This is a genomic window from Pseudomonas morbosilactucae (genome assembly GCF_023241665.1).
In the GTDB taxonomy this organism is placed as follows: Bacteria; Pseudomonadota; Gammaproteobacteria; order Pseudomonadales; family Pseudomonadaceae; genus Aquipseudomonas; species Aquipseudomonas morbosilactucae.
Window position 1 is genome coordinate 1 of sequence record NZ_JALQCX010000054.1, and the last position, 56937, is coordinate 56937.

The following is a 56937-nucleotide window of genomic DNA, read 5'->3' on the forward strand; positions in this document are numbered from 1 at the left end:
TTTTTTATCCCTGCCCGTTTCAGGGCACGCACGAGAAAATGATCGCAGACAGTGCGATCAGGCCGATCAGTACCACGAACAGGTTCGACAGCTGGCCCGAATACTGGCGCAGCGATGGCACGCGGCGGATTGCGTACATCGGCATCAGGAACAGCAGGCACGCGATCACTGGGCCGCCCAGGGTTTCGATCATGCCGAGGATGCTCGGGTTGAAGGTGGCCACCGCCCAGCAGGTCAGGACCATGAACAACGCAGTCAGCCGCTCCAGGGTTTTGTTCGAGGCCACCCGACCACGGCTGCGCAGGCTTTTGACGATCAGCCCCTGGAAGCCTTCGCTGGCCCCGATGTAGTGGCCGAGGAAGGATTTTGTGATGGCCACCAGGGCGATCAGCGGTGCAGCGTAGGCAATCACCGGCGTCTGGAAGTGGTTGGCCAGGTACGACAGGATCGAGATGTTCTGCGCCTTGGCCGCGGCCAGGTCGGCGGGCGACAGGCTCAGCACGCAACTGAAGCAGAAGAACATCACGGTCAGCACCATCATGCTGTGGGCCACGGCGAGGATGCCGCTGCTTTTACTTTCCGCTTGGGCGCCGTACTGGCGTTTCTGGTCGACGGCGAAGGCCGAGATGATCGGCGAGTGGTTGAAGGAAAACACCATCACCGGAATCGCCAGCCACAGGGTCTTGAAGAACAGCGGCAGGGACATGCCCTCGCCGGCGGAGGCGAAGAAGGCGCCGTTCCAGTTGGGAATCAGGCTCAAAGCCAGCAGCAACAGGGCGGCGACGAAGGGGTAGACCAGCACGCTCATGGCCTTGACGATTACGCCTTGGCCGCAGCGCACGATGGCCATCAGGCCGAGGATCAGCAGCAGTGAGAGGATCGCCCGGGGTGGCGGGGCGATGTGCAGCTGGTGCTCCATGAAGCTGCTCAGGGTGTTGGTCAGGGCCACGCTGTAGACCAGCAGGATTGGGAAGATGGCGAAGAAGTAGAGCAGGGTGATCAGCTTGCCAGCGCCGATGCCGAAATGCTCTTCCACCACTTCGGTGATGTCCCCGGAGCGTCCCGAAAGCACGAAGCGGGTCAGGCCGCGGTGGGCGAAGAAGGTCATGGGGAAGGCCAGCAAGGCCAGTACGATCAGCGGCCAGAAGCCGCCGACACCGGCATTGATCGGCAGGAACAGGGTGCCGGCGCCGATGGCGGTGCCGTACAGGCCCAGCATCCAGGTGGTGTCGTGTTTGCTCCAGCCCTTGCTGGCGCTGGCGGTACGGGTCAGGTCTACAGCGGGGTTTTCGGCAGCAGGTGTTCGTACATCGGTCATCGGTATCGCCTCGTTATTATTCTTGCTCGGGCTCACGGGATACGGGCGGTCAGGGAGGGCTCCTCAGCACTCCACCCAGCTCACGGCCAGGCCGCCCCGTGAAGTTTCTTTGTATTTGTCGTGCATGTCGGCGCCGGTGTCGCGCATGGTGCGGATCACCCGGTCCAGGGAAATAAAATGTTGGCCGTCGCCGCGCAGGGCCATTTGCGTGGCGTTGATCGCCTTTACCGCGGCGATGGCGTTGCGTTCGATGCACGGCACCTGGACCAGGCCGCCGACCGGGTCGCAAGTCAGGCCGAGGTTGTGTTCCAGGCCGATTTCGGCGGCGTTTTCCAGTTGTTCCGGGGTGGCTCCCAGCACTTCGGCCAGGCCGGCAGCTGCCATGGCGCAGGCCGAACCCACTTCGCCCTGGCAGCCGACTTCGGCGCCGGAGATCGAGGCGTTTTTCTTGCACAGGATGCCCACCGCAGCGGCGCCGAGAAAAAACGCCACGACGTCGTCGTCACAGGCTTCCGGGTTGAACTTCATGTAGTAGTGCAACACCGCCGGAATGATCCCCGCTGCGCCATTGGTGGGGGCGGTGACCATGCGTCCGCCGGCGGCGTTTTCTTCGTTCACCGCCAGGGCGAACAGGTTGACCCATTCCATGGCCGACAACGTCGAGCTGATGACATTGGGCTTGCCCAGCTCTTGCAGGCTGCGGTGCAGCTTGGCGGCGCGGCGCGGCACATTCAGGCCGCCGGGCAATACACCCTCATGAAGTAGGCCTTGTTCCACGCAATCACGCATCACCGACCAGATGTGCAGCAGGCCGCTGCGAATCTCGGCATCGCTGCGCCAGGCCCGTTCGTTGGCCATCATCAGTTCTGAGATCCGCAGCTTGTGGGTTTTGCACAGGGCCAGCAGTTCAGCGGCGCTGTTGAAGTCGTAGGGCAATGCCACATCCGTCGTCGAAGCGCTGCCGCCCTCGACTTCCCCGGCTTCGACGATGAAGCCGCCACCCACCGAGTAGTAGGTCTGCTCCCATAACAGCCCGTGGGCCGCAAAGGCGCGCAGGGTCATGGCGTTGGGATGGTAAGGCAGGCTTTCATCCAGCAGCAGCAAGTCCTGCTGCCAGTCGAAGGCGATGGTCGAGCGGCCGCCGAGGGACAGTTGGCCGCTGTCCTGCAGTTGCTGGATACGCGGGCCGATGCTGTTGGGGTCGATGCTGTCAGGCCACTCGCCCATCAGGCCGAGCAGGCAGGCGCGGTCGGTGGCGTGGCCGACGCCGGTGGCGGACAGCGAACCGTAGAGGCGCACTTCTACCCGCTGCACTTGATCGTGCAGACCCTGCTCGAACAGGCCCTGGACGAAGGTCGCGGCGGCGCGCATCGGGCCCACGGTGTGGGAGCTGGACGGGCCGATGCCAACTTTGAAGAGATCGAAAACACTGATAGCCATGCTAAAGCCTGCGAAAAACGGAAGAGGAATCGCTGCCATTTTTTGTCGGCTAAGCGCAATGTCGGCGATACTGCCCGCCTCAATCGGCACTGACCAACGAAACTTCCTAAGACAGCCTTTAGCAGGACTAAACGATGAGTCGTCAGCTTCATGCCCAGACCTACGTCTGGTTGCATGTGTTTTCCTGTGCCGCGCGGCACCTGTCCTTCACCCGTTGTGCGGAGGAATTGCACATCACCCCCGGGGCCGTGAGCCAGCAGATTCGCCAACTGGAGGAGCGCCTGGGGTTTCGTCTGTTTCACCGGCGTGCCCGGGGTGTGGAACTGAGTGCCGAAGGCCAGCGCCTGGCGCTGACGGTGAACGAGGCCTACGGCAGCATTGACGCGGAACTGCGCCGCCTGGACGCGGGGATGATCAGCGGGACCCTGCGCCTGCGTTCCATTCCGTCCTTTCTCGGCAAGTGGCTGACCCCGCGCTTGCCCCGCCTGCAGCAGCGGTTTCCGGACATTCAACTGCGCCTGGTGGCCGAAGACAGCAGCCTGGCCCTGCACGAGGGCGACTTTGACCTGGCCATCGACCTTAACGATGGCAGTTACCCCGGGTTGTCATCCACCGCCTTGCTGGACGAGCAGATTTTTCCGGTGTGCGCGCCGAGCCTGTTGCGTGGCCGGCCGCCCTTGCATGGCCCGGCGGACCTTTCGCACTTTCCCTTGCTCCACGACATCACGGCCTGGCGTGGCAGCTATGAGTACGCAGAGTGGGAGTTCTACCTGAACGCCATCGGTTTCGAAGGGGCGGATGTGCGGCGGGGCCATACCTTCAACCGCAACCACTTGACCATCGAGGCGGCGATCGCCGGTATGGGTGTGGCGATTGCCCGTCGCACCCTGCTCAACGACGAGCTGGAGCGCGGCACCTTGATCGTGCCGTTCGGCCTGGCGGTGCCCAATCACAAGCGCTATGTGCTGCTGTATGCACCGGGCGCGCTAAGCCATCCGCAGGTGCGCGCGGTGCATGACTGGCTGGTGGAAGAAGCGGAAATTTTTCGCGGTCTGCACCCCTTGGTCGAGGGCTGATCGTCGAGGAGTCGAAGAGGACGCGAGGCGAGTCGACTCCCGACATTAACAGCGCTTTTGGCCGTTGTCCGGCTTTATTTGCGAATGAATATTTATCTTTTTTTAGGGGTTGAATTGTTCTTCGTCCTGCCCAATTGTGTAACCAAGAGGTCGCAAAATCAGCACCCCAAAGTGCTACCGCGGCCTTGTTGCGAGCTAGCTGAAATAAGGGAAGAACTATGCAAATCCAAGTCCATAGCGATAACCATATTCAAAGCAGCATCCGGCTGGAGGAGTGGGTCCGTAGCACCATTGAAAGCACGCTCGAACGTTATGAAGAAGACCTGACCCGGGTGGTGGTCCACCTGCGGGACGAGAACGGCGGCAAGTCAGGTCCGGATGATATGCGTTGCCAACTTGAGGCTCGGCCAAAGGGCCATCAGCCGGTTTCTGTCACCCACAAAGCCGATACCCTGGAACAGGCTATCGATGGCGCCACCGTCAAACTGGAAAGCGCTTTGGAACACATGTTCGGCAAGCTGCGTGGCAAACGTGCCGCTGCGGTGCCCAGCAGTGACGGCACTGAAGCAGACGCTCTGCTGGAAGAAGAATTCCTCGAAAACGAACAGGCCGCACTCAACAGCTGACGCCTGATTCCCTTCCCCAACGACAACGGGCCTGCATATGCAGGCCCGTTTTGTTTGTGTGGCTTTTTATCGGTACTGGCTTATCGCTCCAGGCTTGAGGGCGCGAGCGTTTTCAGCGCGTTGCCCCCAAGCCAACCCCCTATGGGGGCTTAGAACGCCACTGAGGTTTGCACGTACAGGGTGCGCGGCTCGCCCACGTATTTGCCCCGGTTGTTGTCGTCGAAGGAGCGCGTGAAGTACTGGTGGTTGAGGATGTTTTTTACCCCTACCGCCACGTTCAGGTCAGACAGCTGCGGGCCGAAGTCATAGGCCGCACGGCTGCTGAACAGCATGTAGCCCGGGATGTTGCCGACATTGCCCAGTTCGTTTTCCGTCGAGGTATTGGCGTTGTCAGCGAACTGGCTGCTTTGGTAGCTGCTGTCGAGGTTGAGCTTCCACGGACCTTCGGTGTAACCCAGGCCCAGGGTGCCTTTATGCCGGGATGAAAACGGCACGCGATTGCCCTTGTTCGGCCCGTCTTCGCGGATGGTGGCGTCGACATAGGCGTAGGTCGCATACACATCGAAGCCGGCCAGGGCCGGGCTCAGGCCGTCGAGGGCGTAGTTGATGCTGCTCTCGATGCCTTGATGGCGGGTTTCACCGCGGGCGATCACCGTGTCGTTGGTCTGGTTGCTTTCATACTGATTGTCGAAATTGATCAGGAAGGCCCCGATCTCGGCGCGCAGGCCGCCTTGCTCATAGCGGGTTCCCAATTCCCAGGTGCGGGCTTTTTCCGGCTTGATCTCCCCCTTGTCGACGCGGTTGCGCATCTGGCTGTATTGCACGCTGCCGAACGAGCCTTCGGTGTTGGCGTACAGGTTCCAGCTGTCGTTGAGGTGATACAGCACGTTCAACGCTGGCAAGGCGGTGTTGTAGTCGCCTTTGTACTGGGCATTGAGGCGCTTGTCGGTCTGCTCCGATTCGATCATCTCGTAGCGAATGCCGGGGGTGATAGTCCATTGGCCGATGTCGATGCGGTCGTCGAGGAAAATCGCATGGGCTTCGGTGCTGCCCCGGGTGTTGCGGTCCCGGGTGTCGGCGGTGGAGGGCAACTGCTGGGCGGCGATCGGGGTGATGAAGCGCTGCTCGTGGCCGGCTTCGTTGATGTAGCGGTAGCCCAGGCCCAGTTCGTGGCTGGTCTGACCGAGGTCGAAGCCTTGGGCGAAGCGGCTTTCCAGGCCGCGCACCCAGTATTCGCGCGGTGACAGGGAGATAACGGTGCGCTGGTCCAGGTAGCCGCTGCGCAGGGTCTTGGTGAAGAAGCTATTGACCGTGAACTCCCGGCGATCCTCCTGATAGCGGTAGCCGACATTGAACATCGTGCGGCGGCCCCAGAACTTGTCGAACGGCCGGGTCGATTGATACGGGTCGGCCTTGTACGCCGCCGTGCTCAGGCCGCCGGGCATGTCGGCCTCACCCTCGTAGTACTGGGCCATGGCGTTAAAGCTGTTGGCGTCGTCGAGCTGGTATTTGCCCTTGAGAATCAGGTCGTCGATCTGCGTGTCGCTGTGTTCGCGCCAGTCGCCACCGCGGGTGCCGGAGTACAGCAGGGCGCCGCCCAGGCCATTGTCGGCGGTGCCGCCGGCCAGCAGGTTGCCGGTGGTCTTGAAGCCGTCATGGCTGGACGAGGGGCTGGTTTCGGTCTGTAGGCCGCCCTTGACCGTCGGTTCATCGGGGATCGCCCGGGTCACGAAGTTGACGATGCCGCCGACGTTCTGCGGGCCATAACGCACCGCGCCGCCGCCGCGCACCACGTCCACGGCGTCCATGTTGCCCATGCTGATGGGCGCGAATGACAACTGCGGCTGGCCGTAAGGGGCGAAGGGCACCGGAATGCCGTCCATCAGCACCGTGGAGCGCGAAGCCAGGCGCGGGTTGAGCCCGCGGATGCCGAAGTTCAGCGCCATGTCGTGGCTGCCGGTGCCGTTGTTCTCCGGCGCGTTGACCCCGGGGATGCGGTTGAGCACGTCCCGGGCCTGGGTGGCGCCCTGGCGTTCGAATTCTTCACGGCGGATCACGTCCCGGGCACCGGGGTGCTCGAAGACGTTGGTCTGGGCTGCATCCCCAAGCCAGTCGCCGACCACGCTGGAAGCCCCCAACTCCAGCGCCGCCGGGGCGCTGTCGGTGCTGGCCGGTTGCAGGCTGAAAGCCTTGTCGCCCTCGGCCCGGGCTTGCAAGCCGGTGCCCTTGAGCAGGGCATTCAAACCTTCTTCTGCGCTGTAGTGTCCTTCCAGGCCCTGGCTTTGCAGGCCTTGGGTGACCTGCGAGCCAAAGGAAATCAGCACCCCGGCCTCCCGGCCAAATTGGTTCAGGGCATTTTCCAGGGCCGTGGGGGCGATGTGGTAGCTCTGTTGCGCGGTGTCGGCGGCCAGTGCGTAAGGCAGGCTGGCGACACTCAGGCTGGCACCCAGCAGCAGGTGGCGCAGGGTACGGGCAAGGGGCGTGAGGCGAGTCGGTTGCTGGTGCATGCAGGGTGGTCCTGAGAAGGAGGATTCAAGGTGGCTTTCCTTCTCTGTCACGCGAGGGCTGGAAAACGGCTCACGTCGGCTGAAAATAATGTTTGCTGGAAAAAAACACCGTCAGGCGCGGGCTTGCACCGTCACCCAATAGCGGGTGAAGCGTTGCACCTTCACCGGCAGGCTGATCTCCAGCAGGTCGAGAATGCGCTCGCTGTCATCCAGGGGGTAACTGCCGGAGATCAGCAGGTCGGCGACCCGGGCGTCGCAATTGAGTTGGCCGCGACGGTAACGCCCCAGCTCCTGGAGAAAGTCCGCCAGGCGCATATGGGCGGCGACCAGCATGCCGTCGCTCCAGGCACCGCTGCCGGCGTCCAGCGGTCGCGGGGTGCCCCAGGCGTTGCCGTTGAAACTCAACTGCTGCCCGGCCTGCACCGTCAGCGCGGCGCCGTTGTACGCGTTCGGGTTCACACTCACGCTGCCCTCGAACACCGCCAGCTCGCTGCGTTGGTTGAACTGCCGCAGGTTCAGGCGTGCGCCCTGGGGCCGCAGCAGGCCTTCCGCGCTTTGCACCAGCAGTGACCGGCGGTCCTGGGCGGTGGTCAGGAGGATTTCGCCCTCCAGCAGGCGGATCAGCCGTTGCTGGCCGTCGAAGTGCACATCCACTGCGCTGCGGGTGTTGAGTTGCAAACGGCTGCCGTCGTCCAGGCGCAGATCGCGGCGTTGTCCCACGGGGCTGCGGTAGTCGGCCAGCAGCGGCGGCAACAGGTTTTGTTCGCGCATCCCCCAGGTGACCGCGGAGCCGGCGCCCAGTAGCAGCAACAGCTTCAGCGCCTGGCGTCGGCTGCTGGAGGTGGGCGCGTTCAAGGCGCTGTGGGCCAAAGGCGAAGACAAGCCGCGCAGCCGTTGATTGACCCGCTGAATATGCTGCCAGGCCCGCTGGTGTTCGCTGTGGGCGTCGTGCCACTGCTGCCACGCCCGTTGCTGGCTCGGGCTGAGCGGGCCGCCCTGCATTTCCACCAGCCAGTGCACGGCTTGCTCGGCGACCTGGGTGGAAAAGTCCGCGGGGCCGCCGGGGCCGGGGTTGAGTGAAGGGTTCACAGGGCGAAGTAGCAGCGCAGGGCTGCCTTGTTCAGGTGGCGTTTGACGGTGGCAATGGAGATGCCCAGTTCCTTGGCGATTTCCCCGTAGCTCAAGCCATCGACCTGGGCCAGCAGAAAGGCGCGTTTGACCAGGCGGGGCAGGCCGTCGAGCAACTGGTCCAGCTCCATCAGGGTTTGCAGGATGATGGCCCGTTCTTCTTCGGACGGCGCGCTTTGCTCCGGCATCTGCGCCAGGGCTTCCAGGTAGGCGCGCTCCAGGTCCTGGCGTCGGTAATGGTTGCTCAGCACCCGTTTGGCGATGGTGGTGAGAAAGGCCCGCGGCTCGATGAGGGTGGGCGTTTCCCGGGCCGTCAGCACCCGCATAAAGGTGTCCTGGGCCAGGTCGGCAGCGCTGTCAGGGCAGCCGAGCTTGCGCCGCAGCCAGCTGTTCAACCAGCCGTGATGGGCGCTGTAGAGGGTTTCGACGGTCAGGGAATGGGACAAGCGAGACGCTCCGGCAGCATGCAGATGCTTAAGAGAACAAGAATTGTTCGCATTGTAGGGAGCGGCATGGCATTCGGCAATCAGGGCGGACCGACGGAAGGCTGGGCATTAACGTCAGGCTTTTTTGCGTATGAGAATATTTATCATTAATATCGTCGCCCTGTTCCTGTCGCCTGCCGCTCCGTGCCGGGCGTCCTCTTTCGCGTCAAGGTCGAACCATGAAAAGCAAGGCTGTCGGTACGCCTGTTTCCTATCGCTTGGCGGTGACCTCGCGGGTGCTCGCTGCGGTGCTGGGCGGCTACGTGTTGGCGGCCTTGAGCAGCGTGTGCCTGACCTTGCTGCTGCCGGTGTCCCGGCCTGATGCGGTGGTCATCGGGATGATGAGCTCGTTCCTGTTCTACCTGCTGGCGGTGATCGGCTGTTTTGCCTGCCGCAGCGCCTGGCAGGCCTGGGGCGGTGTGCTGTTGGCAAGCCTGATCCTGGCGGCGATCAGCGGCCTGGCGTATTGGGGCGCGGCCTGATGAAAGAGGGTTTTCGCCAATCCATGGCCTGGCTGCACACCTGGAGCGGGCTGATCTTCGGCTGGTTGCTGCTGGCGATTTTTCTCACCGGCAGCCTGGCTTACTTCAAGGATGAGATCAGCCACTGGATGCAGCCGGAAGTACCGGCCCGTGGCCTCGATGCCCAGGCTAACCTGGTGGTGGCCCAGGCCTATCTGCAGCAACGGGCGCCCAACGCGGCCCGCTGGTTTATCAACCTGCCCAATGAGCGCCAGCCGGCGTTATCGGTGAGCTGGCAGGACGCGGCCAAGGTCGGTCAGCGCGGGGCCTTCGAAGAGCAACTGCTGGACCCGGCCAGCGGCGCTGCCCTGCAGGCGCGTGAGACCCGCGGCGGCGAGTTTTTCTACCGCTTTCATTTTCAGTTGCAGATGCCCTATCCCTGGGGCCGCTGGCTGTCCACGGCAGCGGCCATGGTGATGTTCGTGGCGTTGATCAGCGGCATCATCACCCACAAGAAAATCTTCAAGGACTTCTTCACCTTCCGCCCCCGCAAGGGCCAGCGCACCTGGCTCGACGGGCATAACGCGGTGGGCGTGCTGGTATTGCCGTTCCACCTGATGATCACCTACAGCAGCCTGGTGATCTTCATGACCATGGTCATGCCGGCCAGCATCCTGGTGGCCTACGACAACAACCCCCGAAGCTTCTTCAACGAGCTGCTGCCGGCCACCAACAACCCCAAGGCGGCGGGACAGCCGGGGACCTTGGTGGCGCTGGCCCCGTTGCTCGATCAGGCGCTGCAACAGTGGCCGGGCGGCCGGGCGGAACGGATCGCGGTGAATAACCCGGGGGATCTCAATGCTTCGGTGAATGTGTTCCGCAGTGGCGCTGATCGCGTGGTGCATGATTTCGGCAGTGTGGTGTCGTTCAACGGTGTGACCGGGCAGATGCTCAAGGTCAGCGCCGGACAATCCTTGCCCCTGGCCATCGGTGGCAGTTTCTACGGCCTGCACATGGGGCATTTTGCCGGGCCGGTGCTGCGCTGGCTGTACTTTATCTGTGGGCTGGCGAGCACCGCGATGATCGGCACCGGGCTGGTGATCTGGCTCGGCAAGCGTCAGCTCAAGCACGCCAAGAGCGGGGTGCAGCCCTTCGAGCTGCGGTTGGTGGAAGTGTTGAACATCGCCAGTATGGCCGGCTTGGTGGTGGCCGTGGCGGCGTATTTCTGGGCCAATCGCCTGCTGCCCGCAGGGCTGGCCGAGCGTGCTGGTTGGGAAGTGACCGGCTTCTTCAGTGTCTGGGGCCTGAGCCTGCTGCATGCCGCGCTGCGTCGCGGCCCCAGGGCCTGGATCGAGCAATTGGGACTGGCGGCATTGCTGTTCGCCGGTCTGCCGCTGCTGGACGTGCTGACTGCGCCGGACCTGGGCTGGGTCTTGGACGGGCCGATGGACGGGGTTCGCCTGGGCTTTGACCTGGCCTGCCTGGGCACGGGCCTGTTCCTGGCGTGGGCTGCGCTGAAAATGCACCGTCGTGGCTCGCTCCAGGCCGAGGCTCGGCCCCGCGCCGCCCGCGCTCGACCCATGCCCCTTGAAAGCGAGGTGAACTGAATGTTGCTGGCTCTGTTGTTGTGCTACGCGGGGTTTACCGGGTTATGCCTGGCCATGGACCGGCATCACGCCGATGTGCTCGGGCACAAGGCCTCGGCGCGCCGGCGCCAGGGGCTGCGTCTGGGCGGCTGGGCGCTGCTGAGTTTGTCATTGGCCGCAGCGGTGGACGCCGCTGGTTGGGGGCTGGGCCTGGTGCAGTGGTGCGCGGTGCTGATGCTCAGTGGCCTGTTGCTGGTGTTGTTGCTGCCTTATCGTCCGCGCTTGGCGTTGCTGATGGCGGGCCTTGGCCTGCTGGCCAGCCCGGTCGCTGCCCTTGCGTTGCACTGATCGAGTCCGCCGATGATGCTCACCACCCCGCCTGAACACCCCGAGCTGGAGCGTCCCGAGGCTTTGGGCAGCCGCGCGCATTTCCTGCAGGTGTTCCTGTCCCAGCGTTCGCAGATGGAGGCCCTGGTCAGTCGTCGCGTCGGCTGCCGGGCCACGGCGGCCGATCTGGTGCAGGACTTGTTCTTGCGTTTCTGGCGTCGGCCCCTGGTGCAGGTGGAAGAACTCAGCACCTACCTGCTGCGTTGTGCCGGCAACATCGCCATCGACCATTTGCGCAGCGAAGGGGCGCGGGTGCGGGTCAGTGAAGGCTGGTTGCCGGAGCAGCAAGACAACCAGGGCGTCGAGCCGCAGGCCGCGCTGGAGGCCGGCAATGACTTGCGCCATGTCGAGGCGGCCCTGCGCAGCCTGCCGGAGCGCACCCGACAGATTTTCCTGCTGAACCGCATTCACGGCCGCAAATATGCCGAGATCGCCCGCGCAATGGGCCTGTCCCAAAGTGCCGTGGAAAAACATATGATGCGCGCCCTTGAGGCCTGCAAGGCCAGCCTGAGAGAGCCCTCAAGCCCCCGTCCGCCAGGGAAAGCCCCGTGAACCACACTGCCCGCGTCACCCCGACGCCCGCCCAGGAACAGGCCGCGCTGGCCTGGCTGAGCCTGTTGCACGACCAGCCCAGCAGCGGTGACCAGGCCACCTTCAGCCACTGGCTGCAGGCCGATCCGGCCCATGTCGAAGCCTATGCCCAGGCCCAGGTGCTGTGGGAGTTGAGCGAAGGGCCGGCGCGTACCCTGGCCGATGAAGACGCCTTCGCCCTGCAAGGCTACCTGCGGGCCATGGACCGTTCGCCACGACAGACGCGGCGGCGCTGGTCGGCGGCACTGGCGATGGCCGCCTGCCTGGTGCTGATGATCGGGGTGGCGGCGGGCTGGCAGCCGGCGCGCTGGGTCGATGACCTGGGGGCCGACTACGTCTCGGCGCCGGGGCAGGTGCGCACGCTGGTGCTGGCAGACCAGTCCGAAGTGACCCTGGACGCCGACAGCGCCATCGCCGTGGATTTCAGTCACGGCGAGCGGCATGTCCAGCTGCGCCGAGGGGCGGCGTTCTTCCAGGTCACCCACACGGGCCAACCCTTTGTGGTGATGGCGGAGCAGGGCGAAGCGCGGGTCCTGGGGACTCAGTTCGAAGTTCGCCTGCAGCCGTCCGGGGCCCAGGTCACCGTGCTGTCGGGCCGGGTCGGGGTGACGCCCCGCCAGGGTGCCGAGCAACAGATTCTCAGCGCCGGCCAGCAAGTCGCCTATGCCCAGGGCAATGCCCAGCCCCTGCATCCGGTGGACAGTGAGGCGCAACTGGCCTGGCGCCAGGGCTGGCTGAACTACTACCGGGCGCCGCTGGCCGATGTCATCCAGGACCTGCAGCGCTACTACCCGGGGCGGATCCTGGTGCTCAACGAGCAATTGGCGGCTCGCACCGTCAGCGGCAGTTTCCCCAGTCGCGACCCGTTGGCGGTCCTGGGTTCCTTGCGTGGGGTCCTGGGGTTTGAGCAGCACAGCGTGCTCAATCGCCTGATCATCCTGCGCTGACGCCAGGGATGGACGACAACCCCGGCCTGCAAACACCGGTGCGGGGAGGGCGTGGAAAATTATTTTCAAAAAAAGGTGAGGTAAATCCGTCGCCGATCCGTGTAGTGCTTGAAAGTGCGATTCATTCGCATCCATGACGTTTCTACACACGAGTCTCAAGCATGAAGTCCAGGGCAAAATCGGTGGCAGGCAGTGCGGTAAAAGGGTGGGTTGGCGTTTCGGTGCTGGCGGTTTCAGGGTGGGCGTTGTTGCCCTTGAGCGTGGCCTTGGCGGCGGACCCTGGCAGCACCCAGCAAAGCCCCTTGTTCAGCTTCGCCATGGCTGCCAAACCCTTGCCCCAGGCCCTGAGCGATTTCAGCCGGGTCACCGGCCTGAGCGTGGTCTACACCGATGAAGCGCCTTATGGCCTCAAGGCCCCGGCGATCAGCGGCCAGTTGAGTGCGGAACAGGCCCTGCAGCGTTTGTTGAGCAACTCCGGCCTGACCTTCCGCCGTACCGATGCCCGCACCCTGGCCCTGGAGCCTGTGCCCACCGAGGGCGCGTTGAACCTGGGGGCGACCAACATCACCTCCACGGTCGCCGCCGAAAGCACCAGCTACCAGCCGCCGGCCAGCAGCTCGGTGGCGCGCTCCCAGGGCTTGATCCAGGAAATCCCCCAGACCATCAACGTGGTCCCGGCCCAGGTTCTGCGCGACCAGACCCCACGCAACCTGGACGATGCCCTGAACAACATCAGCGGCATCACCCAGACCAACACCCTGGGCGGCACCCAGGACGCGGTGATGATCCGTGGCTTTGGCGACAACCGTAACGGCTCGGTGATGCGCGACGGCATGCCGGTGATGCAAGGCCGCGCGCTGAACGCCACGGCAGAGCGGGTGGAAGTGCTCAAGGGCCCGGCGTCTCTGTTGTATGGCATCCAGGACCCGGGCGGCGTGGTCAATATCGTCAGCAAGAAGCCGCAACTGGAGCAGTACAACGCCGTGACCCTGCGCGGCTCGACCTATGGTTCTGGCAAGAACGGCAGCGGTGGCGGCCTGGACAGCACCGGCGCGCTGGGCGATTCCGGGCTGGCGTACCGCATGATCCTCGACCATGAAGACGAGGATTACTGGCGCAATTTCGGCACCCACCGGGAAACCCTGATCGCGCCTTCCCTGGCCTGGTTCGGCGAGGACACCAAGCTGCTGTTCGCCTATGAACACCGGGAATTCCTCACCCCGTTCGACCGGGGCACGGTATTTGATCCCAAGACCAAGCATGCGTTGGATATCCCTGCCGACCGGCGCCTGGACGAGCCGTTCAACAACATGGAAGGGCGTTCGGACCTGTACCGCTTTGAAGCCGACCACCAACTCAACGACAACTGGAAGGCCCACTTCGGCTACAGCTGGAACCGTGAAACCTACGACGCCAGCCAGGTGCGGGTGACCGCGGTGAATTCAGCCAACGGCACCTTGACGCGCAAGATGGACGGCACCCAAGACGCCATCACCACCGACCGGTTTGCCACCGCGAGCCTGGAAGGCCAGGTCGAGCTGGCCGGCATGCGTCACGACCTGGTATTCGGCCTGGACGATGAGTACCGCAAGATCTACCGCGCAGACCTGATCCGGCAGAACAGCCAGACCACCTTCAGCTACCTCAACCCGGTGTATGGCCAGGAAGTGGCGGGCAGCACCGTCAGTGCCACCGACAGTGCCCAGACTGACCTGTTGCGCAGTGACTCGGTGTTCTTCCAGGACTCCATCCACCTCACCGACCAGTGGATCCTGGTGGGCGGCGGGCGCTTCCAGGAGTACGACCAGTACGCGGGCAAGGGCCGTCCATTCCACGTCAACACCGACACCAACGGGCAGAAGTTCATCCCCCGCGCGGGCCTGGTGTATCGCTACACCGACCAGTTGTCGTTCTACGGCAGCTACACCGAATCGTTCAAACCCAACTCCAGCATTGCCCAGTTGGCCGGCGGTACCGTGGTACTGGACGGCGGCATCAAGCCGGAAGAGGGCAAGTCCTGGGAGTTGGGGGCCAAGCTCGATATGCCGGGCCGGGTCACTGCCAGCGCGGCGGTGTTCGATATCACCAAGCGCAATGTACTGGTGTCCACTGCCACCGCCGGGGAGACCGTGACCAGCGTGACCGGTGAAGTGCGCTCCCGCGGCCTGGAGCTGGACGTCAGCGGTCAGCTCAGTGACCAGTGGAGCCTGATCGGCAGCTATGCCTACACCGACGCCGAAGTTACCCAGGACACCGAGTACAAAGGCAAGCGCCTGCAGAACGTTGCCAAGAACACCGCGTCGCTGTCGGCGGTGTATGACTTTGGCAGCCTGATCGGCGGTGATCGCCTGCGAGTCGGTGCCGGTGCCCGTCGCGTTGGCGAACGCGCTGGTGACGCGCCCAACAGCTTCGACCTGCCGGCCTACACCGTGGCCGATGCCTTTGCCACCTACGACACTCAGTTGGAAGGGCAGAAGGTCAAATTCCAGCTCAACGTGAAGAACCTGTTCGACAAGACCTACTACACCTCGGCGGCGAGCACCTACTTCGTCTCCGTGGGCGATGCCCGGCAGTTCTCCCTCTCCAGCACCCTGGAATTCTGACGGCCTGCGCCAAGGCATCGGCCCCATCGCCGGCAAGCCGGCTCCTACAGGATGCGCACCTCGCTTCTTTGTAGGAGCTGGCTCGCCAGCGATGGCGGTCTCAAGATGGGCGCCAAGACACCGGGCCCATCGCCGGCAAGCCGGCTCCTACAGGATGCGCACCCGCTTTTTGTAGGAGCTGGCTCGCCAGCGATGGCGGTCTCAAGATTGGCGCCAAGGTCTCGGGCCCCATCGCCGGCAAGCCGGCTCCTACAGGATGTGCACCTTGCTTTTTGTAGGAGCTGGCTCGCCAGCGATGGCGGTCTCAAGATGAGCGCCAAGGCATCGGCCCCCATCGCCGGCAAGCCGGCTCCTACAGGATGTGCACCTCGCTTTTTGTAGGAGCTGGCTTGCCAGCGATGGCGGTCTCAAGGTGGGCGCAAAGGTCTTGGGCCTCAGCGTAAAAACGCCTGGCGATAATCGCCTGGGGTGCCGCCCAGGGCCTGGCGGAAGCGATGGGTGAAATGGCTGGCGCTGGCGAAGCCACAGGCCAGGGCGATTTCGCCCAGCGGTAGGCGGGTGTGGCGCAGCAGGTGCCGGGCCTGGGCCAGGCGTCGGGCCAGCACGTATTGATGGGGCGGCAGGCCAAAGCTGGCGCGAAACATCCGTGCAAAGTGGTATTCCGATAACGCACACAACCCCGCCAATTGCCCGAGGCTGATGGGCTCGGCCAACTGGCTGTCGATGAACTCCACCAATTGCCGCCGCTGGTGCGCGGCCAAGCCGCCCTTGAGCCGCAAACCCTGACGCAGCCCCACTTGGTGCAACAGCGCGTGGCTGAGCATCTCGTGGGCCAGGCTGCTGGTCAGCACTCGTTCTGCAGGCTCGTCCCAGTTGAGCTGGATCAGCTGGCGAAAGCGCCGGGCTTGTTGCGGGTCATCCAAGAAGGTGCTTTCACGTAGCTGCATTTCCCGTGGTTCGCGGTCCAGCAGGCCCACGCAACCGAGGGCGAACTGCTCCGGGCTGAAGTACAGATGGGCCAGGCGGATACGCCCGTTGATCACCCAGGCGGACTGGTGTTCGGCCGGCAGGATGCAGAGTTTGTCCGGGGCCCCCTTGGTGCCGGGTTGGTCACGGCGAAAGGTTTCGGTGCCACCGGCGATGTAGCAGGACAGGGTGTGATGGCTCGGCGCTTCGTATTCCTGGGCGTCGTGGTGGTTGCTCCACAAGGCTGCAGACAAGCCGTCACCGAGCTCGGCGCTGTGCTCCAGGCGAGCATTGGGCGAGCGGTTCAGGGCTTGAAAGACTTGCAGGGTATCCAGTGCGGGCATGTTCGTTTCTCCAACGTTGGCATCCTACTCCCTGAATGCCCGGCTGCCAGCCCGGCAAGCGACAAAAGCGCAAGTTTACGCAAGCGCGTTGCCCCTGCCCGGGCTGAGACTGTGAGCCTTGCACAGGAGTCGCGCCATGAACCTCTCGCTTTATCTGCTCACCGTCCTGATCTGGGGCACCACCTGGATTGCCCTGAAACTGCAGTTGGGGGGGGTGGCCATTCCGGTATCCATCGTCTATCGCTTCGGCCTGGCGGCCCTGGTGCTGTTCGTCATGTTGCTGCTCAGCCGCAAGCTGCAGGTGATGAACCGCCGCGGGCACCTGATCTGCCTGGCCCAGGGCCTCTGCCTGTTCTGCATCAACTTCATGTGTTTCCTGCACGCCAGCCAATGGATTCCCAGTGGCCTGGTGGCGGTGGTGTTCTCCACGGCCACCCTGTGGAACGCCCTGAATGCGCGGGTGTTCTTCGGCCAGCGGATCGCGCGCAACGTGCTGATGGGCGGCGCCTTGGGCCTGTTCGGCCTGGGGCTGCTGTTCTGGCCCGAGCTGGTGAGCCACCGCGCGAGCCCGCAGACCTTGCTTGGCCTGGGCCTGGCGCTGTTGGGCACCCTGTGTTTCTCGGCGGGCAACATGCTGTCGAGCCTGCAGCAGAAAGCCGGGCTCAAGCCATTGACCACCAATGCCTGGGGCATGGCGTACGGGGCGGTGATGCTGTCGGTGTATTGCCTGTTCCAGGGCATTCCCTTTGAGATGGAATGGAACACCCGTTACGTCGGCTCGTTGCTGTACCTGGTGATTCCGGGGTCGGTGATCGGCTTTACCGCCTACCTGACCCTGGTCGGGCGCATGGGCCCGGAGCGCGCCGCCTATTGCACCGTGCTGTTCCCGGTGGTGGCGCTGAACGTCTCGGCGTTTGTCGAAGGCTACCAATGGACCGCGCCGGCCCTGGCCGGGCTGGTCCTGGTGATGCTGGGCAACGTGCTGGTGTTTCGCAAACCCAAGTCGCCGCTGGTGACGACGCCCAAGCCCGCCCTATCCTAGGGGCCGGCCTGCCGGTGATGAGGTTCCCGCGAACGCCATCGCCGGCGCCATCGCCGGCACTGCGCCGGGCTTAACCCTTCCAGACTTGCGGGTTGACCAGGTCTTGCGGGCGCTCGCCCAGCAGGGCGCTGCGCAGGTTGGCCAGGGCACGATTGGCCATGGCTTCGCGGGTTTCGTGGGTGGCAGAGCCGATGTGCGGCAGGGTCACGGCGTTCTTCAACTGGAACAACGGCGACTCGGCCAGGGGCTCTTTCTCGTACACGTCCAGGCCGGCGCCGCGGATCCGATTGTTCTGCAGGGCGTCGATCAGCGCCGGCTCATCCACCACCGGGCCGCGGGAAATGTTCACCAGGATCGCGCTGGGCTTCATCAAGGCCAGTTCACGGTGGCTGATCAGGTGCTTGGTCTTCTCACTCAACGGCACCACAAGGCAGACAAAATCCGCTTCCGCCAGCAGTTGATCGAGGCTGCGGAACTGCGCCCCCAGTTCCTGCTCCAGATCGGTCTTGCGGCTGTTGCCGCTGTAGAGGATCGGCATATTGAAGCCCAGGCGACCACGCCGGGCCACGGCCGCGCCGATGTTGCCCATGCCGACGATGCCCAGGGTCTTGCCATGCACATCGCTGCCGAACAATGGCGCGCCGACACTGGCTTGCCACTGGCCGGCCTTGGTCCAGGCATCCAGTTCGGCGACCCGACGGGCGCTGCTCATGATCAGGGCGAAGGCCAGGTCGGCGGTGCTTTCGGTGAGCACGTCCGGGGTGTTGGTGAGCATGATCCCGCGTTCGTTGAAGTAGGCCACGTCGTAGTTGTCGTAGCCCACCGAGACACTGGACACCACTTCCAGCTTGGCGGCGCTTTCCAGTTGGGCGCGACCGAGCTTGCGACCCACGCCGATCAGGCCGTGGGCGTGGGGCAGGGCTTCATTGAACTGTGCGTTGATGTCGCCTTGCTTGGGATTGGGCACGATGACCTCGAAGTCCTGTTGCAGGCGTTCGATCATTTCGGGCGTGACACGGCTGAAGGCAAGTACGGTCTTTTTCATCGCGGGAAGAGCTCGTCAGGCGGGAAGAATGCCAAGCAAGCTAACATTCTCCACCGCGTTTTTATAGCGCCAGCAGGGGCGCTATCGGCTCAATGGGCCAGGCGGGCGCCAGCCAGGCTGCCGCTCAGTTCATGGGCTGTCAGTTCCGCCTGGTGTGCGGCGAGGATTTCCGGCAGGGAACCGCGCAGGTATTCGACCCAGGTCTTGATCTTGGCATCCAGGTACTGGCGCGACGGGTAGATGGCGTACAGGTTCAGCTCCTGGGAGCGGTACTGGGGCATGACCCGCACCAGGGTGCCGTTACGCAGCCCTTCGATGGCGGCGTACACCGGCAATACGCCGACGCCCATGCCGCTGGTGATCGCGGTTTTCATCGCGTCCGCCGAGTTCACCAGGAACGGTGAGCTGTTGATGGTCACCATCTCCTGGCCTTCCGGGCCGTCGAACAGCCACTTCTCCAGGGGGATCACCGGGCTCACCAGGCGCAGGCAGGCATGGTTCAGCAGGTCGCTGGGTTTTTGCGCGCAGCCGTTGGCTTTCACATAGGCCGGCGAGGCGCAGACGATGCTGTAGGTGATGCCCAGGCGCTGGGAAACAAAGCCCGAGTCCGGCAGTTCGCTGGCCAGCACGATGGACACGTCGTAGCCCTCGTCCAGCAGGTCCGGCACGCGGTTGGCCAGGGTCAGGTCGAAGGTCACGTCCGGGTGGGTCTTGCGGTAGCGGGCGATGGCATCGATCACAAAGTGCTGGCCGATGCCGGTCATGGTGTGGACTTTCAACTGGCCGGCGGGCCGGGCGTGGGCGTCGCTGGCCTCGGCTTCGGCCTCCTCGACGTAGGCCAGGATCTGTTCGCAGCGCAGCAGGTAGCGCTTGCCGGCTTCGGTCAGGGCGATGCGCCGGGTCGTGCGGTTGAGCAGACGGGTTTGCAGGTGGGCCTCAAGGTTGGAGACCGCGCGCGAGACGTTGGCCGTGGTGGTGTCCAGTTGCACAGCGGCGGCGGTGAAGCTGCCGGCTTCGGCGACGCAACTGAAGGCGCGCATGTTTTGCAGGGTGTCCATGGAGTGCTCTCAGGGGAGGTGGCAAATTGTGACACGAAGTTTCTGTTTTTACAGGCGAATAGGGCTTCGACCAAAGGATTATCGCGTTAACGGTAATAAAGATTCACAGGAATGCCACCTTATCGCCGTGCATGCCGCCCCCTAGAATTGCGCCGATCCGTAGGGGCCGGCTTGCCGGCGATCCGCGCAACGCGGCGTAGCTGGCGTATCGCTGCGCCGGCCAGCCAGCTCCTACGAGAGAAATACCCTCCCCCCGATCTCAGGAATTCGCAGCAGTGCCGCGTCGCATCAGCAGAGAGCTGAAGTCTCTCAGTGTTTGGGCTTTATCGTTAGCAATCAGCGGCTGCATCGGAACCGGAGGTATTGCCCCACAAGGCCAATTGTTGCCTGCCAATACCCTGGCCACCGACGAAGCGATCCACAGCGCCGAGCGCGATGCCCACTGGCCCAGCGTCCAGTGGTGGCAAGCCTATGGCGACCCCCAGCTCAATCGTTGGGTCGATCTGGCCATGCAGGGCAGCCCGAGCCTGGCCATGGCCGCGGCCCGGGTGCGTCAGGCCCGGGCCCTGGCCGGAGTGGCCGAAGCTGCCGAGTCGTTGCAGGTCCAGGGCGACGCCAGCCTCAAGCGCCACAACTGGCCCACCGATCCGTTCTACGGCCCGGGCGACTTGGCCAACAGCACCACGTGGGACAACAACGCCGCCCTGGGTTTCAGCTACGCCCTGGACCTGTGGGGCCGGGAAAGCAACGCCAGCGAGCGTGCCGTGGACCTGGCCCACATGAGCGCCGCCGAGGCCCGTCAGGCCCGCTTGGAGTTGGCCAATAACCTGGTGCGCGCCTATATCCAGTTGTCCCTGCACTTCGCCCAGCGCGATATCGTGCTGGCGACGCTCAAGCAGCAACAGCAGATTCTTGACCTGGCCCAGCGTCGCCTGGACGGTGGTATCGGCACCCACTTCGAGGTCAGCCAGGCCCAGGCGCCGTTGCCGGAAACCCATCGCCAACTGGACGCCCTGGACGAAGAAATCGCCCTGACCCGCAACCAACTGGCGGCCCTGGCCGGCAAGGGCCCGGGGGAGGGCGCGCAGTTGCAACGACCGACCCTGGCCCTAGGCGCCGCCCTGAAACTGCCCTCGGTGTTGCCCGCCGAACTGCTGGGGCAACGCCCGGACGTGGTCGCCAGCCGCTGGCAAGTGGCGGCCCAGGCCCGGGGCATCGATGTGGCCCACGCCGGCTTCTACCCCAACGTCGACCTGGTGGGCAGCCTGGGCTACATGGCCACAGGCGGCGGCGCCCTGGAGTTCCTCACCGGCAAGAAACTCACTTACAACGTCGGCCCGGCCATCAGCCTGCCGATCTTCGACGGCGGGCGTCTGCGGGCGGAACTGGGGGCGGCCGCGGCCGGCTACGACCTCGCCGTGGCCAACTACAACCAGACCCTGGTCAACGCCCTCAAGGGCATTTCCGATCAGTTGATCCGCCGCGAGTCCATGGACAAGCAGCAGGGGTTTGCCGCCGAGTCGGTGGCCTCGGCTCAGAAGACTTACGACATCGCCCTGATCGCGTTCCAGCGCGGCCTCACCGATTACCTGAATGTGCTGAATGCCCAGAGCCTGTTATTTCGCCAGCAACAGGTCCAGCAGCAGGTGCAGGCGGCGCGGCTGACCGCCCAGGCGGACCTGGTGACCGCCCTGGGTGGCGGCCTGCAAGCCGGTCGTGATGTACCCCCTGAGGGCAAGATCCTCCCGAGCAAGACCCCAGCGGCCTTGGCCGTTTTTGATCACTGAAGAAGAGCCCATGACTTCGTTGCCCGCTCCGTTGCGCTGGCTGTACTCCCTTGAATGGCGCCGTGGTTTCTTTGACTGGGCACGCAGCGACGGCGTGACCTGGGTCTATATCTTCAAGGTCCTGATCGCCGCGTTTCTGACCCTGTGGCTGGCCATGCGCCTGGAGCTGCCGCAACCGCGCACAGCGATGATCACTGTATTCATCGTCATGCAGCCGCAGAGCGGCCAGGTGTTTGCCAAGAGCTTCTACCGCTTTCTCGGCACCTTGACCGGCTCGGCAGTGATGGTGGCGCTGATCGCGCTGTTCGCCCAGAACACTGAATTGTTCCTCGGCAGCCTGGCGATCTGGGTCGGCATCTGCTCGGCCGGTGCGGCCCGTTATCGCAACTTCCGCGCCTACGGTTTTGTCCTTGCCGGTTACACCGCCGCGATGGTCGGCCTGCCGGCCCTGGCCCATCCCGACGGCGCCTTCATGGCGGCAGTGTGGCGGGTGCTGGAAATTTCCCTGGGCATCCTGTGCTCGACATTGGTCAGCGCCGCGATTCTGCCGCAGACCACCAGCGCTGCCATGCGCAATGCCTTGTACCAGCGCTTCGGGGTCTTTGCCTTGTTTGTCACCGATGGCCTGCGCGGGCGTAGTCAGCGCGAGGCCTTTGAGAGCACCAATGTGCGCTTTATCGCCGAGGCGGTGGGCTTGGAAGGATTGCGCAGCGTGACGGTGTTTGAAGACCCGCACATGCGTCGGCGCAACGGTCGTCTGAGTCGGCTGAACAGCGAGTTCATGGGCATCACCACCCGCTTCAATGCCTTGCATCAGTTGCTGGAGCGCCTGCGCAGCAGCGGTGCGGATCACGTGGTGGCGGCCATCAAGCCAGGCTTGCAGGACCTGGCCGAACTGCTCGACGGCTTCTCCGGCCGGGCCTTGACCAGCCCTGATGCGGCGCGTCTGGCCGAGCAATTGGCGAACTACAAAGAGGCCTTGCCGGCGACCGTGCGCCGCCTGCGGGCGAGCTTCCAGGAGCGTCAGCCCAGCGACGCTGAGTTGCTGGACTTTCACACCGCCTACGAGCTGCTGTACCGCTTTGTCGATGAGCTGCACAGTTATGCCCAGACCCACGCGTCCCTGGCCGAGCATCGCCACGAACGGGAACACTGGGACGAGCCCTTTACCCCGCAAACCAACTGGCTGGCCTCGGCGGCCTCGGGGATTCGCGCGGCCTTTGTGCTGCTGGTGCTCGGCAGCTACTGGGTGATCACCGCCTGGCCCAGTGGCGCCACCATGACCCTGATCGCGGCGGCCACCATCGGCTTGTCCGCGGCCACGCCGAACCCGAAACGCATGGCGTTCCAGATGGCGTGCGGCACGTTGATCGGCGCCGTGGTGGGCTTTGTGGAAATGTTCTTCGTGTTCCCCTGGATCGACGGTTTCCCGTTGCTCTGCGTGATGCTGGCGCCGGTCATCGTGCTGGGTTCCTTCCTGACCTCGCGGCCGCAATACGTGGGCGTCGGCCTGGGGCTGCTGATCTTTTTCAGCACCGGCTCGGTGCCGGACAACCTCACGGTCTACAACCCCTACGCCTTTATCAACGACTACATCGCCATGGTCATGGGCATGCTGGTCTGTGCGGCGGCCGGGGCCATCATCCTGCCGCCCAACAGCCGCTGGCTGTGGCGCCGGCTGGAGCAGGACCTGCGCGGCCAGGTGGTGTACGCCATCAGCGGCAAGCTCAAGGGCCTGGCATCGAGCTTCGAAAGCCGGACCCGCGACCTGCTGCACCACGCCTACGGCCTGGCGGTGAGCCAGCCTCAGGTGCAGCGCGAACTGCTGCGCTGGATGTTTATGGTGCTGGAAGTCGGCCACGCCATTATCGAGTTGCGCAAGGAACAGGCGATTCTCCCGGTGCACCCGGCCTATGCCGAATCCCAGCCCTGGCGCCAGGCGATCCGGGTCATGGGCCGCTCCCTGGTGCGGCTGTTCCTGCAGCCCAGCCAGAGCAACCTGGAGCGCAGCCTGATTGCCGTGGACCACGCCATCAGCCGGGTCCAGGCCACCGACGAACCGTTCGCCCCGCACTTCGACACCTCGGCCCTGCGCCGGGTGAAGAGCTACCTGCATTTCATCCGCACCTCGTTGCTCGACCCGCAGTCGCCGCTGGCGGCTTATGCCGTTGCCCCCCAAGGACCTGAACATGCCTCGTGAAATCGCCTTCCATGGCGTTTACATGCCGACCATGACCCTGATGTTTTTTGTCGCCGCGGCCCTGGCCTGGGCCCTGGACCGGTTTATCGCCGGGTATGACCTGTACCGCTTCTTCTGGCACCCGGCGCTGTTGCGCCTGAGCCTGTTCACCTGTCTGTTCGGCGCCATGGCGCTCACTGTCTACCGTTGAGACCCCCGCGATGAAAAAGTTTTTCAGCCTGCTTGCCACCTTGCTCGTGCTGGCCCTGGCCCTGTGGATTGGCCGCTCGTTGTGGGAGCACTACATGAACACCCCCTGGACCCGTGATGGCCGGGTGCGGGCCGACATCATCAACGTGGCGGCCGACGTCACTGGCGAGGTGGTGGACGTGCCGGTGCGCGACAACCAGTTGGTGAAGAAGGGCGACCTGCTGATGCAGATCGACCCGGAGCACTACCGGATCGCGGTGAAACAGGCGCAATCGTTGGTGGCGTCGAAGAAGGCCACCTGGGAAATGCGCAAGGTCAACGCCCACCGCCGCGCCGACCTGGACAACCTGGTGATCTCCAAGGAAAGCCGCGACGACGCGAGTAACATCGCCGACTCGGCCCTGGCCGATTACCAGCACGCCCAGGCCCAACTGGACGCCGCCGAACTCAACCTCAAACGCACCCAGGTGCGCGCGGCGGTGGACGGCTACGTCACCAACCTCAACGTGCACCGTGGCGATTACGCGCGCATCGGCGAACCGAAGATGGCCGTGGTCGATATGAACTCGTTCTGGGTCTACGGCTTCTTCGAAGAAACCAAGCTGCCCCACGTGCGCGTAGGGGATAAGGCCGACATGCAACTGATGAGCGGTGAAGTGCTCAAGGGCCATGTGGAGAGTATTTCCCGCGGTATCTACGACCGCGACAACCCGGAAAGCCGCGAGCTGATCGCCGACGTCAACCCGACCTTCAACTGGGTGCGCTTGGCCCAGCGGGTGCCGGTGCGCATCCACATCGATGAAGTGCCGGAGGGCGTATTGCTGGCCGCCGGTATCACCTGCACCGTGGTGGTCAACCCGCAACCCTTGTAGGCGCTGGCTTGTGTAGGAGCTGGCTTGCCAGCGAAAGCGACCTTCAGCCTTGCACCCGGCTTGCCGGCCTTTTCGCCGGCAAGTCGGCTCCTACCAGCAGCGTGCGGTGCCGGTAGGAATGCCGAATGGGGGGCCGGTTATTTGTAGGTTTTCTGCATGATCGCCAGGGACTTTTTCACCGTGGTGTCGACGCTGACGTCGATGTTATTGATCACCGCCAGCAGCTTCTTGTTGTTCAAAATCTCGGCACGCGGATAACGCTGCTGAGCCAACCGCGACACGATGATGTACTGGGTCACCGCTCCGCGCTTGGTGAATTTGCCGCTCTCCCGGGCTTTGACCAGGGCCTGTTTGACGAAGGCCCGGCGCTCGGCGATGGGCACGCCCTTGAAGGTGTCGGGGGCGTCCAGGAGGATCTCGGCGGAAAACACGCTGACTTCTTCCTCCCGCGCCTCGTCGTACATCACCTGCTTGCTGGTCACGCGCGCGTTGAGTTCGTTGAAACGCTGCTCGCCTTCGGCCAATTGTTCAGGGCTCATCTTTGCCTTCAGGGCATCCAGCTGGCTGGTGTCCTCGGTGTCGTCGATGACCTTCAGCCAAGCATAGGCTTTCACCAGGTCGCCGGCCTCTTCGGCGTCATCCGCCAGGCGTTGCTGCGGCTCCGGGTTGCCGTGCATGGCCGAGCGCTCCAGCCAACGGGTGGCCAGGGCAGGGTCCTTGGTGAAGCCTTTGTCGCCGAACCAGTAAGTGGCGTACATGCCGTACTCGGCGCACCAGTCGTTCTGCGACGCCGCGTAGGCGATGTAGTTGAAGGATTCGTTATCCCGCTGGGCCTTGGGTTTGTCTTGTTCCTGGTCGGTGGTGGTCGACAGGTAGCAGAACGCCCGGGTGTAGTGAGGGGCGGCCATCGCGAAGCAGCTCTTGGCGTTCTTGTAGTCCTCGAGCTCGTAGAGATTGAAGCCCGTGCCATACAGCAGATCGCTGTCCATGGCCGGGTTGCAGTGTTCATTGGCGGCGACCTGGGGCAGGACGCTTTGCAGGGTCAGCTTGGGCAGGGTGTCATTCAGTTCGAGAACGGTTGGTTCGGTTTTTTCCGGTGCCGTGGAGGCGCAAGCCGCCAGTAAGGTGGCCAAGGCCAGTGGCAGCACGTTGAACAATTTCAATGGATATTCCCTGATCTGCGATTGAATAAAGGGGCGCATGGAAGAGGACAGGGTGAGGACTGGAGAGGGCGGAGCTTAAGCCGTTCCATGCTTCAGTGTCGGCGCCAGCGATTCCATGCTGCGTGAGCGCGAACGCCCAAGTGCGCGCATTCTACTGGGATTGAGAGGGGGCACAAGCAAGCCCCCAGGGGTTTGCGTCAGAGCTTCGCGCCCAGGCCGAAACGTTTCATCAATACCTTTTCCAACAGGCCTTTGGGCAGCAGCGCTGCCAGCAAGGGCAAGGCCCGGCTGCCATTGCCGATCCGCACCAGGCGTGGTGGTGAGTCTTGTTGCACCGCTTTGAGCAGGTGGGCGGCAAACTCGCTGGCTGGGGTCGGCTTGTCCTGAGAGGCCTTGGCCCGGGCACGGATGCCTTCGCGCAGCGGCCACCAGGGCGACTGGTCATTGAGCAACTGCTCGGCTTCGTGCCCGGCATTCTTGGCGAAGCTGGAGGCAATCGCCCCCGGCTGGACTTCCATCACCCGGATGCCGAACGGCGCCAACTCCATGCGCAGGGCGTCGCTCAAGGCATGCACCGCGGCTTTCGAGGCGCAGTAGGCGCCGGCAAAGGGCGTGACCAGCACCCCGGACACACTGCCGATATTCACCACCAGGCCACGGCTGCGGCGCAGCACCGGGAACAGCGCCCGGGTGACCCCAACCACCGAGAACACATTGGTTTCGAACTGGCGTTGCATGGCGTCCACGCCGCCATCCAGCAGCGGGCCCATGGCGCCGTAACCGGCGTTGTTGATCAGCACATCGAGGCCGCCGTGCTGCTGGTTGATCTGCTCGCCCAAGGCACTCAGCGCCGGGCCGTCATTCACATCCAGTTGCACCGCGGTGAAACCAGCGGCTTGCAGGGCCGCCACATCCTCCGCCTTGCGCGCCGTGGCCAGGACCGTGAAACCGGCGCTGTTGAAGGCGTCCGCCAGGGCACGGCCGATGCCGCTGGAACAACCGGTGATCAACGCGATGGGCATGGCGCGGTCCTTGTGCTGGGAGGGAAGAGGGGCCATCAGTCGGAGAAGCTGCCTTGCAAGTGCTCGGCGCGAAACTCCAGGGTTTGCGGGCGGTAGCCGGGGCGCAGTGGCGGCATTGGCAGGCAGTCTGTCCATGTGGCGCCGGCCTGCAATTCGCCCGGGCCGCGATAGCGCGGGGCGCTGTATTGGTTGTCGGCGAGATTGACCGTATCACCGGTGGCATAGGCGGCGATGCGCCAACGCAGTTCGGTGAGGGGCACGCTGTTGCTGTTGCGCATGTTCAGTTGCAAGGGACGGTCGGCGGGGCAGTGCTCGGGCGCGTAGCGGATGTTCAGGTCCAGACGGGCCAGTTGCCGGGCTTCGCGGTGGTCCTGCCAGACCACCCAGGTGGCGACCAGGCCCAGGCCGATCGCGGCTGCCAGGGACACCGGGAACGCCTTGGCCGGGTAGCGGATAAGCAGGATCAGCCAGGTGATGACCAGCAGAACGCCGATGAACATGACGCGAACCTCGGGAAAAGAGAGAGCCCATCCTACCTAAGCCTGGGTGGGGTTGGCGATGAATGATGCCAGTACTGGAGCGAAGCCAGGGCAAAAAAAGGCTGGTTTAATTTATGATCCAGGCCCAAGCACAGGAGCAGGGCGATGGATGTGTTCAGGAAGTGTTCTTTTGTCTTGCGGTTCCACAAGCCCTCCATCGTGCAGGTCCCGCACTCGGTGCAGTTGCACAGGGCAGAGTGTTTTTTGGCTGAGCTGGCGGTTGTTCATCCGTTGCTGGGGGACTGGTTTTTTCAGGCGGGCTCCAAGCGGCAGGCACTGGGCAAGCGTTTGCAGGATCATCCTGGCGCCTTGCAGGAGGAGGCGGCCCGGCAGGCGGATGAGGATTTTCCTACCCAGCTTGAGTTTTCGGTGTGGAACGGGGTGGACGATCCGTTACAGGGCGGCTTGGCCTTTCATTACAGCGCGCACGATGGAGCCGCCATGGCCGGCATGCACTTCGAGGACGTCGGGGCGTTGGTGATGGCGGTCAGCGATGTGAAATCGTTGGTGTTGCAGGTCATGCAGTTGGCGTTGGAGAGGTGGCCTGAAATCGACTGGTGTGTGTTTGCGCCCAGCGATCACTATCGGCGCGGCAAAGTGTTCAAGGATCGGCAGACCATCGGCTGGATAGGTTTTTGCCCGCACCTCTTGCAAGCCCAGGACTTTGTCGACGCCGAACAGCTGATTGAAGTTGCCGGACGAGGCACCTTGATTGTGAGTACGCCCCAACTGTTGGACGAACGCACAGCAGAGCATGTGCAGCGAGTGGCGAACATCGACAGCACACTCATGGAACTGGGCCTGTTGCCGTTGTTTACACACTAAATATTCCAGCGCTCAACTTGCCGCTTGCCGCTGCTCCAAAAAAATACCCCTTGCCCAACTGCCTGCGGATAGGGGACGCAGGCACCTGGGAAGGGGTTGAAAATCTAACGGTCAACGACTCCCTGCTGTTACTCGCAGCTTGCCGCTTGAAGCTTGTAGCTGCCCTTACTGAGCAATGGTCTTCACCGACACCCCACGTTCCACCGGAGTAGAGCGACCGTAGATGTCTTCGAAGCGTTCGATGTCGTCTTCGCCCAGGTAGCTGCCCGATTGCACTTCGATGATTTCCAGGGGGATCTTGCCCGGGTTGCGCAGGCGGTGCACCGAGGCGATCGGGATGTAGGTGGACTGGTTCTCGGTGAGCAGGAACACGTTCTCGTCACAGGTGACTTCGGCGGTGCCGCTGACCACGATCCAGTGTTCGGCGCGGTGGTGGTGCATCTGCAACGACAGGCAAGCGCCCGGCTTGACCGAGATGTGCTTGACCTGGAAGCGGCCGCCCATGTCCACGGAGTCGTAGGAGCCCCACGGGCGATAGACTTCGCAGTGGTTCTGGGTTTCGCTGCGGCCCTGTTCGTTGAGGGTGTTGACCATCTGTTTCACGCCTTGGACCTTGTCCTTGTGGGCGATCATCATGGCGTCCTTGGTTTCCACCACGACGATGTTTTCCAGGCCGATCACCGACACCAGTTTGCCGTTGCCGTGGATCATGCAGTTGCGGCTGTCCTGGATCACCACGTCGCCTTTGCTGACGTTGCCGTTGGCGTCTTTTTCATGCACGTCCCACAGCGACGACCAGCAACCCACGTCGCTCCAACCGGCGCTCAGGGGCACCACGCAGGCGCGCTGGGTTTTTTCCATCACCGCGTAGTCGATGGAGTTGTCCGGGCAGCAGGCGAAGGTTGCTTCGTCGATGTCCACGGTGTCGGCGTCCTCGCTGCTGCGCTCCAGGGTCAGCAGGCAGGTGTCGTAGATGTCCGGGTCATGCTTTTTCAGCTCTTCGAGGAAGCGGCTGGCGCGGAACAGGAACATGCCGCTGTTCCAGAAATAGCCGCCGGCCTCGACGAATTCGGTGGCGCGCTTGACGTCGGGTTTCTCGACGAAGTGCGAGACCCGGCTCACGCCTTCCGGCAGCAGCGCGTCGTTGCTGGACTTGATGTAGCCGTAGCCGGTTTCCGGCTTGGTGGCCGGGACGCCGAATAGCACCATCTCGCCACGTTCGGCGGCGACGGTGGCCAGGGCCAGGGCACGTTGCAGGGCTTTCTGGTCTTCCAGCACGTGGTCCGCCGGCAGCACCAGCATCAGCTCGTCGCGGCCTTCGTTGACCAGCATCATCGCGGTCAGGGCCACGGCGGGCGCGGTGTTGCGGCCGAAGGGCTCCATCAGGATGCGCTGGCATTCGAGTTTGCGCGTCGCCAACTGCTCGTTGACGATAAAGCGGTGATCCTTGTTGCAGACCACGATCGGGGTGTCCATGCCTTCAAACACCAGGCGCTCCAGGGTTTGCTGGAACAGCGTGTGTTCGCCGGTCAGGGCGAGGAATTGCTTGGGAAACTGTTTACGCGAAAGCGGCCAAAGACGTGAGCCGCTACCACCTGACAAGATCACCGGAATCATGTTGTTACTCCTTCAAATATCGTATGGGTTAGAGCTACTGCGTTCAGTCGTTTCACTCTTGTTGTTGTCGCGTGCCCGGATGCGGTGCCTGCCCTCTGTAGGAGCCGGCTTGCCGGCGAAGGGGCCTTTGAGCCTTGTGTCGAGCTTGAGGACGCCTTCGCTGGCAAGCCAGCTCCTACGAGAGGCGGGGGACGGGCAAGGCATCCGGAAATTCGTTAGCGGGTCGACACTGGGCGTTTCACCCACACCGGCGACAGGCTGCTGCCGTTGCCGGTGACGTAGAGCACCGCCGCTTCGCCGCGCTCCAGGGCCACGGGCTTGAGGTCGCTGACTTTTTTCTCACCGTCGTACAGGGCGAAGCTGACCTTCACCGGGTTGATTTCGCGCTCGCCGCGGCCTTTGGCGGCCACGGCCTTGACCACGTCGGTCTTGCCGTCGGCGGTCTTCAGGGTCAGGGCCTTGTCGCTGAGGTTCTGCACCCGCACCAGGGACTTCTGCTTGTTCTTGAACGGCGGCTCTTCGATCAGTTGTGGCTGGCCGCTGGCGTTGTTGACCAGGGTGTAATAGTGGTCGGCGGCGAGTTTCACCGGCACGGTCTGGCTGCCCACTTTGGCGCTGTAGTCGCCACCGGGCATGAAGCTGAAGTCACTGCTGGCCAGGGGCGCAACGTCGCTGACGTTGGTGCTGCCAACCGTGGCGCTGACTTCGGCGTTGCTGGCGTTGTAGATGCGTACGAAGGTCGAGCCTTTGGGTGCGGTCGGGCCGTACAGGGCGGCGTCGCCACCGGCGAATACCGATGTCGACATCAGGCCCATGCCAGCGACCAGGGCTGCCACTTTCAGGGAGTTGGCAGCGAGACGGCGAGGAGTAGTAATGAAAGTCATGAGTGTTACCTCTTTTCAGTTTTGCGCCGATCGGCGTCTCGGATTTGGCGTTAACGGCTAGGTTTTGTTGGCGAGCGCCGGCTTGCTTGAGCTCTGCGACCCACTGCGGGTCGGCGTCGCCGATTTCGTTGTTGACGGGCAGATAGCGTTCAGGGAATTCCCAGATCAGCACCTGGGGCGGGTTGTTCTTGAAGTCGTCGCTTTTGAGGTAGCTGAGCATCGGCAGGATCGGGCCGTGGCCGTCTTCGGCGTAGCTCACCACGTCGCTGTGCAGGGCCTGCTTCAGCGCGCCGACAAAGTTCCAGTTGGGGTTGGCGCTGTAGCTGGTGCCCACCAGGGCCACCGGCACGTCGTTGTTGGCAAACAGCGCATCATCGGCAGCGGGCTGGTCGTCAGCGGCGCGGGTGACGCGTTTATCCAGGGGCTCCTGGGCCGGCATGAGGTTTTCAAACAGCGGGTCCAGGGGCAGGAACAGGCGCAGGTCGCCTTTGTGCGCCACGGTCTGTTCAGCCTCGGTGACGAAGCGCTGGGGCTGGCCGCTCAAGGGGGCTTTTTCGGCAATCGACTGGGCCAGTTGCTTGGCGGCGATTTCGGCGCCGCTCGGGGTCCAGTGGGTGTCGGTGCGCAGGAACACTTGCTGGCCCTGTTGCTTGGCCTGTTGCAGTGGGCCCAGCAGGTCGGGGGCAAGGATCTTGTTGGCCGCGACCCGGGCATGGAAGTCCTGGTAGAGGTTGGCGTGGATGCTGGCCGGTTGCACGTCACCCAGGTGTTCCGGGTACAGGCGCACCTTGGCCGGGACGATGGCCATCACCAGTTTCACACCGCGTGCCTTGAGCTGCTGGCGCACGCCTTCCACCAGGGCGTAGTTGCCCTGCAGGTTCAGCTCTTCGTTGACGATGGGGTTGAATTCCTCATCGCTGTACAGCCACTGGTCACGGCCCAGGACCACGCCCGGACGGCCTTCGTTGAACAGCTTGAAGTCCAGGGCGGCCCAGAGGTTGGTGCCCAGGCGCTTGATCGGAAACTCTTCGTCGTAGTGAGTTTCCACAGCCTTGGTCCAGCGCCCGTTGAGCACCGTGGCCTCGGCGTTGGTGCTGAAGCCGAAGAAGCTGCGCACCGACCACAGGCCCAGGACCGTCAGGGTCAGCATGAACAGGGCGATGTAGAACAGACGTAATGAGCGGGTCATGTCAGATCCCTCAGAACTGGAAGTAAAGGAACGGCGAGAAGCTTTGCGCCGAGAGTTTGAGAATCGAGGCGATGAACAGCAGCAGCACCAGGCCCCGCATCACGTAGCGCGACCAGTCGGCGGTCCAGTAGGCCGGTTGCACCTGGGCATCGGTGCCCACGGTGTAGCCCGGTTGGTGGATGCTGCCGGGGTTGTCGCCGGGTACGGCCTTGATCAGCCCCGGTTGTGCGCCGGCCGGGCCGTCCACCTCGCTGCCTGGCTCGGGCTTGGCCTTGCTCACTGGCGGGTTGCTGTAGAGGTCGCGCAGGCCGAAGAACGCCAGGGTGGCGTAGGCCAGGACCAGGGTCGCCACTTGCAGGCCGGTGAGGCTGGCGCGGTTGAGTTCCGACAGCGACCAGTCGCCGAAGCTGAACATGGCGCCGTACATACGCCCGGCCACGTGCAGGTTTTCGGCACGGAAGATCACCCAGCCCATGACCACCAGGAGGAAGGTCAGTGCCCAGCGGATCGGGTTCAGGCTGCGCGGCGAAGTGTTGAGGCCCAGGGCTTTTTCGATCGCCAGCCACATGCCGTGCCAGGCGCCCCAGACGATGTAGGTGATGTTCGCACCGTGCCACAGGCCACCGAGCAGCATGGTCAGGAACAGGTTGCGGTAAGTCATCAGCGTGCCTTTGCGGTTGCCGCCCAGGGTGATGTACAGGTAGTCGCGCAGCCAGGTGGACAGGCTGATGTGCCAGCGCCGCCAGAACTCGGTGATCGACTGGCTGATGTAGGGCTGTTTGAAGTTTTCCATGAAGCGGAAACCCATCATCAGGCCCAAGCCGATGGCCATGTCGCTGTAGCCGGAGAAGTCGAAATACAGCTGCGCGGTGTAGGCCAGGGCGCCGAGCCAGGCGTCGCCCGTGGTGGGGTTTTGCAGGGCGAAGCAATGGTCGGCGACCACCGCCAGGGTGTCGGCGATAAACACCTTCTTGATGAAACCCTGCATGAAGCGGGTGCAGCCTTCGGAGAACTTATCCAGGGTGTGGGTGCGGTTGTTGAACTGGTCCGCCAGGTCGCGAAAGCGCAGGACCGGGCCGGCGATCAGGTGCGGGAAGATCGCCACGAACGCCGCGAAGTCGATGAGGTTGCGCGTGGCCGGGGTGTCACCGCGGTAGACGTCGATGATGTAGCTGATGGACTCGAAGATGTAGAACGAGATCCCGATCGGCAACAGGATGTGGGTCAGGATGAACGGTTCCAGACCGTAGGAGGTCATGATCGCGTTGATGCTGTCCACGCCGAAGTTGGCGTATTTGAAGTAGCCGAGGATGCACAGGTCGACGCCGACGCCGAGCAGCAGCCAGCGTTGGGCGGGTTTGGTCCGGACCCCAGCCGCACCGACTTTCAGGCCGATCCAGTAGTTCCACAGGGTGACGCCGGCGAACAGCGCCAGGAAGTCCACCCGCCACCAGGCATAGAACACATAACTGGCGATCAGCAGCAGCAAGTTGCGATAGCGTTGCCCGCTCAAGTAGTACAAGCCGAGAAAGATCGGCAAGAACAGAAACAGGAACACATTGGATGAAAAAACCATCCCGATCTCTCCGTGTTTAACCAATAGTCAGAGGCCGGAGCCCCCCCAAACCCCCCCGCGAAAAAAGCGGGAAAGCGGTACTGCGTTCTGTAGGAGCCGGCTTGCCGGCGATGGCGGTCTTGAGAGCGAAGACGTCCTTGAGGGCCCCTTCGCTGGCAAGCCAGCTCCTACAGGAAGTTGTTCCAACGATTCGATCAGGAGCCTTTTTCGTGGGAAGGGTCGTAGACCTTGGTCAGGTCGCCCCCCAGGCGGAAGGTCTTGAACGGCTGCATGCCATGCTTGCGCTCCAGCACATCGGGGGCGCAGGTGTAGAGGCTGCAGAAGGGTTCGAGCCAGGCGAATTTCGAGTCGACCTTGAGGTCGCTCATGTCCTGCTGCTTACCGTTCTTTTTCTCGAAGTCGTCCGGGTCTTTCACCCCGGCCAGCACTCGGTCACCCAAGCGCTTGAGGGCGCCGTTGTTTTCCTGGCGCAGGTCCACGCCATTGACCTGGGCGAAGCTGGCGATCATCGCCAACGGCGGCAGGGCGTAGTTGTGATAGGCCAGGGCGCGCTGCTGACGCTTGAGTTCGTTGGGCAGGAAACCTTCGGCATCGACCTGGTTGACCCCGACCTTGTATTCCTTGACGGCCCAGTCGAACAGGTCGCGGCGGTTGGTGGCGATGGAGGTCGCCATCACTGACCAGGCGGCCCAGTAGGAGTGGTTGTTGGTTTTTTCCAGGGGCAGGTTGTCCCAGTCGCTGACCACCTGGTCGGCCATCTTGCTGAACCAGGCCTCGATCTGCTGCGCTTCCTTTTCGTGGGTCGCCAGCGGGTGCGAGTCGGAGAACTTCAAGCGCAGGTAAGCCGAGGCCATGCTGCCCAGGGCCCATTTGCGCATGGACTTGCCGGTGTGGTTGAAGTCCTTGGACATCAGCGCGTCGGCCTGGGCCCAGGCGGTGAGCCAGCTCAGGGTGCATTCCAACTGTTCTGGGCGGCCATCACGCATGAACTGCATGACCCGTTTGCTGGTGCCGCGCTCGATTTTGGTGATGTCGGCGGTGCTGTCGCGGAAGGCTTTTTCCGACTGGGTGTTCAAGGTCGCGCGGGCTTTGTCCGAGCCTTCGTACTTGCTGCGAAATTGCAGCGAGCCGGTGTAGGGCGCGGGCATGGCGTCGCAGCCTTCGCTGTGGTCGCCGGTCTTGAACTTATCCACAGGCGCGAAGTAACCCTGGGGCGGCCGCAGGGGGGCCGCGGCCTGGGTCGCGCCGGCGAACATCGCCAGGCTGAGCAGGGTCGGGGTCAAAAGTCGTTTGATCGTTGTGCTTTGCATAGGAACCTCATTGCCCGATCTGCGCGGTGCGTTGCTCCGCGCTCGGGAATACGTTGCGTTTGCAAATTTTCGCTTCGACTTTCTGCGCGGCAGCGCCCGCTTCCGGACCCTGGACTTCGACGGCCAGCAGGTTTTGCGAGGCCCAGTCTTCGTCAGTGCGCAGTTCAAAGGCGAAACGCCCGTCGGTGTCGGATGTTTCCGGTTTGTCGATCTTGATGTCCTCGTGGCGCCCGTTCATGTACCAGAGGGTGGCTTGCAGGGTTTTCACCGAGGGATCGGCGAAGCGGATGTCAACCTGGTGGTTGCTGTTGCGCAGGTCCATATTTTTGCTGTTGACCAGCAGTTCGTTCTTGCCCGGCTTGAGGTTGGCGCTGGCACTCATCTGGGTGTCCTTGCCTTCGCAGCCGTTGTCGAGAAGAGACATCATTTGTCGGTAGATGGTTTCCTGGTCCAGGCGGTACAGCGGCGAGAACTCCCAGATGAGGATTTTCGGCGGGCTCTTCTGGAATTCCTCACTGCCCAGGTACTGCAACATCGAGCCTTCCAGGCCGCCGCCGGGGAAGGCGACGTTGAGGATGTCGGCGCCGATGGACTCTTCCAGGAAGCCGGCGAAGTTGTAGTTCTTGCCACTGTGGCTGGTGCCCACCAGGGTGATCTGCGGGTTGCCGGAATCACCGAACAGGTCGCCGTCCGCCGCTTCGCCTTTGGGCTCGGTGGTGAACTGGTCCATGTACTGGATGGCGTAGCTGGTGCCGCACAGTTGCCCGGCCATGTTGTGCAGGGTGCCGGTCTTGCCCATGCGCCCAGACTTGTGGGTCTCGAATTCACGCCGTGGAATGTCGGCGAAGGCCGGCAGTTGCTTGACCTTGTCGGCGACGATCTTGGCGGTGCGTTGGGCGCCGTAGGGCGTCCAGTGCTGGTCGCCACGGAAGTAGAAGTCGTGGGCCGGCAGGGTGTCTGGCAGTTCTTCGTTGGTCAGCGGCGACAGGTCAGGCACCACGTAGCCCATTTGGGCGAAGCGCCCGAGCATGGCTTTGTAGTTGGTCAGGGCCTTGTCGTAGTCGAAGCGGGCCTTTTCCGCCGGGTTGAGCTTGTTGCGGTTCACCAGGCCACGGGTCGGCTGATAGACCACCACCAGCTCCACGCCCTTGCTCTTGAAAGCTTCGTGCAACTGCTTGAGGCGACGGTAGCCTTCCGGTGTGGTGTTGAATTCGGTGCGCAGGTCTTCCTGGGTGCGGAACAGCCAGTCGCCCTGGGCTTGCACCAGGGTGGTGAAGTTCTGCTGGTAGCGGGTGGTGTAGTTCTTCGCATCATGGGCGGCCGGGCACAGGTTGCAGCACGGCTCGGCGGTGAAGTTCGGCGCCTGGGGCTCATCGGCGCGGGCGCCGGCGCTGGCGGCGAGAATGCCGGCGGTCAGCGCCGACAGGCTCAACAGTTTGATCAGGTGTGGGGGCATGACAGTCATCCTCAATCCCGCATTTCGGTCTGGCGTTCGACGGGGTCGATCAGCACGGCTTTTTGCTGGCGAACCATCAGGTCGAGGATTTCATCCTGGCGCTCGCCAAGGATCCCCGAGAAGCTGATGCCGCTGCTTTTGGTGGGCGCGAGCATGGACACGCGATACAGCTCCACGCTCAACGGCGAGTCGATGGACAGCGGGCCGCTGCCATTGGCCGCCAGTTCGCCGCCGACCACGATCAGCGAAACCTGAGCGTCGAACGGGTCGAGCTTGATGTCGCGGTCGGTGTCGGAAAGGTCCTTGATGTGGCCGTAGACGCCGGTCAGGCCGTTGGCCATGGCGACGTTTTCGTACAGGCGGATATTCACGCTGTTGCGAATGCGGATGCCATGGCGTTTGTTGCTGATCACCTTGTTGCCCCACAGCAGGTTGTCGGCGCTCTCGTAGAGGGTGATGCCGTCGGTGTGGTTGCGGTAGATCTCGTTGTAGGCAATCAGGTTGTTGACGCTGTTACGGTCGATCACCAGGCCCGAGAGTTTGTTGTCGTAGCTACGGTTGTTGAAGATGAAGCTGTCGTTCACTTCCCGGGAAATGATGATGCCGTGCTTCTTCTTCGTCCCGTGGACGGTGTTGTCGGCGATGATCAGCCGGTGCGAACGGTCGTGGGGGTCGATGCCGTAGACGATGTTGTCTTTGTAGGTGTTGCCCTTGACCACGAAGTCGCGGGTTTCGTAGCAGTAGAAGCCGTACCACATGTCCGAGAATTCCGAGCCGATGATCCAGCCGGTGGGTTCATCGCGCTTGAGTACCTTGGCCATGTTCGGCGTGTACTGGGAAATACTCACGCCGTAGGACTTGGAGTTGGCGTAGCCGAAGCTGGCCATCTGGCTGTTGACGATGTAGGTCTCGGTGCCGCCCCAGGCCAGCAGGAAGGGGCGGAATTCCTTGGGCGAGCGGAAGGTCGCCGGGCCGTTGTCTTTTTCGCGCCAGCCCGTGACCTTGGTGTCGCGCACAAACAGTTGGCCATCGTTGACCAGGAACGAACCGCCTTCCTGGGACAGGCGCAGCTCCTGGGTCTGTTTGTCGATTTCCAGGATGCCCTTGCGCCCGACCACGATCGGCAGGCGCGCGAGGAATACACCCGGCGCGGTTTCGCTGATGTACTGCTTGGGCAGTTTCTTGGCCAGGTCTTTGAGGTTGATGTAACCGTCGTCGATAAAGATCGCCTGGGGAATGCCGTGTTGGCGCACCACCCATTCGGCCATCTTGTTGTCACCGCCGATAAAGTCCTTCAGGGCGTCTTCCTGCATCATCCGGCGCACGCTGATCTTGCCCGGCTTGCTGCGCACGATCTTCGCCGCAGCGGCCTCTGCGGTGTAGCCGGAGAGGTCGGGCAGGGTCGGCGTGGCCAGATTCAGCGGCTCGGTGGGCGCACTGCTGACGGTGTAGGTCTTGGCCTGTTGCAGCTCCTTGGCGATGATCGGCGCCTTGGCCGGCTCGACAGTGGCGAACGCCGAGCTGCTGGCCAGCAACAGGGCGCCGGCCAACAGGCTGAGGGCGCCTTTCGCAGCGGGGCTGTTCATGGGGTAGCAGTTCATTTCGGGCACTCCCTTCGCGGCTCGCATCAGAAGCGCCAGATCACGTCGATAAAGGCGCGGTGCATGTACGAGTCGACGTCTTTGCCGTAGGCATCGCCGGGCTTGAACACACCGCCACGAAAACGCACCAGGGCCGATGGCTCATCGATGGACTGGCTCAGGGCCGCCGGCAACAGGCCCTGCTTGAAGTACTTGGTGACCACCAAGTCCATTTCCTGCCCCAGGTCTTTCTTGCCGTCTTGCAGCGGCAGCGAGGTGCTGGAGAGCAGGTTGCCGTCGCCGTCATAGTCGTTGTCCACGGCGTTGATGCCGTTGCTGCCGACTGCCTTCTTGCCGTCCACGCGCCAGAACTTGTGGTAGATCAGGCTGGCGTCGTATTCGTCGTTGAGCATCCAGGAGCCGAACAGGGTGGCGGTCTGCATGTTGTTCATTTCGCCGCGATAGGCTTCGCCGAAACGGTGCACGCGGGAGCGGGTGCCGGTGTAGTTGGAGCGGTTGCTTTCCAGGCCGTTCTGCTCGTAGTCGCCGCTGGCGCGGGCATAGGCGGCGCCGACTTGCCAGTTCGGGTCCAGGCGCAGGCGTACGCCCAGGTCCGTGGCCCAGCCGTCGAGGTTCTCGCCGCGCTTGGCCTGGGCCGGGCGGTTGCCATTGGCGTCCAGTGCGTTGACCGTGTCGCGGTCGCCGCTCATGCCGGTCAGGCTGGCCCAGTAGTTGACGGTGTTGGTGTTGCGCCAGTTATAGGCGTCGCTGTCGGCGGTGAGGCCGAGCCAAGTAAGGTCGCCGTTCTCTTTCTTGTCCAGGGAATCGGCCGCTTCGCCGGGCACCGGATAGTCGAGCTTGCCGTCATCGTGGGTGTGATGACCGCGAATCCCCACCCAGTTGCCTGGGGTCCACTGGTAAGCCGCGTCGCCGTAGACGTGCAGGCGGTCTTTATCCTTGGGCGCCAGTTCTTTGAGGTCGGTGCGGTACTCGCTGAAGCGCTCGGCGGCGCCAACGTTGGCCCGCAGCAAGGTGGTGTCAAAGGTCCAGTTCAGGGCTTCGATGTTGGTGTCGCGCCACTGGCCGTCGTCGTTGCGCAGGCGTTGGCGGCCCAGTTTCAACTGCTCGCCGGGGTAGGGCGTGAAGCCGCTGTAGCCGATCCAGAACTCACGCAGGGCCAGGTAGTTTTTCTTGGTCTTGCGGTCGTCGTTGCTCGACTGCTGGGTACCGTCGGCGTCCGACTGCTGCAGCGTATCGGTTTCGATGATGTCGGTGGAGGTCACCGCCTGGCCCATGGCGTAGGCGCTCCAGGCACCGCGTTCACCGTAGACCCACGGCCGCAGGTCCAGGCCCAGGCCGTTGACGTCGCCGCCGCTGAGGGTGCCCAGGTCGCGGTCGTCTTCGGACTGGCCGGTGATTTTCACTTCCAGGCCGAAGTTCTGGGTATCGGTCATCGCTGCCAGGGTCGGGCAGGACCAGATCAGGGCGAAGCTCAGGCCGATGCCGGCCTTCACGAATGGATTCAACTTCATAGGGTTTCCTCGCCGTCTTCTTCTTGCAGGGCGTGCAGTTGCAGCGCGTTCTGGCTCAAGGCCCCACGCACGGCCTGCTCTTGTTGCAGCAGGCGTTGGGCTTCGGCGCGCTGTGCAGGCGGCAATTGGGTTTCCAGCTGTTGCGCCAGCTCGTTGGCTTGCGGCGTGTCCTGGACCTTCGCCAGTTGGCTGAAGACGTAGGCGTTGACTGGGTTGGGCTTGGTGCCCTTGCCCTGGGAGAACAACTGGGCAATGGCGAAGTCGGCGCTGTTCTGGCCGTTGCGCGCGGCGGTCAGCAGGTGGTCCAGGGCCTTTTGTGGGTAGACCTGGCCCAGGTAGCCACGGCGGTAGATCTGGCCGAGGTAGTAGTCGGCAGCCACTTCGCGGCCCACGGCTTTCTGGAAGTGTTCTTCGGCGACCTTGGCGTCGGCCGGTACCCATTTGCCTTCGTAGTAGAGCTTGCCCAGCAGCAGTTCGGCGCGGGGCTGGTCGGCGGCGCGGCCGTTGTCCAGGTACTGCATCATCTTGTCGACGTCACCCAGTTCGGGGAAGTCGTAGAGCAGTTGGGCCAGGCTGACCCAGGATGCCGGGTAACCCGGAGCGACCTGCTCCAGCAGGGCCTGGGCGGTTTTTTCGTCCGGCTTGCCGAGGCTGGCATCGCCCAGCACGCGGGCCACGCTGTCCACTCGCTGGGCGCTGACCGTGCCACGGCTGTAGCCGGCCTGCAGCTGCTTGAGCAGCTCGGCCTGTTGCTCCGGCTGGCCGCGTTTTTGATAAACGGTGGCCAGTTCCACGTAGCAGATGTCGGTGCTGTTGAGCGCGGCCTTGCAGATGGTTTCCACCTCGGCCAGGTGTTGGTCGTAGGTGCCTTGGGTGCGGTACAGCAGCACCTGGGCCAGGCCGGCTTCCGGGTAACCGGCGCTGCGCCATTGGCTGATCTGCTGCTGGGCGTTGATGTTGGGGAAGCTGTGGGGGTATTGCAGGTACAGCATCGCCAGGGGAATCAGGGTGTTGCCTTCACCGTTGGCAAAGGCTTTTTTCAACAGGCCTTCGGCTTCGTGCTGCTCGGCCTCGGTGGAACCGGGCTTGGCCACCAACAAGCGGCCAAGGCGCGCCTGGGCCCGGGGCGATACATCGGCCGCGGCGCGATAGGTGGCCTCGGCCTGCTTGATCTGCGCCGGGTCGCGGCTGTCCACCTGGATGTCGGCCAGGCCCACCTGGGCCTCGCTGTAGCCCAGGTCCGCCAGTTGCCGGTAGTTCTGTTCGGCCAGCGCGGTGTCGCCGCGCTTCAGGGCTTCGTTGGCCAGGCGCTGGTCGGGCAGGCCGGCGCAACCGGCCAGGCTCACGGCCAGGGCCAGGGAGCACAGGGCCAAGGCGCGGCGCCCTTGAGGCTTATCGAGTGCGCAGCACTCGGCAATGGGAAGGCTCGTCACAGGCATGTCCTCCGCTTAGAGACCGGAGGCCATGGCTTTGTCGATCAGCCAGTTCATGGACGGGCCACGGTCGCTGCTGACTTCCACTGGACGACCGGCGAAGGTGCTGCTCAGGGGATGGTCGGGCTTGATCTGCACGCGGATGTCGGAGGACAGGTCGTTGCTATTCAGGCTGGTGCTGCTGACGATGGTGCCGCGGCGCACAGTGTCTTCATCGGCAATCTGGAAGTTGACCTTGGTGCCAGGGCGGACATCAGCGAATTGACGGTAAGAGAAGCGCGCCTCGACGTTGGCCTGGCTGTTGCGCGGGACCAGTTGGAAGATCACGTCGCCTTTGCTGGCGTACTGGCCGTCGGCGACCATTTGCTGGGCCACGGTGCAGTCGCAAGGGGAGGTCAGGGTGCCGGTCATTTGCTTGCCGAACAGCTCCTCGACCTTGGCCGGTTGCAGTTGGTCTTCATCCAGGTGGCCTTTGAGCACGTCGAGCATGCTGGTGCTGAAGGTGGCCAGTGGCGCGCCCTTGGCCGCAATGCCGTCGCTCTGCACCAGGCTTTGCACCGTGCCGTCGCGCGGCATGGTGACGTTCATCCCCGGGACGCTGACCAGGCCGGCCTGGGCGTGGCTGACGAAGTACATGCCGTACACCGACTTGAGGATGAAACCGAACGCCGCCAGGCCCACCACGAAGATCCCGGCGCTGAAGGTCACGGCCCGTAGGCGGCCCATGGCGGTCATGCCGCTGCCGCTGTCCTTGACCTTGCGCGCCTTGGTGAAGTTGTCGCGCTGCAGGGTGGCGAGCACGTCGCCCATGCTGACGATGTCGCCGGCCAGGTGCGAGGTGATCAGGTGGCGCAGGGTGGAAATGTCCTGGGGCTCGAGGTTCTGGAACTGGCAGCCGACGCGGCCGCTCTGGCGGTCGAAGGAGCGGATCTGCAGTTCCACGTCCATGGCCAGGCCCAGGTTGTCGATGACGAACTGCAGGCGGCCCTTGTGCACCTCACCGATGGTCAGCGCCTGCTGCCCGGCGATAAAGCTCAAGCCACCGGCGGACAGGTCGTGGACCCGGACTTCCAGGGGTTTACCCTCTGTTCCGAAAAAGCGCAGCTTGGCCGGGATCTTGACCCGGGCGTGCTGGCGTTGGGCTTCGGATTCATGCACTACGTTGACGTTCACGGCGGTGTTCATAGGGGCGATTTCCTAGTTAATTCAGGCAAGTCGGGTCAGACCATCAGCAGCAGCACGGCGACGAACACGCTGCCGGCAGAGAAGGTCATGGTTCGAGACGACCAGGTGTTGAACCAACGTTGAAAGCTGGCGAGATCACGGGTCAGTTTGGTGTCCTGGCGGGTCCAGGACTGTTGGTCGAGGCGGAAGAACACGTAGATTTTCACCAGCGCGCCGACGATCTGGTTGTAATAGAGAATCACCGGGTAGGCCGGGCCGATCTTGTGCCCCGAGCACGACAGCAGCAGGGTCAGGATCAAGCGGGTGATGCCGATCCACAGCAGGTACGCGAGGATGAAGGCCGTGCCGTACTTGAAGCTGGCGATGATCGCCACGGTCAGGCCCAGCAGGGAGGTCCACATCGACACGCGCTGGTCGAACAGCACCACGCTGGTGAACAGCCCCAGGCGCTTCATGCCCAGGCCCAGGGCCCGGGAGTTCTGCCGCAGGTTGTTGCCGTACCAGCGGAACATCAGCTTGCGGCTGGCCTTGATAAAGCTCTTTTCCGGCGGGTGTTCCACGGTGTTGATCGCGGCGTCGGGTACGTAGAAGGTGTCGTAGCCCAGGCGCATCAGGCTGAACCAGCTGGACTTGTCGTCGCCGGTGAGGAACTTGAAACGGCCCAGGCGCCAGTGTTGCAGGGAGTCGCTTTCCACGTCGGCGATGAAGTCCGGGTCGGTGACCACGGTGGCGCGGAACACCGACATGCGCCCGGTCATGGTCAGCACGCGCTTGGACAGGGCCATGGAGCACATGTTGATGTGACGTTGGGCGAAGCGCAGTTTGTGCCACTCGCTCATGACGTAGCCGCCGCGCACTTCGCAGAACTCGTTGGTGGTCAGGCCGCCGACATTGCCGAACAGCTGGAACCAGGGCACGGTCTTGCGCACAACGCCTTCGCCAAGCACGGTGTCGCCGTCGATCACGGCCACCACGGCGCGGCTGTCCGGCAGGAGGCGCGAGATGGCGCGGAAACCGAAGGCCAGGCCGTCGCGTTTACCGGTGCCGGGGATGCGTACGAAGTCGAGTTTGACCCGGTCAGGCGGGTTCATCCGCGCCCACAGGCTTTTCACCAGCAGCTCATCGGACATTTCCACGATGGAGCAGACCACCGTGGTCGGGAAACCGCAGTCGATGGCTTCGCGGATCACCGAGCTGTAGACCTGGGCGGTGGTCAGGGCGTCGATGCGAAAGCTGGTGACCATCAGGTACACATGGGACGGGTCCGCTGCCGTGCCCAGCTTGCGCACTTTGCGCCGCAGGTGCGGGTAGACCACGTAGAGAAACAGCATGCCGCGGACAAAGTGCGTGGCACCCATCGAATAGCGCCAGATACCCACGGCGCCAATCAGGAAAATAAAATCCTTGGACTCGGAGTCGAAGGTCGATGTGGGCAGCAGCAGCGCCATCCCCATCAGCAAGCTCAAGAAAAACAGCCAACCGGCGGCCTGTAGGAGGCCGTTTTTTAGCCTGTGCATAATCAGCATCCTAAAATCAGTTGCAAGCTCCAAGCCGCAAGCGTGGGGCTCTTGCTTACGGCTTGAAGCTTGAAGCCTGCCGCTGCGTTACCAGCAAATCCCTTCGGTACGGCCGGTGGTGCAAGTGGCCTTGGACATGAAGCCGACAGGTCGATGACTTGCTTGCCGATCGGTGCCTTGTCGGCCAGGGCGCGGAACTTCTCGTCACGGTTGCCGAGGATGATCACGTCGGAGTTGCCAATCACTTCGTCGAAGTCCGAGTTGAGCAGGGACGACACGTGGGGGATCTTCGACTCGATGTAATCCTTGTTGGCGCCGTGGACCCGGGCGTACTCGACGTTGCTGTCGTAGATGCTCAGGTCGTAGCCCTTGCCGATCAGCATTTCTGCCAGTTCCACCAGCGGGCTTTCACGCAGGTCGTCGGTGCCGGCCTTGAAGCTCAGGCCGAGCAGGGCGACTTTGCGCTTGTCGTGGCTTTCAACGATGTCGAAGGCGTTCTGCACCTGGGACTCGTTACTGCGCATCAGCGAGTTGAGCAGCGGCGCCTCGACGTCCAGGGAGCCGGCGCGGTAGGTCAGGGCGCGCACGTCCTTGGGCAGGCAGGAGCCGCCGAAGGCGAAGCCCGGGCGCATGTAGTACTGGGACAGGTTGAGGGTCTTGTCCTGGCAGACCACGTCCATCACTTCACGGCCATCGACGCCGACGGCCTTGGCGATGTTGCCGATCTCGTTGGCGAAGGTGACCTTGGTCGCGTGCCAGACGTTGCAGGTGTACTTGATCATCTCGGCGACGGCGATGTCCTTGCGGATGATCGGCGCGTCGAGTTCTTCGTACAGCGATTGCAGAACGTCGCCGGACGCTTTGTCGAATTCGCCGATGACGGTCATCGGTGGCAGGTCGTAGTCGGCGATGGCGGTGCTTTCGCGGAGGAATTCCGGGTTGACCGCAACGCCGAAGTCGACGCCGGCTTTCTTGCCGGAGCAGTCTTCGAGGATCGGGATCACCACGTTGGCCACGGTGCCGGGCAGCACGGTGCTGCGTACCACGATGGTGTGGCGGGTGGTCTTGTCACGCAGGACAAAACCGATTTCGCGGCACACGGCTTCGATGTAGTTGAGTTCCAGGTCGCCGTTCTTCTTGCTCGGGGTACCGACGCAGATCATCGACAGGTCGGTGTCGCGAATGGCTTCCGCGAAGTTGGTGGTGCCACGCAGGCGACCGCTCTGGATTCCCTGGCTCAGGAGTTCGCCCAGGCCCGGTTCAACGATGGGGGATTTCCCGGCGTTGATCAGGTCGATCTTGTCTTTGGCTACATCCACGCCAACCACATCATGACCCCGTGCAGACAGGCAACCGGCACAGACTGCACCGACGTAACCCAAACCAAATATGCTGATGCGCATCGCATTTACCTCTGTGTTATTCACGCCATTAGATGGCCGGAGTTAATGTTTGCCAGCGGTTGTTGCGCACTCGAAAGTACAGCGGATTAACGCTGTAATAACGTGTGCAGGCAGACTAAGTTCCGAGTGTCTAAATAAGTGCACTCAAGTTGTGCGCAACTAATCCATGTTGTAAAGGTGTGCCCTTGTTTGTTGCCAGCAGCTCCTGCTGCAGGACCGGGGTGCCTCAGGCGTGGAGCGTATCCACTGGCTCTGGGCCACATTCCATGGGTATTCCCAGTATGTGGGGCGGTCCTTGAAGGCCGGCTATTCCTTGGCGTCGTAGGGGATAGTAATGGTGCGTTATCTCCTGTCGGTTAAACCTAAGTTCAAGTTGTTGACCAGGCAGTCATATCACTGTGACAACTTGGCTAGTTTCTCTTGATCCTGTGTAAGTCATCTCGTACGTTGTCGTTGAGAATCGTTACCGGTGGTATGAGCGGTGGTTCAGGACATAGTTCCGACCCACTCATCCTGTTTTCCGAAATTTCTTGAAATATTGGCAAAGATGGCACTGCTCTCAAATTGATAGCACTTACCATTTGGGCCTTTAGTTATGGGGAGTTCACGACGGGAGATATTTTTATGCCACTACTGAATAAAAAAAACAGTGCCACTACTGAAAAAAGTCACGCCTGTCGAGTGAATAAAAAGTTATCCAGAGGGCAAAAAGAATAATGACGCCAATAAAATGGCGATTTTGGCGAGAGGGAGGGGCGAGTGATAAAAATCCGGCGTGCCCATGGAGTGGTCATGGGCACGCCGGGAATCTGCGTTATTCCGGTGCGTGATCGCGCAGGAAAACCAGGTTGTCGGGTTTGGACTGTTCGGCGCTGTAGCGGTAGCCCTGGACATCGAATTGCTTGAGTTGGGCCGGATCGTCGATGCGTTGTTCGATGACGAAGCGGCTCATCATGCCCCGGGCCTTTTTGGCGTAGAAACTGATGATTTTGTACTGGCCGTTCTTCAGGTCCTTGAACTCGGTGTTGATGATCCGCGCCTTCAGGGCCGTGCGCTTGACCGCCGAGAAGTACTCGTTGGAGGCCAGGTTGAGCAGCAGGTCGTCGCCTTGCTCGGCCAGTGCCTCGTTCAGCCATTCGCTGATGCGCGTGCCCCAGAACGCGTAGAGGTCCTTGCCCCGGGCGTTGGCCAGCTTGGTGCCCATTTCCAGGCGGTACGGTTGCATCAGGTCCAGGGGGCGCAGCAGGCCGTAAAGGCCGGAGAGCATGCGCAGGTGTTGCTGGGCGTAGTCGAAATCGGCCTCGCTGAGGGTTTCGGCGTTGAGCCCGGTGTACACGTCGCCCTTGAACGCCAGCAGCGCCTGCTTGGCGTTGTCCGGGGTGAAGGCCGGGGTCCAGCTGCCGAAGCGCGCGGCGTTGAGGCCGCCGATCTTGTCGGAAACGTGCATCAGCTCGCTGATCTGCGCCGGGCTCAGCTCGCGCAGTTGCTGGATCAGCTCCTGGGAGTGATCGAGGTACTGCGGTTGGGTAAAGCGCTGGGTGACCGGCGGGGTCTCGAAATCGAGGGTCTTGGCGGGTGAAATCACCATCAACATGCAATCGTCTCCTTTTAGCGTCGGGGGATTCTAGGGGCTCGGGCGTTCGGACTCCACCTATGATGGCGATAGTCATGACCGCTGATCGCGGTTCGCCGGCAAGCCGGCTCCACGGCCCTTTAGGAGCCGGCTTGCCCGCGAAGGGCCCTGATGCCTGGTGCTAATCAGCTATAGTGCCGCGCGGGTTTTGTTCTGGAGGCATCCCTTTTGCGTATCGCGTTTATCTTCTCGGCCTGGCTGTTGAGCTTCAGTGCGTTGGCGGCGCCCAATGATGTGGCAACCCTGGATCGCAGCACCTGGCCGGAACAGCTCACCACGCCGACCCTGTTCGACGTTGCTTCGCGGGCCGAGATCCTCACCTTCGCCCGCGCCTTGCTGGTCAGCGAGGCCTGGGACGAAGCGTCGCTGAAGCAGCGCCTGGGTTTGCGGGTGATCAACATGGAGGCCATCGAGGCCTTGCGTGAGCGTCTCTGGCAGCGCTTGTTGAGCAACTACGAACAGGCCCAGCAAAGCTGTGACCAGGACGCCTCGTTCTGCTTTCTGGTGGAAGACATGGCCACCTTGCGCGAGCAGGCCGGCAAGTTTCACCTGGACGACGAGTCCTTCTACATTCGCTGGGCCGAGCCGAGCCGCAATTTCCACGAGCAGTACCTGGACGAATTGATGCGCAAGGCGGCGCTGTTTCCCCAGACCAGCAGCGAAGTGGCGCTCTTCGGCGATCACGAGCGCAATGGCGACGAACTCAACGATCGGTTGTTCCTGCTGACCTTTGACAGCGCCGCCAACCTGGCGCCGGACAACACCCCGTGGCTCACCGAGTACCTGCGCAAGTCCAACCTCAGTGGGGTGTTTTTCGTCCTCGGCAACGATATTCAGAACCGCTTGAACCAGGCCTCGGTGGCCAGCCTGCAATCCCTGTATTCCCGGCAGTGCGTGGGCGTGCAGGGCTGGGAGTATCGCTCCCACAGCCATTGGCAGGATTGGCAGTATTCGGTGCAGCGCAGCGCCGACCTGGTGAAAAGCAAGCTGCCGGAAAACTACGTGCCGCTGTTTCGCCCGCCTTATGGGCAGCGTCGGGGCGATGCCCAGGCGTTCTTCAATGCCCAGGGCATGCAAGTGGCGTTGTGGAACATCGACGCCCAGGACGGCGCCGGCAAGCTCAAGGCTGAAGACAGTGGCCAGCGGGTACTCACGCTGATGCTGTTATGGCGTCACGGGGTGATCAGTTTCAATGCCAAGCAGGACGGCGTGAAGCGCACCTTGCCCTGGTTGCTGACGCAAACCGCGCAAAGCGGGATCGGTTGGGAAGATTGCCAGGATGGGTTTCGGTGAGTCGAAAAGCCCGTAAATACTGGCGATGACCTCAGAAACGGCTGATTTTTGCGAAGAATTCGCTGCAGGCGGACTTCCGACTTTAACGGCGCTGTGGCAGCTCGCCAAGGGCTTTTCGTCACTCTGAAAAATAAACATCAAAAAAGCGTCAAAGTGCTTTTTCCTGTCACGGTTTTTGGAGTATCAAGAAGTCAGACCGCCGAAACCTGCAACACAGGTGGCGTCTCCCAAGACTCCTTTTGTGTGCGGCCTGCCTGAACCCCGGCAATCGATTTCAGGCGGTCAATTCGAGGCGCAGTGCCGTCTGGTGCTGCGTCGACTGGCTCCCACATAAGGTGACCGAGTATGGATGATCACGGACGCAGCCCTTCTTCCAACCAGCCAATCCTTTATGTACTCGATACCAATGTATTGATTCACGATCCAAACGCGTTGCTGAACTTCGAAGAACACCACGTCGCGATCCCGATGATCGTCCTGGAGGAACTCGACAAGCTCAAGAGTGGCCATCACAGCGTTGCCGCGGAGTGCCGCCAGGCCATCCGCCTGATTGACAAGACCCTCGGTGAGGCGTCGCCCGAGGATGTGGAACTGGGCGTGCCGATCCAGCGCGGCAAGAGCGGCCCCAAAGGCCTGTTGTCGATCCTGATGACCAAGCGCGCCGAGCCCAACAGCCTGCTGCCGGAAAACCTCAACGACAACATCATCATCAACCAGTTGATCGACCTGCACGCGCGCGACAAGGCACTGCGTGTGGTGCTGGTGACCAAAGACATCAACATGCGCCTCAAGGCACGCGCCTGCGGGATCGCGGCCGAGGACTACAGCACCGACCAACTGGTCGACGACGTGTCGCTGCTGCCCAATGGTTTTCACAACATGACCGGCTCTTTCTGGGACCGGGTGAGCAAGGTGGAAACCCGTCAGGACCACGGCCGCACCTGGCACCAGGTGCAACTGACGGACAACCTGCCCGCAGTGCACATCAACGAATTCATCATCGATGAACAGGGCTTTGTCGGCTGGATCAAAGAGATCCGCGCCGACGTGCTGCTGATCCTCGACCTGCATCAGGAACCCCTGTTGCACCAGGAAGCCTGGGGCCTGAAACCGCGCGACATTTATCAGGGCCTGGCGCTCTATGCCTTGCTGGACCCGGACATTCACCTGGTCAACCTGTCCGGCGCTGCCGGTTCGGGTAAAACCATCTTGGCCCTGGCGGCTGCCATCGAGCAGACCATGGTCAGCAAGCGCTACCGGCGCATCATCGCCACCCGCAGCGTGCAGGGGCTGGACCAGGAGATCGGCTTCCTGCCGGGCACCGAAGCGGAAAAAATGGAGCCGTGGCTCGGCGCTATCACCGACAACCTCGAAGCCCTGCATATGGATGACGAGAACACCCATGGCAGCGTCGACTACATCCTCAGCAAGGTGCCGTTGCAGTTCAAATCCCTGAACTACATCCGCGGTCGCAGCTTCCAGCAGAGCCTGATCCTGATCGATGAATGCCAGAACCTGACCCCGCACCAGATGAAAACCATCATCACCCGTGCCGGCGCCGGCTCGAAAGTGGTGTGCCTGGGCAACCTGGCGCAGATCGATACCCCTTACCTGTCGGCCACCAGTTCCGGGCTGACCTACCTCACCGAGCGCTTCAAGGACTTCCCCAACGGTGTACACATCACCCTGCAAGGGGTGCCCCGTTCGATCCTGGCGGAATACGCCGAAAGCCACCTGTAACCCCACAACCTTCACCTCTGCGGGCGGCCTTCGGGTCGCCCGTTTTGCGTTTCGGGTAGCGGGCTGGGTTATTCTGCGGGCCCGCCGTTGAGCGTCCCCGTTGGAAAAGAACCGGATGGCCACCGTCTCCCTGCGCAATATCGACCTGAATTTGCTGGTGGTGCTCGATGCCCTGCTGACCGAGAAGCACGTGACCCGCACCGGTGAGCGCCTGCACCTGAGCCAGCCGGCCATCAGCCACTCCCTGGGCAAGTTGCGTGCGTTGCTGGACGACCCGATCCTGATCCGCCAGGGCAGTGAAGTGGTGCTCAGTGTTCAGGCGCAGAACCTCCAGGCGCCGTTGCGGGAGATTCTCAGCCAGATCGAAGGCCTGCTCGGCAAGTCCCTGGATTTCGACCCCGCCAGCTCTCAGCGGGTGTTCCACTTGGCGATGTCCGACTACGGTGCGGCCATTGTGCTGCCCAGGCTGCTGGTGCGCTTGCGCGAGCAGGCGCCCAATACCCGGCTGGTGGTCACCCAGGGCAGCCGCCACGGCATGCTTGAGCAGGTCGCCCAAGGCAAGATCGACCTGGCCCTGGGGGTGTTTCCGAGTGTCGCGGCGCAGATCGTCAGTGAAGTGTTGTTCGAGGAAACCTTTTCCTGCCTGCTGGACCGCAGCACCTTGGCCGACCACGGCGTACTCGACTTGCCGGGCTACCTGGCACGCCCCCATCTGCTGGTATCGATGGACGGCAGCGCCCAGGGTGAAGTGGATACCGCCCTGCGTGGCCTGGGGTTGCAGCGGCATATCGCGGTCAGCGTGCCCCATTGGGGAACCGCACCGGGGATGATCCACGGCACGGACCTGATCCTCACCGTGGCCACCCGGACCCTGGATGAGGTCTTGCTCAATCCACAGTTGATCCAGCTGAGCCCGCCCTTGGCGATTCCGCCTTTTCCCTTTGTGCAGATCTGGCATCAACGCTTTGACGATGACCCGGCCCATGCCTGGCTGCGCGAGCAAGTGCGGCAGGTGATTGCCCAGGACCCCGCTTAAGCCCGGGTAGTGATGAGAAAACCGACGATCACGATCGCCACCCCCACGAGTTTCTTCAGGCTGACCTCACGCTGGGGCAGGCCCACCAGACCGAAGCGATCGATGATCAGGGAGATCGCCAGTTGGCCGACGATCACCGCCATGATGAAGTTCAGGGCCCCCAGGCGCGGGGCGATGAGCAGCGCGGTAGTGATGTAGAAGACCCCGGCGATGCCGCCCATCCAGATCCACCAGGGGCCGTTTTGCAGGGCGGCGACCAGGTTGGGGCGCGGCACCTTGATAAAGATCAGGATCAGCGCCAGGGCCAGCAGGCTGATCAGCAGCGAGACCCCGGTGGCCCAGAGCGGGTGGCCGAGTAACTGGCCCAGCCGGGCATTGGTACCGGCTTGCAGGGGCACGGCAAACCCGGCCAGCAAGCTGAGAAGTATCGGGATAAACAGCGTCATAAGGGCTTCTCCTGTAGGGCGTTGTTTTGTACGTGGCGGCGCGCGTGGCGGCCAATTCGTTGTTCTGATGCGCGGTATTCGCCGGGCTGATCGGCCCGTCAATCAACAGTGCGAGAAATTGACCCGCAGGTTTACAATCCGGGTTCCTGATCAGGAGTAACCCCGTGCTGACCCATCTCGATTCCCAAGGCCGCGCCAATATGGTCGACGTCACCGATAAAGCCGTGACGTTCCGTGAGGCGGTGGCTGAAGCCCGGGTGCGTATGCGCCCCGAAACCCTGCAAATGATCGTCAGTGGCGGCCACCCGAAAGGCGATGTGTTCGCCGTGGCGCGGATTGCCGGGATCCAGGCAGCGAAGAAAACCAGCGACCTGATTCCGTTGTGCCATCCGTTGATGCTCACCAGCGTCAAGGTCGAGTTGAGCGCCGAAGGGGCGGACGCGGTGCGCATTCAGGCACGCTGCAAGCTGTCCGGGCAGACCGGGGTAGAGATGGAGGCCTTGACCGCCGCCAGCGTCGCCGCGCTGACGATTTATGACATGTGCAAGGCGGTAGACCGGGGCATGACCATCGAAAGCGTGCGCCTGCTGGAGAAGCTCGGCGGCAAGAGCGGCCATTACCAGGCAGGTGAGGTATGAAGATCAACGTCAAGTACTTCGCCCGTTACCGTGAAACGCTGGGCACCGACGGGCTGCAAGTGGAAGGGGAGTTCGCCAGCGTCGAGGCGCTGCGTGCGCATCTGGTCCAGGCACACGGGGCCCAGGTGCTCAATGAGCAGAACCTGATGTGTGCCCGCAACGAAGACCTCTGCCCATTGGACGAGCCCTTGGCGGACGGCGACGAAGTGGCGTTTTTCCCCACTGTGACCGGGGGCTGAGATGGCGATTCGGGTGCAGGCCGGAGCCTTTGATCCTGGCGCGGAAGTCAACGCCATGCACGCCGCCGATGTGGGCGTGGGGGCGGTGGTGAGCTTTGTCGGCTATGTGCGCGACTTCAATGACGGGCGCGACGTGGCGGGCATGTTTCTCGAGCATTACCCGGGCATGACCGAAAAGGCCTTGGGCAAGATCGCCGACGAGGCGCAGCAACGCTGGCCGCTGCTCAAGCTCGAAGTGTTGCACCGCGTCGGGGCATTGGAGCCGGGCGAACCCATTGTGTTTGTTGGCGCCGCCAGCGCCCACCGCCAGGCGGCCTTCGATGCTTGCGCCTTTGTCATGGACTACCTGAAGACCCGCGCTCCTTTCTGGAAAAAAGAGCAGACCAGCGACGGCCCGCGCTGGGTGGAAGGGCGCGACAGCGATCACGCGGCCGCCGACCGCTGGAAAGCCTGAGCTCGCCCCTGAGCCACCGCTAATCGCCGGCATTCCGGCGATTACGCTTCCTGCGCCTTCTTTTACTTTCCTCACGTACGCAATCCCTGTGCGCAAGCCTTAGCGCGAATCCAGTGTGCGTGTCGCATTGACGTAAAATACACAAAAGTCCAATATGGAATTACAAGTACAAAATATGGCTGTGCGTTTACTTTTTCTTCTGTCTTGCCAAACCAACAACTCCAGCGAGAAACCCCATGAAGAAGCTTCCCCTGATCACTGGCCTGGCCTTCAGCTTGTTGGCCTGCAGCAGCGTGTTCGCCGCTGAGAAAACCCTGCGCATCGGCATTGAAGCCGCCTACCCACCGTTTGCGTTCAAGACGTCCGAGGGCAAGATCAGCGGCTTTGACTACGACATCGGCAATGCCTTGTGCGCGCAGATGCAGGTCAAGTGCGAGTGGATCGAAGGCGAGTTCGACGGGCTGATTCCGTCGTTGAAGGTGAAAAAAATCGATGCCGCGCTGTCGTCGATGACCATCACCGAAGAGCGCAAGAAATCCGTGGATTTCACTCACAAGTACTACTTCACCTCGTCGCGCCTGGTGATGAAGCAGGGCGCGGTGGTGGATGACCAGTACGCCAGCCTCAAGGGCAAGACCATTGGTGTACAACGCGCCACCACCACCGACCGTTATGCCACTGAAGTCCTCGAGCCCAAGGGCATCAAGGTGGTGCGCTACAGCAACAACGAAGAGATTTACATGGACCTGGCGTCCGCGCGCCTGGACGCGATCTTTGCCGACACCATTCCGCTGGAGGACTTTCTATCCATGCCACGCGGAGCGGGTTATGCCTTTGTCGGGCCAGAGTTGAAAGATCCGAAATACGTCGGCGAAGGCGCTGGGATTGCCGTGCGCAAAGGCAACAAGGAACTGTTGGGGGCGCTGAACCAGGCCATCGACGGGATTCGCGCCAATGGCGAATACCAGAAAATCCAGGCCAAGTACTTCAAGTCGGACATTTACGGCGACTGATCCCAGCGCCTGTCGGCGATCCTCTACAGAGGCGGGCTCAGCTCTTGAGTTCCTTGAGGTGCTTGTACACCGTCGCCCGCCCCATGTTCAGCACGTTGGCCACATAGTTGGAGGCGCTTTTGCCCTTGAAGGCGCCTTCGGCATGCAGGGCCAGCACCAGCTCGCGCTTGTGGTCGCGGTTCAGCAGGTTCAGGCCTAGCTGGCGCTCGCGCAGCCAGTTGTGCAGGAAGATGTTGATTCGCTCTTGCCAGTCATCGCGGAATAAAGAATCCGGCTGCGGGATCAGTTTGCTCGGGGACAGAAACAGGTCCAGGGCGGCCTTGGCGTTCTCGAACAGGGAAATATTCAGGTTGATGCACAGCACCGCCAGCGGTTGGCCTTGGCTGTCGCGCAGCACGCTGCTCAGGCTGCGAATTTTCTGACCATCCCAGTTGAGCTTTTCGTAAGGCCCGATATTACGTTCGCTGACGTCCTCGCTCAGCATGTCTTCCAGCGCTGCGTCGTCGCCCACTTCTCGTTTGGAAATGTTGTTGGCGATGTAGTCGATCTTCTGCGTGCGCAGGTCGTGGATCACCACTTCGGCATGGGGGAAGAACAGGGTGGCAATGGCGTCGGCGATGGCGCGGAAATTGTCCAGGGCCGGGTCCTGTGTGGGGGATGTCATGGTGAAAGCTCCAAGCGGCGTCAGCGCCCTGTCAGGCAGGGCGCTGGGAGTGTGCCGCAATCGCGTGGGCGCGTCACCTGAGGCGCGGTTCAGCCCAGGCGTGCAGGGGAGAGCATGGCGGCATTGAGGCCGAAGCGGGTCAGGGCTTCAGGCAGGGCTTCGCCACGCACCAGGGCGGCGCTGGCCTGGCCCATGGCCGGGGAGGTCTGGATGCCATAGCCGCCTTGCGCCGCGACCCAGAACAGGCCGGGCACCAACGGGTCGAAGCCGGACAGCAAGTCGCCATCACTGACAAAGCTGCGCAGGCCGGCCCACGTGCGGGTCGGGCGGCGGATGGTCAGGGTGGTGGCTTCCTCGATCTGGTAGATGCCCATGGCGATGTCCAGTTCTTCGGGCTGCACATCGTGGGGTTCGACCGGGTCGGCGTTGGCCGGTGAGCCGAGGAACATGCCGGCGTCAGGCTTCATATAGAAGGATTCGTCGAGGCTCACCAGCATCGGCCAGTGGTGAATGTCCAGGCCTTCGGGGCCCGGGAAGATAAACGCCGCGCGGCGCTTGGGTTGCAGGCCCAGCGACCGGGCACCGGCGAGGACACCGACCTGGTCGGCCCAGGCGCCGGCGGCGTTGATCAGGATGGGCGCGCTGAAGTGCGCGCCTTGGGTGCTCACGTGCCACTGGCCTTTGGCGTCGCGCTGCAGGCCCTGGACTTCACAGTCGGTGTGCACCTGGCCCTGATTGCGGCGAATGCCCCGCAGGTAGCCCTGGTGCAGGGCATCGGTGTCGATGTCGCTGGCACTGGGGTCGTAGAGCGCGCCGTGGACTTTGTCGCGGCGCAGGATCGGCAGGCGTGCGCAGGCCTCGTCGGCACTGAGCAACTGCATCTCCGGGACCGAGGACTTGGCGCTCAGGTATTGCCGGTTGAGTTCGTCCGGGTCGCCGGTGAAGTCCACGGTCATCTCGCCCCGTGGGGTCAGTAACGGGTGCTCGCAGAAGCCCTCGGGCGGGGCGTCGAAGAAGTCGCGGCTGGCCAGGGTCAGGGCGCGTACCTGGGCGGTGCCGTAGGCGGCGGTGTACAGCGCGGCGGAACGACCGGTGGAGTGATAGGCCGGGTGGGATTCACGCTCCAGCACGATGACCCGGCCGTGGCGCGACAGCCAGTAACCGGTGGAGGCCCCGGCAATACCGCCGCCAATGATGATGAAGTCTGCCTGGGTCATTCGAGTCTCCGAAACAAGGGGTGGTGCCGCGACGCGGGGGGCTCGGCGCTCGGTGGCCATGAGCGCCGTTCACAGGGCTGCTTATAAGGTGGTGTGCTGTTGCAGACGGTAGAGGGCGTTGGCCAGGGCGATGTCTTCCAGGCCCAGGCCGATGGAGCGGAAGAACACATGACGCTGAGGGTCTGCTGTCGGCGTCTGGCCGCTGAGCAGCTCCGGCAGGTCGCCAATGATCGCCTGTGGGTTCCAGCCATGTTGTTCGCCGGCAATCAGCATCTCCCCGGCCGAGCCAGGGGTCGTGCGGCGGTAATCACAGTACACCTGTAGGGTCGCCAGGGATTGCGGCGGCACTTCATGGGCGCGTGGCGCATTGGTGCTGATGGAGGTGATCAGCGCCGGCTTGGCCAGCTCTCGCGGGTCCAGCACCGGGCCGGCGGAAGAGGTGCAGAGCATGATCACATCTGCGTCCTGCACAGCCTCGTTGCGGCTGTCGGCCAGGCTCAGGCGTGGGTCCAGGGCGCTGAGACTGGCGCGCTCCTCGGCGGTTTTGACGGCCAGGCTCGGGGAGTACAGGCGGATGCTCTGCCACGGCCGCAGGCCTTTGACGTAATGCAGGTGCGCCAGGGCCACCGGGCCGCTGCCGATGATGCACAGGTGCCGGGCGTCTTGCCTGGCCAGGGCGTCGACCGCCACCGCCGTGGTCGCGGCGGTGCGGGCCGTGGTCAGTTCGCCGGCATCGCAGAGCAGCAGAGGCTGGCCGCTGTCCATGGACATCAGCAGGGTCCAGGCGGTGACCAGTGGCCCCTCGTTGCGCACGATATAGGGCGAGGTCTTGACCCCGTAGACCCGATCCTCGGCCAGCACCCCCAGGTAATTGATGAAGTCGCCGCCGCCTTGGGGAAACTCAACCAGTTGCTGGGCCGGTTGCACCGCCAGCCCGGCCGCCAGGTCGCGGAATAGCTTGCGCAGGATCTGCGGCACGTCGATGCGCGCCAGAAGCGCCTGGGCTTGAGGCTGGGCAATCACATAAGGCGTGCTGGACATGCGGCGTTCCCTTGAAGTTGTGAGTAAACTAATTTTTCCATTATGGACTTTTAGATATCTATCGCAATCTCCAGGCGAAAAAAAACGCAGCCGGCGAGGGCTGCGTTTTTTGTCGGGCGCGTTGGCCGTTACGGGCGTTTGCGCTCTACGGGGCGCAGCAGCACAGTGGGCGGCGTCTCGCAGCTGATCTTGCGACCCAACAGGGCTTCGATGGACGGCAACTGGTAGGAGTCGTCTTCACCGGCAAAACTGATGGACACGCCTTCAGCCCCGGCACGACCGGTACGGCCGATACGGTGTACGTAATCGTCCGGCACTTCAGGCAGGGTGAAGTTGATCACGTGGCTGATGCCGTCGATGTGGATGCCACGGCCTGCCACATCAGTGGCCACCAGCACGCGGATCTTGCCTTCGCGGAAGCCTTCCAGGGTCTTGATGCGCTTGTGCTGCGGCACGTCGCCGGACAACTGGGCAGCGTTCACGCCATCGCGTACCAGGCGTTCTTCGATGCGCCGCACTTCGTCCTTGCGGTTGGCGAAGACCATGACCCGTTCCCAGCCGTTGTCGGTGACCAGGTTGTACAGCAGCTTGTATTTGTCGGCGCCGGCCACAGCATAAATATGCTGCTCGACGT

The 56937-nt window shown here is 62.9% G+C and carries 48 protein-coding genes and 2 pseudogenes (1 of these 50 only partly in view); 21 read left to right on the forward strand and 29 right to left on the reverse strand.

Annotated elements, in window-relative coordinates; all coding sequences use genetic code 11:
• Positions 1-19 precede the first annotated feature (19 nt).
• Together M1B35_RS25575 and M1B35_RS25580 are read right to left on the reverse strand one after the other, a co-directional pair.
• Positions 20-1318, reverse strand: a complete 1299-nt coding sequence (locus tag M1B35_RS25575) for a serine/threonine transporter (protein ID WP_268263434.1) — start codon at positions 1316-1318, stop codon at positions 20-22.
• Between the two features lie 63 nt (positions 1319-1381).
• Positions 1382-2758, reverse strand: a complete 1377-nt coding sequence (locus tag M1B35_RS25580) for an L-serine ammonia-lyase (RefSeq protein WP_268263435.1) — start codon at positions 2756-2758, stop codon at positions 1382-1384.
• A 134-nt stretch (positions 2759-2892) separates the two neighbouring features.
• Here M1B35_RS25580 and M1B35_RS25585 point away from each other — a divergent pair, with 134 nt between their 5' ends.
• Together M1B35_RS25585 and M1B35_RS25590 are read left to right on the forward strand one after the other, a co-directional pair.
• Positions 2893-3834: a LysR substrate-binding domain-containing protein gene (locus tag M1B35_RS25585; protein WP_123337015.1), complete on the forward strand. Its 942-nt coding sequence runs from the start codon at positions 2893-2895 to the stop codon at positions 3832-3834.
• A gap of 218 nt (positions 3835-4052) precedes the next feature.
• Entirely contained in the window at positions 4053-4460 is a 408-nt protein-coding gene (locus tag M1B35_RS25590; RefSeq protein WP_268263436.1) for an HPF/RaiA family ribosome-associated protein, read from the forward strand.
• Positions 4461-4609: 149 nt separating this feature from the next.
• Here M1B35_RS25590 and fecA read toward each other — a convergent pair whose 3' ends face one another.
• The 3 genes from fecA to M1B35_RS25605 form a co-directional block, all read right to left on the reverse strand.
• Entirely contained in the window at positions 4610-6967 is a 2358-nt protein-coding gene (gene fecA / locus M1B35_RS25595) for a TonB-dependent Fe(3+) dicitrate receptor FecA (protein ID WP_123337011.1), read from the reverse strand.
• Between the two features lie 111 nt (positions 6968-7078).
• Positions 7079-7969: a FecR domain-containing protein gene (locus tag M1B35_RS25600; RefSeq protein WP_425273450.1), complete on the reverse strand. Its 891-nt coding sequence runs from the start codon at positions 7967-7969 to the stop codon at positions 7079-7081.
• An 83-nt stretch (positions 7970-8052) separates the two neighbouring features.
• The gene (locus M1B35_RS25605) at positions 8053-8541 is read right to left on the reverse strand and encodes a sigma-70 family RNA polymerase sigma factor (protein ID WP_123337009.1); all 489 of its coding nucleotides are present in this window, start codon (positions 8539-8541) and stop codon (positions 8053-8055) included.
• Between the two features lie 218 nt (positions 8542-8759).
• Here M1B35_RS25605 and M1B35_RS25610 point away from each other — a divergent pair, with 218 nt between their 5' ends.
• From M1B35_RS25610 to M1B35_RS25635, 6 genes are all read left to right on the forward strand, one after another.
• Positions 8760-9062, forward strand: coding sequence for a DUF3649 domain-containing protein (locus tag M1B35_RS25610; protein ID WP_123337007.1), 303 nt, complete (start codon positions 8760-8762; stop codon positions 9060-9062).
• Positions 9062-10648 (forward strand): PepSY-associated TM helix domain-containing protein, encoded by a 1587-nt coding sequence (locus tag M1B35_RS25615; RefSeq protein WP_268263438.1) that lies wholly within the window; start codon positions 9062-9064, stop codon positions 10646-10648. Before M1B35_RS25610 ends, M1B35_RS25615 begins: the two co-directional genes overlap by 1 nt.
• A complete protein-coding gene (locus tag M1B35_RS25620; protein ID WP_123337006.1) occupies positions 10649-10975 on the forward strand; it encodes a DUF3325 domain-containing protein in 327 nt (108 codons plus the stop codon).
• Between the two features lie 15 nt (positions 10976-10990).
• Positions 10991-11566 (forward strand): RNA polymerase sigma factor, encoded by a 576-nt coding sequence (locus tag M1B35_RS25625; RefSeq protein WP_185039441.1) that lies wholly within the window; start codon positions 10991-10993, stop codon positions 11564-11566.
• Entirely contained in the window at positions 11563-12552 is a 990-nt protein-coding gene (locus M1B35_RS25630) for a FecR family protein (protein WP_268263439.1), read from the forward strand. The genes M1B35_RS25625 and M1B35_RS25630 overlap by 4 nt, the downstream gene beginning before the upstream one ends.
• Positions 12553-12713: 161 nt before the next feature.
• Entirely contained in the window at positions 12714-15155 is a 2442-nt protein-coding gene (locus M1B35_RS25635) for a TonB-dependent siderophore receptor (RefSeq protein ID WP_268263440.1), read from the forward strand.
• Positions 15156-15589: 434 nt separating this feature from the next.
• On the opposite strand, the gene M1B35_RS25640 is transcribed toward M1B35_RS25635, so the two are convergent.
• Complete coding sequence (locus M1B35_RS25640) at positions 15590-16465, reverse strand: helix-turn-helix domain-containing protein (protein ID WP_123336998.1); 876 nt, start codon at positions 16463-16465, stop codon at positions 15590-15592.
• 136 nt (positions 16466-16601) lie between these two features.
• On the opposite strand from M1B35_RS25640, the gene M1B35_RS25645 reads away from it, so the two are divergent.
• A complete protein-coding gene (locus tag M1B35_RS25645; RefSeq protein ID WP_268263441.1) occupies positions 16602-17507 on the forward strand; it encodes a DMT family transporter in 906 nt (301 codons plus the stop codon).
• A 70-nt stretch (positions 17508-17577) separates the two neighbouring features.
• Here the strand turns inward: M1B35_RS25645 and M1B35_RS25650 are convergent, their stop codons facing one another.
• Positions 17578-18552, reverse strand: a complete 975-nt coding sequence (locus tag M1B35_RS25650) for a 2-hydroxyacid dehydrogenase (RefSeq protein WP_268263442.1) — start codon at positions 18550-18552, stop codon at positions 17578-17580.
• An 89-nt stretch (positions 18553-18641) separates the two neighbouring features.
• Positions 18642-19610: a LysR family transcriptional regulator gene (locus tag M1B35_RS25655; RefSeq protein WP_268263443.1), complete on the reverse strand. Its 969-nt coding sequence runs from the start codon at positions 19608-19610 to the stop codon at positions 18642-18644.
• Between the two features lie 275 nt (positions 19611-19885).
• On the opposite strand from M1B35_RS25655, the gene M1B35_RS25660 reads away from it, so the two are divergent.
• From M1B35_RS25660 to M1B35_RS25675, 4 genes are read left to right on the forward strand one after another with little or no spacing between them, the layout of a single operon-like run.
• Positions 19886-21397 (forward strand): efflux transporter outer membrane subunit, encoded by a 1512-nt coding sequence (locus M1B35_RS25660; protein ID WP_268263444.1) that lies wholly within the window; start codon positions 19886-19888, stop codon positions 21395-21397.
• A 10-nt stretch (positions 21398-21407) separates the two neighbouring features.
• A complete protein-coding gene (locus M1B35_RS25665; RefSeq protein ID WP_268263445.1) occupies positions 21408-23597 on the forward strand; it encodes an FUSC family protein in 2190 nt (729 codons plus the stop codon).
• Entirely contained in the window at positions 23587-23787 is a 201-nt protein-coding gene (locus M1B35_RS25670; RefSeq protein ID WP_078469901.1) for a DUF1656 domain-containing protein, read from the forward strand. Before M1B35_RS25665 ends, M1B35_RS25670 begins: the two co-directional genes overlap by 11 nt.
• Before the next feature lie 10 nt (positions 23788-23797).
• The gene (locus M1B35_RS25675) at positions 23798-24658 is read left to right on the forward strand and encodes an efflux RND transporter periplasmic adaptor subunit (protein WP_123336986.1); all 861 of its coding nucleotides are present in this window, start codon (positions 23798-23800) and stop codon (positions 24656-24658) included.
• A gap of 137 nt (positions 24659-24795) precedes the next feature.
• Here the strand turns inward: M1B35_RS25675 and M1B35_RS25680 are convergent, their stop codons facing one another.
• From M1B35_RS25680 to M1B35_RS25690, 3 genes are all read right to left on the reverse strand, one after another.
• Positions 24796-25821: an SEL1-like repeat protein gene (locus tag M1B35_RS25680; RefSeq protein ID WP_268263446.1), complete on the reverse strand. Its 1026-nt coding sequence runs from the start codon at positions 25819-25821 to the stop codon at positions 24796-24798.
• A gap of 197 nt (positions 25822-26018) precedes the next feature.
• A complete protein-coding gene (locus tag M1B35_RS25685; RefSeq protein WP_268263447.1) occupies positions 26019-26843 on the reverse strand; it encodes an SDR family oxidoreductase in 825 nt (274 codons plus the stop codon).
• A gap of 35 nt (positions 26844-26878) precedes the next feature.
• A complete protein-coding gene (locus tag M1B35_RS25690; protein ID WP_123336980.1) occupies positions 26879-27343 on the reverse strand; it encodes a multidrug transporter in 465 nt (154 codons plus the stop codon).
• 144 nt (positions 27344-27487) lie between these two features.
• Between M1B35_RS25690 and M1B35_RS25695 the strand changes: the two genes are divergently transcribed.
• A complete protein-coding gene (locus tag M1B35_RS25695) occupies positions 27488-28207 on the forward strand; it encodes an Imm52 family immunity protein (RefSeq protein ID WP_268263448.1) in 720 nt (239 codons plus the stop codon).
• Positions 28208-28372: 165 nt separating this feature from the next.
• Here the strand turns inward: M1B35_RS25695 and M1B35_RS25700 are convergent, their stop codons facing one another.
• From M1B35_RS25700 to yaaA, 13 genes and pseudogenes are all read right to left on the reverse strand, one after another.
• Positions 28373-29824, reverse strand: coding sequence for a mannose-1-phosphate guanylyltransferase/mannose-6-phosphate isomerase (locus M1B35_RS25700; protein WP_123336978.1), 1452 nt, complete (start codon positions 29822-29824; stop codon positions 28373-28375).
• 215 nt (positions 29825-30039) lie between these two features.
• Positions 30040-30708: an alginate O-acetyltransferase AlgF gene (locus M1B35_RS25705; protein ID WP_268263449.1), complete on the reverse strand. Its 669-nt coding sequence runs from the start codon at positions 30706-30708 to the stop codon at positions 30040-30042.
• A gap of 31 nt (positions 30709-30739) precedes the next feature.
• Positions 30740-31897 (reverse strand): annotated as a pseudogene (locus M1B35_RS25710) (alginate O-acetyltransferase); the annotation flags it as partial.
• A 10-nt stretch (positions 31898-31907) separates the two neighbouring features.
• Positions 31908-33473, reverse strand: a complete 1566-nt coding sequence (locus M1B35_RS25715; RefSeq protein ID WP_123336972.1) for an MBOAT family O-acyltransferase — start codon at positions 33471-33473, stop codon at positions 31908-31910.
• A gap of 194 nt (positions 33474-33667) precedes the next feature.
• Positions 33668-34783, reverse strand: coding sequence for a mannuronate-specific alginate lyase (locus M1B35_RS25720; protein ID WP_123336971.1), 1116 nt, complete (start codon positions 34781-34783; stop codon positions 33668-33670).
• Positions 34784-34790: 7 nt separating this feature from the next.
• Entirely contained in the window at positions 34791-36239 is a 1449-nt protein-coding gene (locus tag M1B35_RS25725) for an alginate O-acetyltransferase (protein WP_123336969.1), read from the reverse strand.
• Positions 36240-36250: 11 nt separating this feature from the next.
• Positions 36251-37840, reverse strand: coding sequence for a mannuronan 5-epimerase AlgG (gene algG / locus M1B35_RS25730; RefSeq protein WP_123336967.1), 1590 nt, complete (start codon positions 37838-37840; stop codon positions 36251-36253).
• Between the two features lie 26 nt (positions 37841-37866).
• The gene (locus tag M1B35_RS25735; RefSeq protein ID WP_268263450.1) at positions 37867-39351 is read right to left on the reverse strand and encodes an alginate export family protein; all 1485 of its coding nucleotides are present in this window, start codon (positions 39349-39351) and stop codon (positions 37867-37869) included.
• On the reverse strand, positions 39348-40790 hold the full coding sequence (algK, locus tag M1B35_RS25740) for an alginate biosynthesis TPR repeat lipoprotein AlgK (protein WP_268263451.1): 1443 nt from the start codon (positions 40788-40790) through the stop codon (positions 39348-39350). Before algK ends, M1B35_RS25735 begins: the two co-directional genes overlap by 4 nt.
• 9 nt (positions 40791-40799) lie before the next feature.
• Positions 40800-41969 carry an alginate biosynthesis protein Alg44 gene (locus tag M1B35_RS25745; RefSeq protein ID WP_123336961.1) on the reverse strand — a complete coding sequence of 390 codons (1170 nt, stop codon included), beginning with the start codon at positions 41967-41969 and terminating at the stop codon, positions 40800-40802.
• Between the two features lie 35 nt (positions 41970-42004).
• Entirely contained in the window at positions 42005-43486 is a 1482-nt protein-coding gene (alg8, locus tag M1B35_RS25750; RefSeq protein WP_425273449.1) for a mannuronan synthase, read from the reverse strand.
• 87 nt (positions 43487-43573) lie between these two features.
• A pseudogene (locus M1B35_RS25755) lies at positions 43574-44889 on the reverse strand (nucleotide sugar dehydrogenase).
• Between the two features lie 814 nt (positions 44890-45703).
• On the reverse strand, positions 45704-46483 hold the full coding sequence (yaaA, locus tag M1B35_RS25760; protein WP_268263452.1) for a peroxide stress protein YaaA: 780 nt from the start codon (positions 46481-46483) through the stop codon (positions 45704-45706).
• Positions 46484-46690: 207 nt separating this feature from the next.
• Here yaaA and M1B35_RS25765 point away from each other — a divergent pair, with 207 nt between their 5' ends.
• The 3 genes from M1B35_RS25765 (at position 46691) to M1B35_RS25775 (ending at position 50591) form a co-directional block, all read left to right on the forward strand.
• A complete protein-coding gene (locus M1B35_RS25765) occupies positions 46691-47815 on the forward strand; it encodes a polysaccharide deacetylase family protein (protein WP_268263453.1) in 1125 nt (374 codons plus the stop codon).
• 345 nt (positions 47816-48160) lie between these two features.
• Positions 48161-49555: a PhoH family protein gene (locus tag M1B35_RS25770; RefSeq protein WP_123336951.1), complete on the forward strand. Its 1395-nt coding sequence runs from the start codon at positions 48161-48163 to the stop codon at positions 49553-49555.
• Positions 49556-49670: 115 nt separating this feature from the next.
• The gene (locus tag M1B35_RS25775; protein ID WP_268263454.1) at positions 49671-50591 is read left to right on the forward strand and encodes a LysR family transcriptional regulator; all 921 of its coding nucleotides are present in this window, start codon (positions 49671-49673) and stop codon (positions 50589-50591) included.
• Here the strand turns inward: M1B35_RS25775 and M1B35_RS25780 are convergent.
• A complete protein-coding gene (locus M1B35_RS25780; RefSeq protein WP_268263455.1) occupies positions 50588-51037 on the reverse strand; it encodes a DMT family transporter in 450 nt (149 codons plus the stop codon). The genes M1B35_RS25775 and M1B35_RS25780 overlap by 4 nt on opposite strands.
• Before the next feature lie 164 nt (positions 51038-51201).
• Between M1B35_RS25780 and moaC the strand changes: the two genes are divergently transcribed.
• From moaC to M1B35_RS25800, 4 genes are all read left to right on the forward strand, one after another.
• Entirely contained in the window at positions 51202-51675 is a 474-nt protein-coding gene (gene moaC, locus M1B35_RS25785; protein ID WP_268263456.1) for a cyclic pyranopterin monophosphate synthase MoaC, read from the forward strand.
• The gene (locus M1B35_RS25790; RefSeq protein ID WP_268263457.1) at positions 51672-51914 is read left to right on the forward strand and encodes a MoaD/ThiS family protein; all 243 of its coding nucleotides are present in this window, start codon (positions 51672-51674) and stop codon (positions 51912-51914) included. The genes moaC and M1B35_RS25790 overlap by 4 nt, the downstream gene beginning before the upstream one ends.
• 1 nt (position 51915) lies before the next feature.
• Positions 51916-52368: a molybdopterin synthase catalytic subunit MoaE gene (gene moaE, locus M1B35_RS25795; protein WP_123336941.1), complete on the forward strand. Its 453-nt coding sequence runs from the start codon at positions 51916-51918 to the stop codon at positions 52366-52368.
• Positions 52369-52604: 236 nt separating this feature from the next.
• A complete protein-coding gene (locus M1B35_RS25800; protein WP_268263458.1) occupies positions 52605-53381 on the forward strand; it encodes an ABC transporter substrate-binding protein in 777 nt (258 codons plus the stop codon).
• A 37-nt stretch (positions 53382-53418) separates the two neighbouring features.
• On the opposite strand, the gene M1B35_RS25805 is transcribed toward M1B35_RS25800, so the two are convergent.
• From M1B35_RS25805 to rhlB, 4 genes are all read right to left on the reverse strand, one after another.
• Positions 53419-54045 carry a helix-turn-helix transcriptional regulator gene (locus M1B35_RS25805; protein ID WP_268263459.1) on the reverse strand — a complete coding sequence of 209 codons (627 nt, stop codon included), beginning with the start codon at positions 54043-54045 and terminating at the stop codon, positions 53419-53421.
• 89 nt (positions 54046-54134) lie between these two features.
• Entirely contained in the window at positions 54135-55262 is a 1128-nt protein-coding gene (locus M1B35_RS25810; protein ID WP_268263460.1) for an NAD(P)/FAD-dependent oxidoreductase, read from the reverse strand.
• Positions 55263-55343: 81 nt separating this feature from the next.
• Positions 55344-56303 carry an ornithine cyclodeaminase family protein gene (locus M1B35_RS25815; RefSeq protein ID WP_268263461.1) on the reverse strand — a complete coding sequence of 320 codons (960 nt, stop codon included), beginning with the start codon at positions 56301-56303 and terminating at the stop codon, positions 55344-55346.
• A gap of 128 nt (positions 56304-56431) precedes the next feature.
• Positions 56432-56937: the 3' end of an ATP-dependent RNA helicase RhlB gene (gene rhlB, locus M1B35_RS25820; protein WP_123336931.1), read on the reverse strand. Its footprint extends 970 nt past the window's final position; the window shows 506 of its 1476 coding nt (coding positions 971-1476); its start codon lies off the right edge, out of view; its stop codon occupies positions 56432-56434.

Bases quoted from the DNA above. Each gene is read 5' to 3' on its own strand.
- M1B35_RS25575 (WP_268263434.1), bottom strand. From the start codon at position 1,318: ATGACCGATGTACGAACACCTGCTGCCGAAAACCCCGCTGTAGACCTG.
- M1B35_RS25580 (WP_268263435.1), bottom strand. From the start codon at position 2,758: ATGGCTATCAGTGTTTTCGATCTCTTCAAAGTTGGCATCGGCCCGTCC.
- M1B35_RS25585 (WP_123337015.1), top strand. From the start codon at position 2,893: ATGAGTCGTCAGCTTCATGCCCAGACCTACGTCTGGTTGCATGTGTTT.
- M1B35_RS25590 (WP_268263436.1), top strand. From the start codon at position 4,053: ATGCAAATCCAAGTCCATAGCGATAACCATATTCAAAGCAGCATCCGG.
- fecA (WP_123337011.1), bottom strand. From the start codon at position 6,967: ATGCACCAGCAACCGACTCGCCTCACGCCCCTTGCCCGTACCCTGCGC.
- M1B35_RS25600 (WP_425273450.1), bottom strand. From the start codon at position 7,969: ATGCAGGGCGGCCCGCTCAGCCCGAGCCAGCAACGGGCGTGGCAGCAG.
- M1B35_RS25610 (WP_123337007.1), top strand. From the start codon at position 8,760: ATGAAAAGCAAGGCTGTCGGTACGCCTGTTTCCTATCGCTTGGCGGTG.
- M1B35_RS25615 (WP_268263438.1), top strand. From the start codon at position 9,062: ATGAAAGAGGGTTTTCGCCAATCCATGGCCTGGCTGCACACCTGGAGC.
- M1B35_RS25620 (WP_123337006.1), top strand. From the start codon at position 10,649: ATGTTGCTGGCTCTGTTGTTGTGCTACGCGGGGTTTACCGGGTTATGC.
- M1B35_RS25625 (WP_185039441.1), top strand. From the start codon at position 10,991: ATGCTCACCACCCCGCCTGAACACCCCGAGCTGGAGCGTCCCGAGGCT.
- M1B35_RS25635 (WP_268263440.1), top strand. From the start codon at position 12,714: ATGAAGTCCAGGGCAAAATCGGTGGCAGGCAGTGCGGTAAAAGGGTGG.
- M1B35_RS25640 (WP_123336998.1), bottom strand. From the start codon at position 16,465: ATGCCCGCACTGGATACCCTGCAAGTCTTTCAAGCCCTGAACCGCTCG.
- M1B35_RS25645 (WP_268263441.1), top strand. From the start codon at position 16,602: ATGAACCTCTCGCTTTATCTGCTCACCGTCCTGATCTGGGGCACCACC.
- M1B35_RS25650 (WP_268263442.1), bottom strand. From the start codon at position 18,552: ATGAAAAAGACCGTACTTGCCTTCAGCCGTGTCACGCCCGAAATGATC.
- M1B35_RS25655 (WP_268263443.1), bottom strand. From the start codon at position 19,610: ATGGACACCCTGCAAAACATGCGCGCCTTCAGTTGCGTCGCCGAAGCC.
- M1B35_RS25665 (WP_268263445.1), top strand. From the start codon at position 21,408: ATGACTTCGTTGCCCGCTCCGTTGCGCTGGCTGTACTCCCTTGAATGG.
- M1B35_RS25670 (WP_078469901.1), top strand. From the start codon at position 23,587: ATGCCTCGTGAAATCGCCTTCCATGGCGTTTACATGCCGACCATGACC.
- M1B35_RS25675 (WP_123336986.1), top strand. From the start codon at position 23,798: ATGAAAAAGTTTTTCAGCCTGCTTGCCACCTTGCTCGTGCTGGCCCTG.
- M1B35_RS25685 (WP_268263447.1), bottom strand. From the start codon at position 26,843: ATGCCCATCGCGTTGATCACCGGTTGTTCCAGCGGCATCGGCCGTGCC.
- M1B35_RS25690 (WP_123336980.1), bottom strand. From the start codon at position 27,343: ATGTTCATCGGCGTTCTGCTGGTCATCACCTGGCTGATCCTGCTTATC.
- M1B35_RS25695 (WP_268263448.1), top strand. From the start codon at position 27,488: ATGGATGTGTTCAGGAAGTGTTCTTTTGTCTTGCGGTTCCACAAGCCC.
- M1B35_RS25700 (WP_123336978.1), bottom strand. From the start codon at position 29,824: ATGATTCCGGTGATCTTGTCAGGTGGTAGCGGCTCACGTCTTTGGCCG.
- M1B35_RS25705 (WP_268263449.1), bottom strand. From the start codon at position 30,708: ATGACTTTCATTACTACTCCTCGCCGTCTCGCTGCCAACTCCCTGAAA.
- M1B35_RS25715 (WP_123336972.1), bottom strand. From the start codon at position 33,473: ATGGTTTTTTCATCCAATGTGTTCCTGTTTCTGTTCTTGCCGATCTTT.
- M1B35_RS25720 (WP_123336971.1), bottom strand. From the start codon at position 34,783: ATGCAAAGCACAACGATCAAACGACTTTTGACCCCGACCCTGCTCAGC.
- M1B35_RS25725 (WP_123336969.1), bottom strand. From the start codon at position 36,239: ATGCCCCCACACCTGATCAAACTGTTGAGCCTGTCGGCGCTGACCGCC.
- algG (WP_123336967.1), bottom strand. From the start codon at position 37,840: ATGAACTGCTACCCCATGAACAGCCCCGCTGCGAAAGGCGCCCTCAGC.
- M1B35_RS25735 (WP_268263450.1), bottom strand. From the start codon at position 39,351: ATGAAGTTGAATCCATTCGTGAAGGCCGGCATCGGCCTGAGCTTCGCC.
- algK (WP_268263451.1), bottom strand. From the start codon at position 40,790: ATGCCTGTGACGAGCCTTCCCATTGCCGAGTGCTGCGCACTCGATAAG.
- M1B35_RS25745 (WP_123336961.1), bottom strand. From the start codon at position 41,969: ATGAACACCGCCGTGAACGTCAACGTAGTGCATGAATCCGAAGCCCAA.
- alg8 (WP_425273449.1), bottom strand. From the start codon at position 43,486: ATGCACAGGCTAAAAAACGGCCTCCTACAGGCCGCCGGTTGGCTGTTT.
- yaaA (WP_268263452.1), bottom strand. From the start codon at position 46,483: ATGTTGATGGTGATTTCACCCGCCAAGACCCTCGATTTCGAGACCCCG.
- M1B35_RS25770 (WP_123336951.1), top strand. From the start codon at position 48,161: ATGGATGATCACGGACGCAGCCCTTCTTCCAACCAGCCAATCCTTTAT.
- M1B35_RS25775 (WP_268263454.1), top strand. From the start codon at position 49,671: ATGGCCACCGTCTCCCTGCGCAATATCGACCTGAATTTGCTGGTGGTG.
- M1B35_RS25780 (WP_268263455.1), bottom strand. From the start codon at position 51,037: ATGACGCTGTTTATCCCGATACTTCTCAGCTTGCTGGCCGGGTTTGCC.
- M1B35_RS25790 (WP_268263457.1), top strand. From the start codon at position 51,672: ATGAAGATCAACGTCAAGTACTTCGCCCGTTACCGTGAAACGCTGGGC.
- moaE (WP_123336941.1), top strand. From the start codon at position 51,916: ATGGCGATTCGGGTGCAGGCCGGAGCCTTTGATCCTGGCGCGGAAGTC.
- M1B35_RS25800 (WP_268263458.1), top strand. From the start codon at position 52,605: ATGAAGAAGCTTCCCCTGATCACTGGCCTGGCCTTCAGCTTGTTGGCC.
- M1B35_RS25805 (WP_268263459.1), bottom strand. From the start codon at position 54,045: ATGACATCCCCCACACAGGACCCGGCCCTGGACAATTTCCGCGCCATC.
- M1B35_RS25810 (WP_268263460.1), bottom strand. From the start codon at position 55,262: ATGACCCAGGCAGACTTCATCATCATTGGCGGCGGTATTGCCGGGGCC.
- M1B35_RS25815 (WP_268263461.1), bottom strand. From the start codon at position 56,303: ATGTCCAGCACGCCTTATGTGATTGCCCAGCCTCAAGCCCAGGCGCTT.